The sequence below is a fragment of the Nonomuraea typhae genome (assembly GCF_009760925.1).
Taxonomy (GTDB): domain Bacteria; phylum Actinomycetota; class Actinomycetes; order Streptosporangiales; family Streptosporangiaceae; genus Nonomuraea; species Nonomuraea typhae.
Genome location: NZ_VRLV01000006.1, coordinates 56,222 through 112,522, shown reverse-complemented (window position 1 = coordinate 112,522; position 56,301 = coordinate 56,222). Strand labels below are relative to the sequence as shown.

53 protein-coding genes (2 of these 53 only partly in view) are annotated in these 56,301 nt (G+C 71.6%); 21 read left to right on the top strand and 32 right to left on the bottom strand.

The genetic code is table 11. The annotated features are described in order from the left end of the window. On the top strand, positions 1-1,062 hold the 3' portion of the coding sequence (locus FVE25_RS23295; RefSeq protein WP_157249166.1) for an SPFH domain-containing protein. Its footprint begins 12 nt before the window's first position; 1,062 of the gene's 1,074 nt are visible here — the last part of the coding sequence; the start codon falls outside the window, past its left edge; it ends in the stop codon at positions 1,060-1,062. A gap of 73 nt (positions 1,063-1,135) precedes the next feature. Here the strand turns inward: FVE25_RS23295 and FVE25_RS23290 are convergent, their stop codons facing one another. The 4 genes from FVE25_RS23290 to FVE25_RS23275 form a co-directional block, all read right to left on the bottom strand. After that, positions 1,136-1,831: a hypothetical protein gene (locus tag FVE25_RS23290; RefSeq protein ID WP_157249165.1), complete on the bottom strand. Its 696-nt coding sequence runs from the start codon at positions 1,829-1,831 to the stop codon at positions 1,136-1,138. Between the two features lie 112 nt (positions 1,832-1,943). Beyond that, positions 1,944-2,585 carry a response regulator transcription factor gene (locus FVE25_RS23285; RefSeq protein WP_219825613.1) on the bottom strand — a complete coding sequence of 214 codons (642 nt, stop codon included), beginning with the start codon at positions 2,583-2,585 and terminating at the stop codon, positions 1,944-1,946. Further along, on the bottom strand, positions 2,576-3,733 hold the full coding sequence (locus FVE25_RS23280; protein ID WP_246267332.1) for a sensor histidine kinase: 1,158 nt from the start codon (positions 3,731-3,733) through the stop codon (positions 2,576-2,578). Before FVE25_RS23280 ends, FVE25_RS23285 begins: the two co-directional genes overlap by 10 nt. 142 nt (positions 3,734-3,875) lie before the next feature. After that, complete coding sequence (locus FVE25_RS23275) at positions 3,876-4,739, bottom strand: LysR family transcriptional regulator (RefSeq protein ID WP_157249163.1); 864 nt, start codon at positions 4,737-4,739, stop codon at positions 3,876-3,878. Between the two features lie 120 nt (positions 4,740-4,859). Here FVE25_RS23275 and FVE25_RS23270 point away from each other — a divergent pair, with 120 nt between their 5' ends. Both FVE25_RS23270 and FVE25_RS23265 read left to right on the top strand, forming a co-directional pair. Beyond that, positions 4,860-5,378 carry a DUF6817 domain-containing protein gene (locus FVE25_RS23270; protein WP_157249162.1) on the top strand — a complete coding sequence of 173 codons (519 nt, stop codon included), beginning with the start codon at positions 4,860-4,862 and terminating at the stop codon, positions 5,376-5,378. 1 nt (position 5,379) lies between these two features. After that, positions 5,380-6,372, top strand: a complete 993-nt coding sequence (locus FVE25_RS23265) for a threonine ammonia-lyase (RefSeq protein WP_157249161.1) — start codon at positions 5,380-5,382, stop codon at positions 6,370-6,372. Positions 6,373-6,409: 37 nt separating this feature from the next. Here the strand turns inward: FVE25_RS23265 and FVE25_RS23260 are convergent, their stop codons facing one another. The 7 genes from FVE25_RS23260 to FVE25_RS23230 all read right to left on the bottom strand — a co-directional run bounded on the left by FVE25_RS23260 (position 6,410) and on the right by FVE25_RS23230 (position 13,891). Beyond that, on the bottom strand, positions 6,410-7,009 hold the full coding sequence (locus FVE25_RS23260; protein WP_157249160.1) for a hypothetical protein: 600 nt from the start codon (positions 7,007-7,009) through the stop codon (positions 6,410-6,412). Beyond that, the gene (locus FVE25_RS23255) at positions 7,006-7,599 is read right to left on the bottom strand and encodes an RNA polymerase sigma factor (protein WP_181019684.1); all 594 of its coding nucleotides are present in this window, start codon (positions 7,597-7,599) and stop codon (positions 7,006-7,008) included. Before FVE25_RS23255 ends, FVE25_RS23260 begins: the two co-directional genes overlap by 4 nt. A gap of 41 nt (positions 7,600-7,640) precedes the next feature. After that, entirely contained in the window at positions 7,641-8,339 is a 699-nt protein-coding gene (locus tag FVE25_RS23250; protein ID WP_157249159.1) for an endonuclease/exonuclease/phosphatase family protein, read from the bottom strand. Then, positions 8,327-10,234 (bottom strand): hypothetical protein, encoded by a 1,908-nt coding sequence (locus FVE25_RS23245; protein WP_157249158.1) that lies wholly within the window; start codon positions 10,232-10,234, stop codon positions 8,327-8,329. Before FVE25_RS23245 ends, FVE25_RS23250 begins: the two co-directional genes overlap by 13 nt. Further along, on the bottom strand, positions 10,231-11,400 hold the full coding sequence (locus FVE25_RS23240) for a Gfo/Idh/MocA family protein (protein ID WP_157249157.1): 1,170 nt from the start codon (positions 11,398-11,400) through the stop codon (positions 10,231-10,233). Before FVE25_RS23240 ends, FVE25_RS23245 begins: the two co-directional genes overlap by 4 nt. Positions 11,401-11,419: 19 nt before the next feature. Further along, positions 11,420-12,607 (bottom strand): Gfo/Idh/MocA family protein, encoded by a 1,188-nt coding sequence (locus FVE25_RS23235; RefSeq protein WP_157249156.1) that lies wholly within the window; start codon positions 12,605-12,607, stop codon positions 11,420-11,422. A gap of 141 nt (positions 12,608-12,748) precedes the next feature. Continuing rightward, a complete protein-coding gene (locus FVE25_RS23230) occupies positions 12,749-13,891 on the bottom strand; it encodes an ROK family transcriptional regulator (RefSeq protein ID WP_157249155.1) in 1,143 nt (380 codons plus the stop codon). Positions 13,892-14,074: 183 nt separating this feature from the next. On the opposite strand from FVE25_RS23230, the gene tdh reads away from it, so the two are divergent. From tdh to FVE25_RS23200, 6 genes are all read left to right on the top strand, one after another. Next, a complete protein-coding gene (gene tdh, locus FVE25_RS23225; RefSeq protein WP_157249154.1) occupies positions 14,075-15,103 on the top strand; it encodes an L-threonine 3-dehydrogenase in 1,029 nt (342 codons plus the stop codon). Further along, positions 15,103-16,275 (top strand): glycine C-acetyltransferase, encoded by a 1,173-nt coding sequence (locus FVE25_RS23220; RefSeq protein ID WP_157249153.1) that lies wholly within the window; start codon positions 15,103-15,105, stop codon positions 16,273-16,275. The genes tdh and FVE25_RS23220 overlap by 1 nt, the downstream gene beginning before the upstream one ends. An 18-nt stretch (positions 16,276-16,293) precedes the next feature. Further along, on the top strand, positions 16,294-17,184 hold the full coding sequence (locus FVE25_RS23215; RefSeq protein ID WP_157249152.1) for a LysR family transcriptional regulator: 891 nt from the start codon (positions 16,294-16,296) through the stop codon (positions 17,182-17,184). Positions 17,185-17,318: 134 nt separating this feature from the next. Then, on the top strand, positions 17,319-18,488 hold the full coding sequence (locus FVE25_RS23210) for an MFS transporter (RefSeq protein WP_181019683.1): 1,170 nt from the start codon (positions 17,319-17,321) through the stop codon (positions 18,486-18,488). A 139-nt stretch (positions 18,489-18,627) separates the two neighbouring features. Next, complete coding sequence (locus tag FVE25_RS23205; protein WP_157249150.1) at positions 18,628-19,227, top strand: TetR/AcrR family transcriptional regulator; 600 nt, start codon at positions 18,628-18,630, stop codon at positions 19,225-19,227. Positions 19,228-19,280: 53 nt separating this feature from the next. After that, the gene (locus FVE25_RS23200; RefSeq protein ID WP_157249149.1) at positions 19,281-20,489 is read left to right on the top strand and encodes a cytochrome P450; all 1,209 of its coding nucleotides are present in this window, start codon (positions 19,281-19,283) and stop codon (positions 20,487-20,489) included. On the opposite strand, the gene FVE25_RS23195 is transcribed toward FVE25_RS23200, so the two are convergent. From FVE25_RS23195 to lhgO, 6 genes are all read right to left on the bottom strand, one after another. Further along, positions 20,481-22,094 (bottom strand): GTPase, encoded by a 1,614-nt coding sequence (locus tag FVE25_RS23195; RefSeq protein ID WP_157249148.1) that lies wholly within the window; start codon positions 22,092-22,094, stop codon positions 20,481-20,483. The genes FVE25_RS23200 and FVE25_RS23195 overlap by 9 nt on opposite strands. After that, positions 22,091-23,956: a GTPase family protein gene (locus tag FVE25_RS23190; protein WP_246267331.1), complete on the bottom strand. Its 1,866-nt coding sequence runs from the start codon at positions 23,954-23,956 to the stop codon at positions 22,091-22,093. Before FVE25_RS23190 ends, FVE25_RS23195 begins: the two co-directional genes overlap by 4 nt. 9 nt (positions 23,957-23,965) lie before the next feature. Further along, complete coding sequence (locus FVE25_RS23185; RefSeq protein ID WP_157249623.1) at positions 23,966-24,622, bottom strand: response regulator transcription factor; 657 nt, start codon at positions 24,620-24,622, stop codon at positions 23,966-23,968. A gap of 69 nt (positions 24,623-24,691) precedes the next feature. Beyond that, positions 24,692-26,095, bottom strand: coding sequence for a HAMP domain-containing sensor histidine kinase (locus tag FVE25_RS23180; protein WP_157249147.1), 1,404 nt, complete (start codon positions 26,093-26,095; stop codon positions 24,692-24,694). Then, positions 26,095-26,781, bottom strand: coding sequence for a response regulator transcription factor (locus FVE25_RS23175; RefSeq protein ID WP_157249146.1), 687 nt, complete (start codon positions 26,779-26,781; stop codon positions 26,095-26,097). The genes FVE25_RS23180 and FVE25_RS23175 overlap by 1 nt, the downstream gene beginning before the upstream one ends. Before the next feature lie 17 nt (positions 26,782-26,798). Further along, positions 26,799-27,989, bottom strand: coding sequence for an L-2-hydroxyglutarate oxidase (lhgO, locus tag FVE25_RS23170; protein ID WP_157249145.1), 1,191 nt, complete (start codon positions 27,987-27,989; stop codon positions 26,799-26,801). A 531-nt stretch (positions 27,990-28,520) separates the two neighbouring features. On the opposite strand from lhgO, the gene FVE25_RS23165 reads away from it, so the two are divergent. Then, the gene (locus FVE25_RS23165; protein WP_157249144.1) at positions 28,521-28,892 is read left to right on the top strand and encodes a hypothetical protein; all 372 of its coding nucleotides are present in this window, start codon (positions 28,521-28,523) and stop codon (positions 28,890-28,892) included. Here the strand turns inward: FVE25_RS23165 and pip are convergent. After that, positions 28,889-29,833 carry a prolyl aminopeptidase gene (gene pip / locus FVE25_RS23160; protein WP_157249143.1) on the bottom strand — a complete coding sequence of 315 codons (945 nt, stop codon included), beginning with the start codon at positions 29,831-29,833 and terminating at the stop codon, positions 28,889-28,891. The two genes, FVE25_RS23165 and pip, sit on opposite strands and share 4 nt — an antisense overlap. Positions 29,834-29,863: 30 nt before the next feature. Beyond that, entirely contained in the window at positions 29,864-30,292 is a 429-nt protein-coding gene (locus tag FVE25_RS23155) for a MarR family winged helix-turn-helix transcriptional regulator (RefSeq protein WP_157249142.1), read from the bottom strand. Between the two features lie 92 nt (positions 30,293-30,384). Between FVE25_RS23155 and FVE25_RS54405 the strand changes: the two genes are divergently transcribed. Continuing rightward, positions 30,385-30,675: a hypothetical protein gene (locus FVE25_RS54405; protein ID WP_219825612.1), complete on the top strand. Its 291-nt coding sequence runs from the start codon at positions 30,385-30,387 to the stop codon at positions 30,673-30,675. Then, complete coding sequence (locus tag FVE25_RS23145; protein ID WP_157249141.1) at positions 30,672-31,583, top strand: LLM class flavin-dependent oxidoreductase; 912 nt, start codon at positions 30,672-30,674, stop codon at positions 31,581-31,583. The genes FVE25_RS54405 and FVE25_RS23145 overlap by 4 nt, the downstream gene beginning before the upstream one ends. A 17-nt stretch (positions 31,584-31,600) precedes the next feature. On the opposite strand, the gene FVE25_RS23140 is transcribed toward FVE25_RS23145, so the two are convergent. The 3 genes from FVE25_RS23140 to FVE25_RS23130 form a co-directional block, all read right to left on the bottom strand. Continuing rightward, complete coding sequence (locus tag FVE25_RS23140; RefSeq protein WP_157249140.1) at positions 31,601-34,477, bottom strand: SCO7613 C-terminal domain-containing membrane protein; 2,877 nt, start codon at positions 34,475-34,477, stop codon at positions 31,601-31,603. Positions 34,478-34,693: 216 nt separating this feature from the next. Then, complete coding sequence (locus FVE25_RS23135; RefSeq protein ID WP_246267329.1) at positions 34,694-35,668, bottom strand: hypothetical protein; 975 nt, start codon at positions 35,666-35,668, stop codon at positions 34,694-34,696. Between the two features lie 40 nt (positions 35,669-35,708). Then, positions 35,709-36,944: a polysaccharide biosynthesis C-terminal domain-containing protein gene (locus FVE25_RS23130; protein WP_157249138.1), complete on the bottom strand. Its 1,236-nt coding sequence runs from the start codon at positions 36,942-36,944 to the stop codon at positions 35,709-35,711. A 103-nt stretch (positions 36,945-37,047) separates the two neighbouring features. Here FVE25_RS23130 and FVE25_RS23125 point away from each other — a divergent pair, with 103 nt between their 5' ends. Continuing rightward, a complete protein-coding gene (locus FVE25_RS23125; RefSeq protein ID WP_157249137.1) occupies positions 37,048-38,016 on the top strand; it encodes an aldo/keto reductase in 969 nt (322 codons plus the stop codon). Between the two features lie 96 nt (positions 38,017-38,112). Here the strand turns inward: FVE25_RS23125 and thpR are convergent, their stop codons facing one another. The 3 genes from thpR to FVE25_RS23110 are packed head-to-tail and all read right to left on the bottom strand — an operon-like array spanning position 38,113 to position 40,368. After that, positions 38,113-38,670, bottom strand: a complete 558-nt coding sequence (gene thpR / locus FVE25_RS23120) for an RNA 2',3'-cyclic phosphodiesterase (protein WP_157249136.1) — start codon at positions 38,668-38,670, stop codon at positions 38,113-38,115. 7 nt (positions 38,671-38,677) lie between these two features. Next, complete coding sequence (locus FVE25_RS23115) at positions 38,678-39,898, bottom strand: MFS transporter (protein ID WP_157249135.1); 1,221 nt, start codon at positions 39,896-39,898, stop codon at positions 38,678-38,680. 20 nt (positions 39,899-39,918) lie between these two features. Further along, positions 39,919-40,368, bottom strand: coding sequence for a MarR family winged helix-turn-helix transcriptional regulator (locus FVE25_RS23110; RefSeq protein WP_157249134.1), 450 nt, complete (start codon positions 40,366-40,368; stop codon positions 39,919-39,921). Between the two features lie 323 nt (positions 40,369-40,691). Here FVE25_RS23110 and FVE25_RS23105 point away from each other — a divergent pair, with 323 nt between their 5' ends. Continuing rightward, complete coding sequence (locus FVE25_RS23105; protein WP_157249133.1) at positions 40,692-42,992, top strand: helix-turn-helix transcriptional regulator; 2,301 nt, start codon at positions 40,692-40,694, stop codon at positions 42,990-42,992. Here the strand turns inward: FVE25_RS23105 and FVE25_RS23100 are convergent. Further along, positions 42,970-44,430: an NCS2 family permease gene (locus FVE25_RS23100; RefSeq protein ID WP_157249132.1), complete on the bottom strand. Its 1,461-nt coding sequence runs from the start codon at positions 44,428-44,430 to the stop codon at positions 42,970-42,972. The genes FVE25_RS23105 and FVE25_RS23100 overlap by 23 nt on opposite strands. A gap of 52 nt (positions 44,431-44,482) precedes the next feature. Here FVE25_RS23100 and FVE25_RS23095 point away from each other — a divergent pair, with 52 nt between their 5' ends. Continuing rightward, positions 44,483-44,689 (top strand): DUF2530 domain-containing protein, encoded by a 207-nt coding sequence (locus FVE25_RS23095; RefSeq protein ID WP_246267327.1) that lies wholly within the window; start codon positions 44,483-44,485, stop codon positions 44,687-44,689. Between the two features lie 70 nt (positions 44,690-44,759). Beyond that, on the top strand, positions 44,760-46,238 hold the full coding sequence (locus FVE25_RS23090) for an alpha/beta hydrolase (RefSeq protein ID WP_157249130.1): 1,479 nt from the start codon (positions 44,760-44,762) through the stop codon (positions 46,236-46,238). 70 nt (positions 46,239-46,308) lie between these two features. Here FVE25_RS23090 and FVE25_RS23085 read toward each other — a convergent pair whose 3' ends face one another. Both FVE25_RS23085 and FVE25_RS23080 read right to left on the bottom strand, forming a co-directional pair. Then, entirely contained in the window at positions 46,309-46,602 is a 294-nt protein-coding gene (locus tag FVE25_RS23085; RefSeq protein WP_157249129.1) for a DUF1905 domain-containing protein, read from the bottom strand. A gap of 26 nt (positions 46,603-46,628) precedes the next feature. Next, the gene (locus FVE25_RS23080) at positions 46,629-47,222 is read right to left on the bottom strand and encodes a TetR/AcrR family transcriptional regulator (RefSeq protein WP_157249128.1); all 594 of its coding nucleotides are present in this window, start codon (positions 47,220-47,222) and stop codon (positions 46,629-46,631) included. Between the two features lie 165 nt (positions 47,223-47,387). Between FVE25_RS23080 and FVE25_RS23075 the strand changes: the two genes are divergently transcribed. After that, positions 47,388-48,317 (top strand): alpha/beta hydrolase family protein, encoded by a 930-nt coding sequence (locus tag FVE25_RS23075; RefSeq protein ID WP_157249127.1) that lies wholly within the window; start codon positions 47,388-47,390, stop codon positions 48,315-48,317. Positions 48,318-48,385: 68 nt separating this feature from the next. After that, positions 48,386-48,733, top strand: coding sequence for a VOC family protein (locus tag FVE25_RS23070; RefSeq protein ID WP_157249126.1), 348 nt, complete (start codon positions 48,386-48,388; stop codon positions 48,731-48,733). Positions 48,734-48,745: 12 nt separating this feature from the next. Here FVE25_RS23070 and FVE25_RS23065 read toward each other — a convergent pair whose 3' ends face one another. Continuing rightward, the gene (locus FVE25_RS23065) at positions 48,746-51,757 is read right to left on the bottom strand and encodes a sacsin N-terminal ATP-binding-like domain-containing protein (protein WP_181019712.1); all 3,012 of its coding nucleotides are present in this window, start codon (positions 51,755-51,757) and stop codon (positions 48,746-48,748) included. Positions 51,758-51,891: 134 nt separating this feature from the next. After that, positions 51,892-52,692: a DUF3027 domain-containing protein gene (locus FVE25_RS23060; protein ID WP_157249124.1), complete on the bottom strand. Its 801-nt coding sequence runs from the start codon at positions 52,690-52,692 to the stop codon at positions 51,892-51,894. 125 nt (positions 52,693-52,817) lie between these two features. Between FVE25_RS23060 and FVE25_RS23055 the strand changes: the two genes are divergently transcribed. Then, positions 52,818-54,398 (top strand): MFS transporter, encoded by a 1,581-nt coding sequence (locus tag FVE25_RS23055; RefSeq protein WP_157249123.1) that lies wholly within the window; start codon positions 52,818-52,820, stop codon positions 54,396-54,398. Here FVE25_RS23055 and FVE25_RS23050 read toward each other — a convergent pair. Together FVE25_RS23050 and FVE25_RS23045 are read right to left on the bottom strand one after the other, a co-directional pair. Then, positions 54,395-54,790: a cold-shock protein gene (locus FVE25_RS23050; RefSeq protein WP_157249122.1), complete on the bottom strand. Its 396-nt coding sequence runs from the start codon at positions 54,788-54,790 to the stop codon at positions 54,395-54,397. The genes FVE25_RS23055 and FVE25_RS23050 overlap by 4 nt on opposite strands. Before the next feature lie 89 nt (positions 54,791-54,879). After that, complete coding sequence (locus FVE25_RS23045; RefSeq protein WP_246267326.1) at positions 54,880-55,488, bottom strand: HAD family hydrolase; 609 nt, start codon at positions 55,486-55,488, stop codon at positions 54,880-54,882. A gap of 88 nt (positions 55,489-55,576) precedes the next feature. On the opposite strand from FVE25_RS23045, the gene FVE25_RS23040 reads away from it, so the two are divergent. Continuing rightward, entirely contained in the window at positions 55,577-55,978 is a 402-nt protein-coding gene (locus FVE25_RS23040) for a hypothetical protein (protein ID WP_157249120.1), read from the top strand. A 34-nt stretch (positions 55,979-56,012) separates the two neighbouring features. Further along, positions 56,013-56,301: the 5' portion of a TetR/AcrR family transcriptional regulator gene (locus FVE25_RS23035; protein ID WP_157249119.1), read on the top strand. Its footprint extends 323 nt past the window's final position; the window shows 289 of its 612 coding nt (coding positions 1-289); it begins with the start codon at positions 56,013-56,015; the stop codon falls past the right edge of the window.

Genomic DNA, 56,301 nt, shown 5'->3' with positions numbered 1-56,301 from the left:
ATCGTCGGCCTCGTCGTCGCCCTGTTCGCGATCATCACGGTACTCAAAGCGGTCCGCATCGTCCCGCAGGCCAGGGCCCGCAACGTCGAACGACTCGGCCGATACCACCGCACTCTGAAGCCCGGACTCAACTTCGTCATCCCCTACATCGACCGCGTCTACCCGATGATCGACCTGCGCGAACAGGTCGTCTCCTTCCGCCCGCAGCCCGTCATCACCGAGGACAACCTCGTCGTCGAAATCGACACCGTCCTCTACTTCCAGGTCACCGACCCACGCGCCGCCGCCTACGAGATCGCCAACTACATCCAGGCCGTCGAGCAACTGACCGTCACAACCCTGCGCAACGTGGTCGGCAGCATGGACCTGGAAAAGACCCTCACCTCCCGCGACACCATCAACAGCCAACTGCGCGGCGTCCTCGACGAAGCCACCGGCAAGTGGGGTCTGCGGGTCAACCGCGTCGAAATCAAGGCCATCGACCCGCCCAAGACCATAAAGGACGCCATGGAGAAGCAGATGCGCGCCGAGCGGGACAAGCGGGCCGCCATCCTCACCGCCGAAGGACAGCGCCAGTCCCAGATCCTGACCGCCGAAGGCGACAAGCAGGGCCGCATCCTGCGCGCCGAAGGCCAGCGCACGGCCGCCATCCTCGAGGCCGAGGGCCAGTCCCGGGCCATCGACCAGGTGTTCCAGGCGGTCCACCGCAACGACCCCGACCCCAAGCTGCTGGCCTACCAGTACCTTCAGGTGCTGCCCCAGCTCGCGCAGGGAGAAGGCAACACGTTCTGGGTCATCCCCAGCGAGGTCACCTCCGCGCTGCAGGGCGTGTCCAAGGCATTCACCGAGGCCCTGCCCCGCTCAGCCGCCACCCGCGAAGAAGCGACCGCCCCATCGGCCGCCGACGAAGAGGTGGCCCGGGCCTCCGAAGCAGCCGCCGAAGCCGTGGCCGACGCGCAGGAGGCGGAGAAGCCGGGGGCACCACGCCAGCTGGGCGCCGCCGTACCGGAGCCGTCGCCTTTCCCGGACCTGGAGAAGGACCCGCGCCGGGCTGAGCGCTGAACACGGTCCCGGAGGTCATCTTCGTGATCAACCATCAACGATCACGTGGCACCAAGATCTCGGCCATGTACATCTAGCCCATCAGGCCGAGGTAGCCCAGTGCCGCCCCCGCCGCCGCCACCACGGGGTACGCCCACCACCTGGGTGCCGGCCCCTGCCGGAGTACCTTGACGCCCAGCGGCAGGAGCGCGGCGCACAACCCCGCGGCGGCGACGATGGACATCGGTCCCGTGCCCTTGAGCACCCCGAGCGGCAGGGACGTCATCAATGCGAGCCCGACCGACCCCACCACCCCGAGCACCTGGGAACGCCACGCGGCCACCGCCAGCACGATCCAGCCGAGGAAGGTCGCGACGTTGAACAGCTGAAAGAGGTGAAAGGACGAGTACTGCTCGCTCACGGCCCGCAGCGCCGCCGCCTGCCCCTGCACGTTGACCAGCTGCATCGCCAGGTGGTTCACCCCATGATGGAAGATCCGTGCCAGCAGCCCGGCGAGCACCAGGGCCCCGCCCCAGCGGGCCAGCCGTGCGTGCGTGGCTCCGATGCGCCTGGTCAGCGCCAGCGTCGCCGGGACGAGTAGCACCAGCCCGGCGGCGAAGACGCTGTAGGAGGCGGTCATCAACGTCGGATTCTGGGCGAATGCGGCGAGCTGGCTGGGGAAGAACCCGTCGGACTCACTTCGCAGCAGGCCACCCGCCAGGAGCAGCGACGGCCCGCCGACCAGCCCCGCACCCTCGATCCACCGACCTGGAAAGCTCTCGTTCGTCATGCCGGCAAGTCAATCGGCGCAGCTCGGGCCGGGCATTGGCGCAGGGACGAGAAGTGGGGGTAGAGCTGGCACTACCCCGGCCGCGCCGCACAGCCGGTCGGGTCTTCGAGGGTCAGGAGCCCAGGTAGGCGAGGACGGCCAGGACTCGCCGGTGGCTGTCGGCTGTGGGCGGCAGGTCGAGCTTGGTGAAGATGCTCGCGATGTGCTTGGCGACCGCCGCCTCGGTGACGACGAGCTCACGAGCGATCGACGCGTTGGACCGGCCTTCGGCGATCAGCGCGAGCACCTCGTGCTCCCGCGGAGTGAGCCGGGCCAGCGGGTCACGCCTGCGGCGCAGCAGTTGACGCACCACCTCGGGGTCGACGACCGTGCCGCCACCGGCCACCCGGGCGAGCGCGTCGACGAACTCGGCCACGTCCCCGATCCTGTCCTTCAGCAGGTACCCGACGCCCGCGCCGTCACCGGATTCCAGCAGCTCCGCGGCATAGGTCTGCTCGACGTACTGGCTGAGCACCAGGACGGCGAGGCCGTCGTGCTCCTTGCGCAACGTGATCGCGGCGCGCAGCCCCTCGTCGGTGAACCCGGGCGGCATCCGCACATCGGTCACGACCGTGTCGGGCGCATGCTCGCGTACGGCTTCCGCCAAAGCGGCGGCGTCCCCCACCGAGGCCACCACCGTGTGACCGAAGCGCTCGATCAACCCGGCGAGCCCCTCGCGAAGCAGCACGTCATCCTCGGCGATCACTACGCGCACGGGATCTCCACTCGGATCAGGGTCGGCCCGCCGACCGGGCTGGACACCGACATTCTCCCGCCCACCACCGCGAGCCGGTCGGAGAGCCCGACCAGCCCCGTCCCGCCGGCCGGATCGGCGCCGCCGCGGCCGTCGTCGCGGACCTCCACCCGCAGCACGCCGTCGCTGAGGCGGCCGCGCACCCAGGCGCGATCGGCCCGGCTGTGCTTGGCGACGTTCGCCAGCGCCTCGGAGACGGCGTAGTAGGCGGCCACCTCCACCGCGGCTGGAAACCGTCCCTCCAACCCTGCCTCCACCTCCACCGGGATGGGTGATCGGTCCGCCGCCTCCCTGACGGCGGCCGCGAGACCGCGGTCGGTCAGCACCTGGGTGTGCACCCCGCGAATCAGCTCCCGCAACTCGCGCAGCGCCTGCTTGGCCTCCTCGTGCGCCAATGCCACCTGCTCCGCCGCCGGCGAGTCCGGTGGGATGTCGAGCTTGGCCAGCCCGAGCCGCATCGAGAGCGCGACCAGCCGCTGCTGGGCGCCGTCGTGCAGATCCCGCTCGATCCTGCGCCGCTCGGTCTCGAAGGCGTCGACCAGCCGGGCGCGGGAAGCCGTCACCTGCTTCAACTCCGTGTCCCCGTCGGTCAGCAGCCCGCGCACCATCGCGCCGCGCGCCCCCGCCCATGCGGTGAAGGTGTAGACCGCGGGCGGCACCAGCAACACGCTCGCCACCGAGACGAGCAGGCCCTGACCGACGCCGATGGCCTCTTCCGGCTGTACGACGGGCGTGAGGAACAGCAGGATCGGCCCGGCGACGGTCAGGCCGAGCATCACCACGTCGATCCAGCTCAGCGCGATCAGCGAAGCCAGCCCCAGCCCGGCGCGACGCCATCGCCCGCCCGCTCGCGTGACCTCGGTCGGGTCCACCAGCCGCAACCGCCACTGCTCGAACCGTGACACCACCGGCACCGCCACCGCCAGGGCCGCCGCTCCCGCGGCCGCCTGTGCCACCGCGTGGCCCAGCGCGCCGATTCCCGCCACGACCAGCGCCACCACACCGCAGAGCGGGGCACTCAGCCCCAAATATCCCAGCGCTCGCCATGGCCAGGCCGATCGTGCGAAGGCCAGGGGCCGCAGCGAGATCGCCTCAAGCGCCGTTCGCACCGGCCATCCCCGCATCTCCCGGCGTCGGCCCGACTCGCTCCTGGCCGAAGGTGATCACGATGTGCGTGGCGTCGGCGCAGCTCACCACCGGCCGCGGCCACGCCCGACTGTCACGCCCACACCTTAGCTTGTCGTTCACGCTTCACTCGGTCATCGTCTTGGCGAACTCCACGGCCAGGGGGCTGAGCGCGGCCCACTGGCGTACCGCCCAGCCGGCTGTCAGCGGCGGCAGTCCGGCTATCGGCACCAGGCGCACCTGCTCGGGCGTGCCGGGCAGGGCGGGCACGATCGCCTGGCAGATCCCGAGCTCGGCGAGTAGGAAGGCGGTGTCCCAGTCCGCCACGCCCGCCGAGGCGGTCGGCCGTACGCCCCAGCGGGCCAGCTGCGTCTCCAGCGACACGCGCGAGATCGAGTGCTCGGGCAGCGCGATGTGCCGGATCGCGGCGAGGTCGGCGGGCCGGATGAGCGTCCTGGCGGCGAGGGGGTCGTCGACGTGCACGGCGAGCACCCAGGGCAGTTCGAGCACCGGTCGCTGCTCGACGCCGGGTATGGGCGGCCCTATGGTGACCCACGCAAGGTCGGCCCCGTGGTCGCGGACGGTCTCCATGCATTGCCGGCTCGACTGGCCGGTCTGGAACTCCAGCACGACGTCGGGGTGGCGGCGCCGGAAGTCCACGATCGAGCGGGACATGAAGTGCCGCACCGAGGTGGCGCCCGTGGTGATGCGGACCGTGCCGCCTTCGCCGCGTCCCATCTCCGCCAGCCGCCGCACGGCCGCGTCGAGCCCGCCGAGCCCTTCGGTGGCCGCCTGCCGGAGCACCTGGCCGGCCGCGGTGAGCACGACCCCGCGCGGCCGGCGCTCGAACAGCGCCAGCCCCACCTCGCGCTCCAGGCGCTTGATGTGCTGGCTGACCGCCGATTGGCTGCACGACATCGCCCGGGCGACGGCACTGAGGCTCCCCGCCTCGCAGACGGCCACGAACACCCGAAGGTCATCCAAGGTCACCCTTGGGAATGTATAAGAAAACCCGAGGATTGACTTGGGTAAGGGTGAGATCAAGGATGAAGGCGGCGGCAACCCGCGGCGGCCGCGCGGGTGCCGACCCCGCCTGCCGGAAGGACGCTCATGCCCCACGCCCTGGACCTGCTGACCGAACTCGGCGCCGAGACGATCGAGCATCCCGGCGGCACCCTCCTGGCCCACCTGCGCAGGACCGCCGCGACGCTGGCCGACTGGGGAGCCGATGAGCCGGTACGGCAGGCCGGCCTGACCCACGCGGCCTACGGCACCGACGGCTTCCCCGCCGCGCTGCTCGGCCTGCACGAACGCCACCGGCTCAGCACCGCGATCGGCCAGGAGGCCGAGGCGCTGGTCTACCTCTACGCCTCCTGCGACCGCGCCTACACCTACCGGCGGCTGCCGCGCTTTCGCGACCGGTTCACCGGACAGGTGGTCACCCCATCGCGCCGGGCGCTGCGCGCCTTCATGGACATCACCGTGGCCAACGAACTGGACCTGCTCGCCCACAGCCCAGACCTCCGGCAGCGCCACGGCGAGCAACTGCGCGCGTGGTTCGCCACGAAGGTCGCCCTGATGAGCCAGGCGGCGGCCGAGCGATGCGCCGTGTTCTTCTGGACGCAGTGACATGGGCGGCCACGGCGGCGCTTCGCGCCTGGACACCGCCCGGATCCGGGCGGCCCGGCGGGCCATCAACCCGATCCTTCTCAACACCCCGCTCTACCGCTGCCAGGCGCTGACGCCCGGCCTCGGGTGCACGGTGAGCATCAAGCTCGAGACGGCGAACCCGGTCCGCAGCTTCAAAGCTCGCGGCACCGAACTGGTCACGACCGGGCTCGCCGGCACGGGCTCGACGGCCGTGGTGTGCGCCAGCGCGGGCAACCTCGGCCAAGCCCTCGCCTGGTCCGGCCGGGCGCGGGGGCTGGAGGTCACCGTCGTGGCCTCCCGCTTCGCGCCCGCAGCCAAACTTGATCGCATCCGCGCGCTGGGCGCCAGGCTGGAGCTGGTGGACGGCGACTTCGACCTGGCCCGCCAGCGGGCGGCGGCCCTCGCCCGGCACGACGGCATCCGGCTGGTCGAAGACAGCCTGGACCTCGAGACCTGCGAAGGCGCGGCGACCATCGGCCTGGAACTGGCGGACACCGCACCCTCCTTCGACGCCGTGCTGATCGCTCTCGGCGGCGGGGCCCTGGCCACCGGCGTGGGCCACGTGCTGAAAGCCCTCGCCCCTCACGTCGAGGTGATCTGCGTCCAGCCGCTGGGCGCGCCGGCGATGACCCGCTCCTGGCAACAGCGACGCGTCGTCACCACCGCCTCCACCGACACCATCGCCGACGGCGTCGCCGGCCGGCACCCCATCCCGGCCGTCCTGAACGACCTCCTCCAGGTCGCCGACGACGCCGTCCTGGTCCAGGAGACCTCGATCATCGCCGGCATGCGGATGCTCCTGCACCACGCCGGCCTCATCGCCGAACCGTCCGCCGCGCTCGGCATCGCGGCGATCCTCGAAGACCGCGACCGCTTCGCCGGCCGGCACGTGGTCACCATCGTGTGCGGCAGCAACGTCGACATGGCGGCATATCACCGCTGGGTCGGCGGGGCTCACGTCCCCCGGCGTTGACGTCACGGAGACCGTGGAGTGGGCCCCGCCGAGGGTGTTACTCGACGTCCAGCGGGGCGCCGTCGCTGTCGACCAGTTCGCAGGCCGCCACCGGCCCATTGGAGACGCGGGCCCAGATGCCGGCGACGGTCGGGCCGTCGGTCTTCTCGGTCACCGCGAACATGAGGACGCCCGTCTGACCGGGACCGATCTTGGCGGGGTCGATCTGGAAGCTCGGCTCGCCGGCGTCGAGCTCCACCGTGGGCGGGAAGACGGACAGCGGCTTCTCCGCCTTCGGCACCCAGCTCTCGCTGCGCTTGCGCGGGCTGCACTGCTTGCCGTCGGGCACGAAGTCGACCACCACGTCGTACCCCATGCCCTTGAGGTTGGCCTCGAGCGCCTTGGGGTCCTTGGCCTCGTTGACGGTGACGGTGAGGGTGCCGTCGGGGTTCTTCTCCACGGCGTAGGCGGGGGCGCCGCCGCCGAACAGCACCGGCACCGCCACGGCAGCCGCCGCGGCCAGGCCCAGCACGGGGGCGAGGACCATCGGGCGGAACAGCCTCCGGCGGGGCGCGGACTGGATCTCGGTCATCACGAACTCCTTAAGCAGGTGGTGACGGCCCTCAGGAAGGTCCCGTTCCTCCGGGAAAACGGTCATGGGGTGCTCTCCTTGACGGACCGGACCGCGGTGCCGCGGTCATCTCTTACCTGTCGCGGCCCCGCCGCGAGTTCCAGCTTCTTGCGCGCCCTCGACAGCCGGGAGCGCACGGTCCCCACCGGGATCCCCAGCGCCTCGGCGGCTTCGGCGTAGTCGAGCCCGGCGCCCACGCACAGCGAGAGGACGTCCTGCTCGTGCCTGCGCAGCTTGGCGAACGCCGCCCGCACGTCCGTGAGGCGCTGGGCGTCGGCCACCCGCCCGATCAGTTCGTCGGCGAAGTCGGGGACGGGGTCGGCGCGCGGCATCCTGGCCATGGCCTCCTGGTGGCGGCGGGCGGCGCGGCGCTGGTTGCGGGTCACGTTGGTGGCCACGCCGAGCAGCCAGGGGCGCAGCGAGCCGCCGTCCGGGTCGATCCGCTCCCTGAGCCGCCACGCCTCCAGAAAGGTCAGCGACACCACGTCCTCGGCCGCCGACCAGTCGCCGGTCAGCCGGTAGGCATGGTTGTAGACGGCCTTGGCGAACTCGTCGAAGAGCCCGGCGAAGGCATGTTGGTCACCGGCCCGGATCCGGGCACGTGTCGTCACATCCACGCTCAGTACTGTCCGCGGGGGCCGCGGGGTTCCCACGATATTCAGAAGTCGGTGACGAGCGCGGCGTGGTCGGACAGTCGCCGGGTGAGCGTCCAGGAGCGGAGGGGCTTCAGGTCCTTGGCGAAGATGTAGTCGATGCGCTCGGCGAGAGGGAGGTCGGGGCGGGCGCTCCACGTGTGCCCCGGATCCGCGGACAGGGCGCGGAAGGTGTCGGTGTAGCCGGCGTCCTCGAGGATTCTGGTGGTACGCAGCTGTGGCCGGTCGGCGGCCGGGAGCACGTTGAGGTCGCCGGCCACGACGACCGGGCCGGAGTGCCCGTCCAGGAGGCGCGGCAGCTCCTCGTGCACGATCCGGCTCAGCTCGGCGTACTGCACCCGCTCGTCCGCGCGCCCGTCCCCACCGGCGGCGAGCACGTCTCCCAGCCAGGGTTCGGAGAAGTTGAGCCAGGTGGCGAAGACGTTCACGCCGGGCGACACCCGGATTCCGCCGAAGCGGAAGTCGTCGAAGGACGGGGGGAAGACGTGGGTCACCGGCAGGCGGGTGAAGATCCAGAGGTTGTCGCGGTCCCGGGCGGTGATCCGGGTCCCGGTGTACCCGGGGAGCCCGGCCAGGATCGCGGGGGCCGCGCCGTACGTCTCGACGCAGACGAAGACGTCGGGGGCGACGGCCGCGACCTGCTCCACGATCAGGGGCAGGTCGTCGCGGCCGCCGTTCCAGATGTTCCAGGTCAGGACGCGCACGGCCAGTCCAGGAGCACGTACCCGCGGTGCGGCACGTCGGCCGCCACGTGGATCCGGCCGCCGGCGCGCCGGACGGGGACCGGTCTCGGCTCCTCCAGCGGCACCAGCAGGGTCGCGGTCACGTCCGCGTCCAGGTGGGCGACGGGGCGGGCCGGGTCGGCGCTGCCGTTGGCGATCGCCAGCCGGTAGCCGGAGCGGGTCCGCGCGAAGTGCGGCAGCAGATGCGCTCCCCCGGTCACCAGCGGCAGGTCGGCGCCCAGGTGGCGGATCGCGCGGTGGGCCAGGTCGCGGCCGTCGTCGTCGCGGCCCAGCGCCTCCGGCGTGCAGGCGGCGATGGTGACCACCCGTCCGCCGAGCGCGTTGGTGAAGGCGACGCGGCCGTCGCCCCAGTGCTCGCCGCGCGGGGTGAGGATCTCGGTCCACGCCTCGGCTCCGGGCAGCGCGGTCAGGCGCGCGACGGCGGGCTGCACGTTCACGCTGAGCAGCCCGCCGCCGTCCAGCACGCGTTCCATGCTGTACGGCCGGTGGGACGGCGTGTGCCGTTCGGCCACCTCCTCCACCCGGACGCCCAGCAGGTCGCCGAATCCGCGTTCGGTCAGCACGAGCGCGGCGTGCCCGTCGAGCAGGAGGCCGCCGGAGAGCAGGCGTTCGGCCTCGGCGTCGGGCAGGCCCCAGGCGACCTTGCCGAACACGGCGTTGACCGGCGCGATCCCGGCCTGGACGGGCACCCCGTAGGGCAGCAGGTATTCGGCGGCCCGCAGCGGATCCGCTTGCAGGCCGTCGAGGCCGCCGTCGCCCCAGACGTGGGCCGAGGTGTCGGGCCACCACGGCACACCTACCCCGTACACCGAAATCTCCGGTTCGTAGGCGCGGTCCACCGCCGGGCGCGACCGTGTCAGCATCCGGCCGATCCGGGGATACCGCTGTGGGTCGCCGGTGACGAACGGATGCACGTCCAGCAACAGCCCGCCGGCCCCGGACAACCGGGCCGTGACCATCTCCGACCAGGTCTGGGTGTCGGATTTGGTCCACTCGGTGTGCGGCCAGTTCTCGATCTCCGGTGCCACCTCGACGCCGGCGGGCCGCAGTCCGCGCTGCAACTCCAGCATCGCGATCGAGTACGACAGCCGCCGCCCCGGCGCGTCCCCATAGGGCGCGAAGTGGGGCCGATGCACCTCGACCCGGTCGAAGACCTCCGTCCAGTCGCGGCCCTCCACCGAGGCCACGCCCAGGCCGGAGCTCATCAGCCCGAGCTTGGCCCGGCCGTCCACGGCCTGCCGTACCAGGTCGAGGACCTCGAGCTGGGCCGTACGCCAGGTTCGCTGCAGGAGCGCCCGCCAGGGGTGCGGCGGGCCGGGGGCGGTGATCGCGGCGACCAGTTCCTCGCGGGCCGGCTTCTCCCCGGCGAGCTGGGCGAAGCGCTCCAGCATCTCGGGCTCGAAGCCGCCGCCCCAGGTCAGCGGGGCGTGGTTGTGGAAGCGGAAGTCGTCCTCCAGCCAGAGCACCCGGAAGCCGAGCCCGGCGAACCGTCCGTAGTGCCCGGCCAGCCAGTCGCGCCAGACCGGGCAGGCGAAGGAGGCCGTCGCCGTGGTCGTCTCGCCCGTGGGCGAGACCATGGGGGCGAAGCCGAGGTCCTGGGTGCGGCCGCGGTCGGCGTGGCCGGTCGTGACCCACGGGTTGAGCGAGGCGCCGACGCCGTGGGCGTCCAGCACATCCTTGACCGCGGCCACGTGCGCGAACCACAGGTCCTCGCCGACGCCGACCGGGTGGCCGGCGTGCAGTTCCTCGGAGCCGTAGATGAGCACGACCTCCTCGACCCCGTGCTCGGCGCAGTAGCGCGCCAGCTCGGCCGGATCGCGACCGGGCAGGACCTGGTAGCGGAGGTGGTAGGTCACGACTGGCCGCGGTCGAAGTAGGCGATCAGCTCCGGGTCGAGCGCCGGGATGTCGTACGGCGTGCCGCCGTCGCGCAGCGACATCGTGGCCATGTACCCGGCGGCCACACTCATCCGGGCGGCCACCGGCGAGGTGTCCGTCACCCCGCCCTCGCGCACGAAGCGGCAGAACTCGGCGATGATGCCCGGGTCGGCGCCGCCGTGCGTGCCCTCGGCGCTGGGCACCTTGTAGGCGATGTCGGCGTCGGCGCGGTAGTCGCTGGGCCCGGTGTTCCACACCTTCACCGTGTCGCCGGGGCCGTCGCCGAAGTTCTCCAGCCTGCCCTCGGTGCCGATGACGGTGTAGCTGCGGAAGTAGTCGGGCGCGAAGTGGCACTGCTGGTAGGCGGCGATGACGCCGTTGTCCAGCCGCATGTTCATGACCGACAGGTCCTCCACGTCGACCACGTGGTTGAGGTCCTTGCGCGCGGCAGGCGGCCAGTCGAACTCCTTCAGCCACCCCTCCGGCCGCGGCGTGTCCGCCTCGCGCCGGGGCAGGTCGCCGTAAACCATGAGGTCGCCGAAGGCGTTGACCCGCGTGCTGTAGCCGCCGGCCAGCCAGTGGATCACGTCCAGGTCGTGGGCGGCCTTCTGCAGCAGCAGGCCGGTGGTGTTGCGGCGGTCGGCGTGCCAGTCCTTGAAGTAGTAGTCGCCGCCGTAGGAGACGAAGTGGCGCACCCACACCGCCTTCGGCTCGCCGATGACCCCCTTCTGGATGATGTCGCGCATCAGCCGGACCACACCCATGTGCCGCATGTTGTGCCCGACGTACAACCGGGTGCCCGTACGGCGGGCCGCGCGCAGGATGTTGTCGCAGCCCTCGACCGTGATGTGCATCGGCTTCTCGAGGTAGACCGCCTTGCCCGCCTCCAGGCAGTCGATCGCCAGCCGCTCGTGGGTGTCGTCCGGCGTCGCCAGGATGATCGCGTCGACGTCGTCGCGCTCCAGCAGCTCGCGGTAGTCCTCGGTGAGGACGTCCGCCTCGAACCGCCGCGCCTGGCGCTTGAGGACGGCCGGGTCGATGTCGCACAGCGCGCTCACCACCGACCCCTTGCCCGGACGGTGCGCGGCAAGGTGCAGGTTCGTCCGGAGCCCGAGGCCGACGGCTCCGATGCGCAGGTCTTCCACTGGGTTCCCTTCTTGCGGATTACGGCTTGGGGCGGGCGAGGGTGGCCGCGGCCACCTGCCCGCGGTCGAAGTAGGCGATCAGCTCCGGGTCGAGCCCCGGAATGTCGTACGGCCGGCCGCCGTCGCGCAGCGACATCGTGGCCATGTACCCGGCGGCCACACTCATCCGGGCGGCCACCGGCGAGGTGTCCGTCACCCCGCCCTCCCGGATGAACCTGCAGAACTCCATCACGATCCGCTCGTCGGAGCCGCCGTGGGAGCCCTTGGCCTCAGGGACCTTGTAGGAGATGTCACCATCCGCCCGATACCCGGTGGGGCCGTGGTTCCACACCTTCACCCGGTCCCCGTCGTTCTCCAGGCGGCCCGCGTCACCGATGACGGTGTAGCTGCGGTTGTAGTCAGGGGTGAAGTGGCACTGCTGGTAGGCGGCGATGACGCCGTTGTCCAGCCGCATGTTCATGACCGAGACGTCCTCGACGTCCACGACCGGATTGAGGTCGCGCCGCGCGGCCGGCGGCCAGTCGAACTCCTTCAGCCACCCGTCCGGTTTCGGCGCCCCGGGCGCCCGCCTGGGCAGGTCGCCGTAGACCACCAGGTCGCCGAAGGCGTTGACCCGGGTCGTGTAGCCGCCGGCCAGCCAGTGGATCACGTCCAGGTCGTGGGCCGCCTTCTGCAGCAGCAGGCCGGTGGTCCGGGCGCGCTCGGCGTGCCAGTCCTTGAAGTAGTAGTCGCCGCCGTAGGAGACGAAGTGGCGCACCCACACCGCCTTGGGGGTGCCGATCTCGCCCTTCCGGATGATGTCGCGCATCAACCGGACCACGCCCATGTGCCGCATGTTGTGGCCCACGTACAACCGGGTGCCCGAACGTTGCGCCGCGCGCAGGATGTTGTCGCAGCCCTCGACCGTGATGTGCATCGGCTTCTCGAGGTAGACCGCCTTGCCCGCCTCCAGGCAGTCGATCGCCAGCCGCTCGTGGGTGTCGTCCGGGGTGACGACCAGCACGGCGTCGAGGTCGTCGCGTGCGAGCAGCTCGCGGTGGTCCTCGGTCAGGTACGGCCGGCCGAAGCGCTCCGCGGCCCGCTTCAGCGCGGCCGGATCGGCGTCGCACAGCGCGGTGACCACCGAGCCGCGCCCCGGCCGGTGCGCGGCCAGCGCGAGGCTGAGCCGCAGCCCGAGGCCGATGACCCCGATGCGTAGATCTTCCACGTGCCGTCCCTCCAGGTGCCCCGATCAGTCCTGAAGGGTAGCGGTCATTTATGAAAGAATCTATAGAAAATAAGCCCGAAAATCCGGCACAAGCCCACACCAAGCCCCGGATCGCCCGGAGAGATAAGAAACCCGGCAGCGTTAAGCCTCGACGAAGAAGAGCGTGCGGTCCGCGTGGTTGAGGGCCAGCCGTACCGCCCCCACCACGATCGACTCGCGGCCCAGCTCCGAGGCGACCACCTTGGGCGGATACAGGCACACCCGGTTGAGATACGCCTGAATCGGGTCCACGAGCAGCTCCCGCCCGCGCGCCAGCGCGCCCCCCACCACCACCATCTCCGGATCGAGCGGGTTGACCACCGTCACCAGGCTCTCGCCCAGGCGCAGCGCGAACTGCTCCACCGCGGCGGCCGCGTCCCGCTCCCCCGCCCTGGCCCGCTCGAAGGCGAACTCGGCCATGTCGCTCGGCGCCCGCAGCTCGCCCGGCTCGGCCGCCATCGCATAGGAGATCACGCTGCCGAACACCGACCAGTTGCCGTTGGGCTGCTCGCCCAGCTCGCCGGAGGCCGCATGGGCGCCCCGGTACGGCACGCCGTCGATGAGCAGGCCCAGCGCCAGCCGGTTGCCGGTGAACAGGTAGACCACGTCGCGGCACTCCTGCGCCACGCCCCGCCAGTGCTCGGCGAGTACGGCCAGCCGCATGTCGTTCTCCACCAGCAGCGGCGCCGGGATCGCCTTGCCCAGCTCCGCCCGCAGGTCCAGCCCGGTCCAGTCGCGCAGCCGTACGCTCTTGACCACGCGGCCCTCGCCGTCCACCACGCCCGTCGTGCCGACGCCGACCGCGGCCAGGTCCGCGGAGGTCAGCCCGAGCCCGCCCGCGCACTCCTCCACGAGCCGGACCACCGCGGCCATCCGCTCCTGCGCGTCCACCTCGTACGGCACCCCGGCCGACCGGGAACCCACCACGTTGCCGCTGAGATCGGAGATCATCGCCCGGATCGTGGAGCCGCCGATGCCGACGCCCACCACGTGCCCGGCATCCGCCCGGAACCGGTACCTGCGGGCGGGCCTGCCGCGCTGCCGGTCGCCCAACTCCTCCTCGCACTCCTCGGCCCAGCCCTCGGCCAGGAGCTCCTCGACGATCGCCTCCGCCGTCGGGCGCGACACCTTGGCCGCCCTGGCCAGTTCGGTGAGCGTCACCTCGGCGGCCGCCCGCAGGATCCGGAGGATCGCCGCCGAGTTGAGCCTGCGCAGAAGTGAGGCGTCACCGCTCTGCTGTCGCACCTGACCTCCATACAGTTGAACGGATATTCTACTTAGTCAAAGTTGTTACGTAATCACCCCTAGGGAACCCCGGCTTCCAGGGGTGTGAAGGTTCTCTGTGGGGGGAGTTAAGCAAACCTCGATGGACACGCCCAAAGCCCGGCGGGCACAGTGCGTAAGGTTCAGACGAGGGGGGTTGCCGCCATGAAGGCGCTGGTCAAGGATCGGCCGCAGGAAGGACTCTGGCTGAAGGACGTGCCGGAGCCGGAGCTCGGCCCGGGCGAGGTGCTGATCAAGGTGCTGCGCACCGGCATCTGCGGCACCGACCTGCACATCAGGAAATATGACGACTGGGCCCGCCACACGCTGGACCTGCCGCTCATCGTCGGCCACGAGTTCAGCGGGCGCGTCGTCGAGGTCGCCCCCGGCGTCGAGGACATCAAGGCCGGCGACCTGGTCAGCGGCGAAGGCCACATCGTCTGCGGCAAGTGCCGCAACTGCATGGCCGGCCGGCGCCACCTGTGCCGCAACACCATCGGCCTCGGGGTCAACCGCGACGGCGCCTTCGCCGAGTACCTCACGCTCCCGGCCGGCAACGTCTGGGTGCACCGGGTACCCGTCGACCCCGACATCGCCGCCATCTTCGACCCGTTCGGCAACGCCGTACACACGGCCCTGTCCTTCCCCCTCGTCGGCGAGGACGTGCTGATCACCGGCGCCGGCCCCATCGGCCTGATGGCCGCCGCCGTCGCCACCCACGTCGGCGCCCGCAACGTCGTGATCACCGACGTCAGCCCCGACCGCCTCGACCTCGCCGGCAAGCTCGGCGTCTCCCTCGCCCTGAACGTCGCCCAGACCCCGATCGCCGACGGCATGAAGCAGCTCGGCATGCGGGAGGGCTTCGACGTCGGCCTCGAGATGTCCGGCAACCCCCGGGCCATGCGCGACATGATCGCCACCATGACCCACGGCGGGAAGATCGCCATGCTCGGCCTGCCCGCGGAGGAGTTCGCGATCGACTGGTCCACGGTGGTCACCTCGATGATCACCATCAAGGGCATCTACGGCCGTGAGATGTTCGAGACCTGGTACAACATGTCGGTCCTGCTGGAGAAGGGCCTCGACCTCTCTCCCGTGATCACCGACCGGTACGGCTACCGCGACTTCGACGCCGCCTTCGACACCGCCGCCAGTGGACGCACCGGCAAGGTCATTCTCGACTGGGAGGATTGATGTTCACCACCGTCCGCGGGCAACTGCGCGAGACGCTCGACGAGATCACCGAGGCCGGGCTGCACAAGCCCGAGCGGATCATCAGCACCCCGCAGAACGCCCACGTGCGTGTGGGCGCGGCCGACGTGCTGAACTTCTGCGCCAACAACTACCTCGGCCTGGCCGACAACCCCGAGGTCGTCGCCGCGGCGCAGCAGGCGCTGGAGCGGTGGGGCTTCGGGATGGCGTCCGTGCGGTTCATCTGCGGCACCCAGGAGGTGCACAAGGAGCTCGAATCACGGCTGTCCGACTTTCTGGGCATGGAGGACACCGTCCTCTACAGCTCGTGTTTCGACGCCAACGGCGGCGTGTTCGAGACGCTGCTCGACGCCCAGGACGCCGTCATCTCCGACGCGCTCAACCACGCCAGCATCATCGACGGCATCCGGCTGTCCAAGGCCAAGCGCCTGCGCTACGCCAACCGGGACATGGCCGAGCTCGAGGCCCGGCTCAAGGAGGCCGGTGACGCGCGGCGCAGGCTGATCGTGACCGACGGCGTGTTCTCCATGGACGGATATGTCGCGCCGCTGCGGGAGATCTGCGACCTGGCCGACCGCTACGACGCCATGGTCATGGTCGACGACTCCCACGCCGTCGGCTTCGTCGGCCCCACCGGCCGCGGCACCCCCGAGCTCCACGGCGTCACCGACCGGGTCGACATCATCACCGGCACGCTCGGCAAGGCCCTCGGCGGCGCCAGCGGCGGCTACGTCGCCGCCCGCAAGGAGATCTGCGACCTGCTGCGCCAGCGCTCCCGCCCGTACCTGTTCTCCAACTCGCTCGCCCCCGTCATCGCGGCCGCGTCCCTGCGCATCCTGGACCTGCTCGAAACCTCCAACTCCGCCCGCGACCAGCTGCGCGACAACACCGCGCGCTTCCGCAGCCGGATGAGCGAGGCCGGGTTCGACATCCTGCCCGGCGACCACCCGATCGTCCCCGTCATGATCGGTGACGCCGCCGAGGCCGGGGCCATGGCCGAGCGCCTCCTGGAACTGGGCATCTACGTGATCGGCTTCTCCTACCCGGTGGTCCCGCACGGGCAGGCGCGCATCCGGGTCCAGCTGTCGGCCGCCCACTCCACCGCGGACGTGGACCGCGCCGTCGACGCCTTCATCGCCGCCCGGCGCTCCTGACCTTCTATGCTCGGCCGGGTGATAGAGACCCGGCGCCTGCGGACGCTTCGCGCGGTGGCCGACCACGGTACGGTCACCGCCGCCGCGGCGGCGCTCCACCTCACCCCGTCCGCGGTGTCACAGCAGCTCGGGGCGTTGGAGCACGAGGTAGGGCACCGGCTGTTCGTCCGGGACGGCCGCGGGGTGCGGCTCACCGCCGTCGGGCGGATCATGGTGGCGCACGCGGACGAGATCCTGGCCCAGCTCGAACGCGCCGAGGCCGAGGTGGCCGCCTACGCGACGGGCGCCGCGGGCGAGGTGGTGGTGGCCTCGTTCGCCACGGCCATCGCGGCCGTGCTGGCGCTAGCCGTACGGACCCTGCGCGAGACCTCGCCCGGGCTGCAGGTGCGGGTCCGGGACGCGGAGGGCGACCAGAGCCTGACCATGCTGCTGGACGGCGCGGCCGACCTGGCGATCGCCGTGGAATACCGGGGCGCTCCCGACGATCAGCGCCTGACCCGGGTGTCCTTGTACGCCGAGCCCTTCGACCTCGTGCTGCCCGCCGGCCACCCACATTCCGGTTCACTTGCCGATTTGTCCGGAGAAGTGTGGATTGGCCCCCATCCGGGGAATCCGGTGCACGACGTCATCGTGGTGGCGTGCGAACGGGCCGGGTTCACGCCCGACTTCGTCCACTCCTCCGACGACTTCCGCGCGGTGGTGGCGCTGGTCGGGGCCGGGGCGGGCGTGGCGCTGGTGCCGCGACTGGCGCTCCGGGACCTCGACCTGACGGGCGTGGAGGTACGGCGGGCCGCGGGCCCGGAGCGCCGCGTGTTCGCCGCGGTGCGGAGGGGGGCGGAACACCATCCGCTGCTCCGCCCGATCCTGCTCACCCTGGACGCGATCGCAGCCGACCTCATCCCCTCCTGAAACACCTCCCAAAGCCGGACATTTACCGATCCTTCAGGAGCGGGTGGACAGGCTCTGGGAGAGGCAGAACTGCTGATCGGCAGTTCGCGCTGGAGAATGAGGTGATGTACGGCTCTTTATTTCGTCTGCCCCGAGTGCCGCTGCAAGCGGTGCTCGGGTTCCTCGCCCAGCTCACCCAACTGGTGGCGCCCATAGGAACCGTGCTCGTGGTCCAGGCCGCCACCGGCTCACTCGCGCTGGCCGGTCTGGCGGCCGCCGCCTTCTCCCTCGGCGCCGGCCTCGCCCGCCCCCTCCAGGGCCGCCTCATGGACCGCCACGGATCCCGTCCCATCCTCGACGCCACCGCCGCCATTCACGTCTGCGCCCTGCTCGGCCTCGTGGCCGGGGCGGCCGCCGGCTTCCCCGGCTGGAGCCTCGTCGCCCTGGCCGCCCTTGCGGGCGCCGGCCTGCCGCCGGTCTCCGTCAGCATGCGCGTCGAATGGGGTCAGCGCATCCCCGCCGCCAGCCGTACCGCCGCCTACAGCCTCGTCTATCTCGTCCAGGAACTGGCCCTTCTGACCGGGCCGCTCCTGTTCACGCTGGTGATCGCCCTTCTTGCCAGTCCTTCCCTTGCCCTCGCCGGCGTCGCCCTCGCCGCCGGTCTCAGCACCGTGCTGTTCGCCCGCGCCCTCCACGCGGGCAGCCCGCCGCCGGCGTCGGCGGGCGGCGGCCTGTTCACCCGGCCGGGCGTCCCGCTGCTCCTGGTCGTGGCGGTCCTGGCCGGATGCTGCCTCGGCGTCCTCGAGGTCGGTGCGCCCGCCCTGGCCGCCGCCCGCGGCACCCCCGCCCTGACCGGCCTCCTCATCGCCGGCCTCTCCCTCGGCGGCATCACCGGCGCCATCGTGTACGGCATGCGTCCTTGGCACGCCGGCCCCGGCATCCGCCTGATCGCCCTACTGGCGCCGCTGGGTCTGTGCCTGGCCCCCCTCGCCTGGCTGACGGCCTCGGCCCTGGACCGGTCGGCGCCGGTGCTGCCGTTGGCCGGGTTCGGGGTCGCGATGTTCCTGGCCGGGCTGACGTTCAACCCTTCCTTGACGACGGTCTCGCTGCTGGTGGACGAGCTGGCGCCCGGGGCCAGGAGCGAGGCGTTCGGCTGGCTGTCCACCGCCATCGGCCTCGGCACCGCCTCGGGCTCCGGCCTGGCCGGATTGATCGGCGACCGCTTCGGCCCTGCCGCGACCTTCGCGGCGGCCTCCGCCGCCGCCCTCCTCGCCGCCTTTCTCGCCACTCTCCTCCACCTGACCCGCACCCGCCACCGCCCGTAGAGGTGCTCGACGAGCACGAGCGCTGGGCCTGGTTGTCGGGATCCGCTGGCAAGCCGGAGAAGCCTTGACCAAAGCCGGATCGCATGAAATATAGGGATAAAGATATATATAGGGACCCAGATATATCGGAGGCGCAGGGATGGCGACGCAGGATCGGCGGCGGGCGGAGACCCGTGCCCGGCTGATCGAGGCGGCCGCCGACCTGTTCGCCCGCAAGGGGTTCCACGCCGTGTCCGCCGAAAGCGTCGCCGAGGCCGCCGACCGGACCACCGGCGCCCTCTACAACCACTTCGGCGGCAAGGAAGGTCTGCTGCTCGCCCTGCTGGAGGTGTGGAAGGACCAGACCGCGGCCGACCTGCTGGCCGGGTTCGAGGAGATCACCGAACTCGACGACCGGCTGGCTGCCCTCTTCGACGTACTCACCCGCGACGACCGGGATCGCGGTGCGGCCTGGCTCCTGCTCGAGCTGGAGTTGTGGCTGCACGGCGCGCGTGATCCCGGCATCGGCGAACCGCTTGCCCGGCGCTACGCCGGCATCCGTGCCCGCCTGGCCGAGGGGCTGTCCGACTGGGCGGCGATCGCAGGCGTACCGCTCAGGCGATCACCGGAGCAGACGGCCGTGGCCGTGCTCGGGCTGCTGATCGGCTGCGCGGTGCAACACCGGCTCGATCCGCCTGCCGTCGAACGGCAGGCCGTGGTGGCCGCCCTGCGTGACCTGCTCGGCCTCCCCGGCCCCTGACCGAAGGAACGACACCACCAGCAGGCCCCGACCTCGCGCCCAAGGGAGCCCCCATGCACATCGACCTGCTCGAGAACACCTGGGAACGCCACGTCCCCCACGACCAGTTCGCCTACCTTCGCCGCAACGCCCCGGTCTACTGGCACGAGGTGCCGGACGACACCGGCTTCTGGGCGGTTACCAAGTACCACGACGTCAAGGCTGTCAGCCGCGATGCCAGGACGTGGTCCACGGAGCTGGGGACGACGTTCATCCGTACCCAGACGCCGGAGTTCATCGACATCGCCAAGCTGACCCTGCTCAACATGGACCCGCCCAAGCAGACCAGGTACCGGCGGCTGGTGAGCGCGGGGTTCACGCCGAAGATGATCGGCAAGCTGGCCGCGACCGTGCAGGCGCGGGCGGAGAAGATCGCCGACGGGGTGGTGGAGCGGGGCGGCGAGGTGGAGTTCGTCACGGACGTCGCGGAGTACCTGCCGCTGCAGATGATCTGCGATCTGATCGGCGTCCCCGAGAGCGACCACCACCTGATCTTCGACTGGTCGAACCGGATGGTCGGGTTCCAGGATCCGGACTTCCGGACGACGCCGGAGGACGGGGAGATCGCGGCGGCGGAGATCTTCGCCTACTGCGACGGCCTGGTGGACGAGCGGCGGGTCCGTCCCCGGGAGGACATCCTCACCGCGCTGGTCCAGGCGGAGGTGGACGGCGACCGGCTGTCCCGGGAGGAGATCGACTCCTTCTTCGTCATCCTCTGCGTGGCCGGGAACGAGACCACCCGCAATCTCATCGCGCACTCGATGATGGCGCTGATCGAACACCCGGGCGCCTATCGGGAACTGGCCGACGGCCTGGACGACGAGGAGTTGTGGCGCAGCGCCACGGAGGAGTTCCTGCGGTGGGGCTCCTCCATTCACAACTTCCGCCGGACCGCGACCACCGACACCGAGATCTCCGGGCAGAAGATCGGCGAGGGCGAGAAGGTGGTGACGTTCTACGCCTCGGCCAACCGCGACGAGGCGGTCTTCACCGATCCACACCGCTTCGACCTGCGCCGCGACCCCAACGACCACGTGACCTTCGGCGGCGGAGGCCCGCACTTCTGCCTCGGCGCCGGGCTGGCGAGGGTGCAGATCACGTGCATGATCCGGGAACTCGTCCGCCGCTTCCCCACCGCCGAGCACACCGGGCCGGTCAAGCGGATGCGGTCGGACTTCATCAACGGCATCAAGCACATGCCGCTGGCGTTCGGCTCACGCTAGATCGCGGGCGCGGGTGAGGGCGGCGCTGAAGGCGGCGTAGCGGGCGAGTTCGGCGGCGACCGGGTCCAGGACGTCGGCCTTGGCCACCTCGGCGATCGCGGCACGCAGGGCTTTGGCCGCGATGCGGGCGCGGCGCCGGCCGCCCAGCCACGCGGCCAGGCGGGACAGCAGGGCGATCAGCACCCCGGCCAGGGCGCCGCCGAGCAGCAGAACCGTGGGCCACGGGACCTCCAGGACCGTGGGGGTCGGTGGTTCGGGCAGCCGCAGGTAGCCCAGGGCGAACAACGCCGTCAGCCAGAGCGCCCCCGCCGCCGCCGTGGCGAAGACCAGCCACTGCAGCCCCCCGGCCGCCCGCCACCACCGGGGGCGGCGGGTGGCGGTGAGCGAGGTGGTGGAGATCGCCTTGTCCAGGGCGTCGGCCAGGTCGTCGGCGCGCGAGCGGGCCGCCCGCCGGACGGCCGGCGCCCAGGAAGGGGGCAGCCCGTCCGCCGCGGCCTCGCCGACGTCCCTGATGGCCGTGTCCATCTGTGCTTTCTGTACGGCGGAGGCCGCCGGCAACGACGTCCTGCCCACGATCTCCGCGCCCGTGGCGGAACCCGGCGATCCGATGCGCAGGCGCCGCAACGGATCCGGCCGGAACCGGCGGATCCACCGGGTGACGGGCCACCCGGTGGCCACGACGGCCCGGTGCCGATGCCCCTTGCCCACCGCGTCCACGACCAGAGGCACCCCGGACGCCTCGGCCAGCGCCGCGGTCAGGCGCTTCTCCAGCCCGGAGACCTGGGACGACGTGCCCGGCGGCCCGCTTGCCGCCTCCAGCGCGTCGGCGGCGGTGGCGACGTCGGCCGACAGCCGCTCCGCCCAGGAGCGGCGGGCGCCCACCCGGTCGGCGAGCAGCGTGCGCAGGCCGGGCAGCCCGGCACCGGTGCGCGCGGAGACGCCCACGACCGGCACGCCGCTCAGCCCGTCGTCGTCCAGGAGCCGCCGCAGGTCGGCCAGGCAGCGTTCGACGGCGGCGGGCGGCAGGCGGTCGATCTGGTTGAGGACGACGACCGTGACGTCCCGATGCCGGGCCAGGGGCCGCAGGTATCGGTCGTGGACCGCCGCGTCGGCGTACTTCTGCGGGTCCAGCACCCACACGAGCAGATCGACCACCTCGACCAGCCGGTCCACTTCCAGCCGGTGGGCGAGTTCGATGGAGTCGTGGTCCGGGAGGTCGAGCAGGACCAAGCCGGTCAGGCCGGGGTCGGGGTCGGGCAGGGCGTGCCGGCGGGGGATCTCCAGCCAGTCGAGCAGGGGCCCGGCCCCGCCGCCGTCCCAGAGCGCGGCCTGGGCGGTGGAGGTGGTGGGCCGCGTGACGCCGACGGTGGCCAGATCCGTCCCGGTCAGCTCGTTGAACAGGGTCGATTTTCCGCTGCCCGTGGCGCCGGCGAGGGCGGCCACGGTGTGGGTCACGGACAGGCTCCGCCGTACCCCGGCTCGTTCGGCGACCGCGCGGGCGGCGGCGGCGACGTCGGCGGGCAGCCGCCCCTCTGCGAGGTCGGCGGCTTCCCGCAGCGCTTCGAGACGTTCGTCCAGACCTGGGCCCCGACGCAGCACCCTCACCGCTCCTCACCCGAAATATCCGAAATATCCGGCCCTGACGGCTCGGGCGACCCTGACGGCTCGGGCGACCCTGGCGGCTCGGGCGGCCTTGGCGGCTCGGGCGGCCTTGGCGGCTCGGCCCGCTCATCCGCCTGATCCGCGCCGCCCGAATCGCCCAGAACCCCACCAGGCACCCGGCGAGCCGCAATCTCCGAAGCGGCCTCCCGCAACGCCTCTCCCGTCCCACCCGGCGGCTCGATCTCCTCCAGCACCCCGGTGAACCGCCCCGCCTCCAGCTCCAGAAGCTCCTGCACCCGCTCCCGCAAGTCCTCCCGAGCCCGATTGGTCAACGTCCGCACGGCCTGGTCACCGAAGATGGCCTCCAGCAGCTTCTGCGACAGCAGACTGGTCCCCCCGGCGATCCCGACCTCGATCCCGGTCAGCCCGCCGGTGGACGCGAACACGGCCAGCATCACCAGCAGCCCGGCCCCGTTGACCCCGAAGGACGCCGCCCGGGCCGTGGTCCGCTTCCCCGCCCCCTCCTGCCGCACCAGCTCGAGCACATGATCCTGCCACCCTCGCACCGCGCTCTCGGCCTGCGCGGACAACGACCCGGACGCCCGCCCGAGCCGAGCCGCCTCGACGGCCCCCAGCCGCTCCAGAACCCCGGCCCCGCCAGGCGCGGCCGACCAGCCCTCGAGCGCCCGCTCGGCCGCCCCGTCGGCCGCGGACCGGATCAGCGCCTCGACCCCGCTCTCCAGCGCGACCCGGAGCTGAGCCCCCTGCCCCTTGCCGGTGAAGAACCCGACGATCCGATCGCGCACCCATCCGACCCGGCTCTCCAGGGACCGCATGAGGTCCCCGGTCCCGATGAAGTCCTGCCACCGGGCCAGGACCTCGCCCCTCAGCAGGCTCCCGTCGCTCATGCCGGCGTCGAAGTCGCTCATGGCGGTGCCGTACGCGGCGGTGACGATCGAGCGCAGGGAGGCGAACCCGTCCTGCTGACGTTCGACGGCGTCGGCGATGGCGGGCACGCGGGCGGCGAGGTTGTCGAGCGCGCCGGAGAGCGTCTGCCGGACCACGCGGGCCCGCTCGGCGGCGTCGGCGGCCAGCGAGGCCAGCCAGGTGACGATGGGCCGTACGGAGGCGGCGGGCAGGCTCGCCTTCTCCCCGGGCAGAAACGCCTCGGGCACGGTGAAGAGCTTGGTCCCGCCCAGCCCGTTGGCCTCCAGCAACCGGGTCAGGTCGGCGGAGACCGCGACCATCGCCTCGGGTGGCACCCGGTCCAGCACGACGGCGAGAGCCGTACTCCGGTCACGGGCGGCGCGCAGGAAACTCCACGGCACCTCGTCGGCGTAACGGGCGGCGGTGGTGACGAACAGCCAGAGGTCGGCGGCGGCGAGCAGTTGCGCGGCGAGCTGCCGGTTCTCCGCGACGACGGAGTCGATGTCGGGCGCGTCGAGCAACGCCAGCCCTGGGGTCAGCGACGGGACGGTCACCACCCGCAGCGCGCCGGGCCCCGACTCGGACCCGGACACCCGTGAGAGGCCGGGCAGCACGTGTGGGCCCATGAACCACGCCTGGTCGGCCGGGCTGACCGCGAGCGTGGGCACGAGCGTGGTCGGCCGCAGCACCCCCGGCTCGGCCACGTCGGCGCCGGCCAGCGAGTTGACCAGCGTGGACTTGCCCGCGCCGGTGGAGCCCCCGACCACGGTCAGCAGGGGCGCGTCGATCGAGCGCAACCGGGGCAGCACGTAGTCGTCGAGCTGCCCGGTCAGCTCCTTGAGCGCGAGCCGGTCGGCGGCGGCCTCGCCGATCGCGAGCGGAAAGAGCTCGCCGTCGAGCCGGGCGCGCAGTGACTCTAATGCGCTCACCAGTTCCATAGGGACACGCTAACCGGCCGACGGCTCCCTCAGCACGTAACCGACGCTGCGCAGCGTGTGGATGAGCCGGGGCTCGGTGTCATCCATTTTGCGGCGAAGGTAGGACACATAGGACTCGACGACCCCGGTCTCGCCGCCGAAGTCGTAGCTCCAGACGTGCTCCAGAATCTGCGCCTTGGAGACCACCCGCCCGGCGTTGGACATGAAGTAGTGCAGCAGCTTGAACTCGGTGGGCGACAGGTGCACGCTCTGCCCGCCGCGCCACACCTCGCGCGTCTCCTCGTCCAGCTCGAGGTCGCCGACCTGCAGCCGCTTGGGCGGCGTGATCTCTCCCCGGGTACGGCGAAGCACCGCGCGGATCCGGGCCTGGACCTCTTCCAGCGAGAACGGCTTGGTCACGTAGTCGTCGCCCACGGACAGCCCGGCGATCTTGTCGTCGGTGGCGTCCCGGGCGGTCAGGAAGAGCACGGGCGACGAGATCCGCCTGGCCACCTCGAACCCGTCGAGGTCGGGCAGCATGACGTCGAGCACGACGAGGTCGGGCGAGGACCGCCCGGCCATCTCGACGGCTTCCCTCCCGTCGGCGGCGGTCATCACCTCGAACCCGGCGTAGCGCAGGCTCTCGGAGAGCAGATCCCTGATGCTGGGCTCGTCGTCCACCACCATGATCAGCGCTTCTGGTGTGCTGCTCACACAGCACAGGGTGCACGAGGAACCTTGGGGAAAGCTGAAGGGTCACTCCAAGTCGAGTGGGAGTTCCACCCGGAAGGTGGCCCCGGCGCCCGGTCTGCTGTGGACGCGTACGGCGCCGCCGTGGGCTTCCACGAGCGCCCGGACGATGGCCAGGCCGAGGCCGCTGCCACGGTCCTCGCCGGTGCGCCGGGAGCGGGCGGAGTCAGCTCGGTAGAAGCGCTCGAAGACGCGTTCCAGCTGCTCGGGCGTGAGCCCTGGGCCCTGGTCGGCGACTTCGAGGAAGGCGGTGCGGGCCCCCGCGCCGACGCGTACGGTGACCGGGGTGCCGGGGTCGGTGTGATGGAGGGCGTTGGACATGAGGTTGGCCACGACCTGGCGCAGCCGTACCTCGTCGCCGGAGACGATGAGGGCGGCGTCGCCGACGACCTCGAGTTTCACGTTGCGGTCGGGAGCGAGGATGCGGGCGTCGTGGACGGCGTCGGCGGCCAGGGCGAGCATGTCCACGGGCCGCATCTGCAGGGGGCGCTGCTGGTCGACGCGGGCCAGCAGCAGCAGGTCGTCCACGAGCAGGCTCATCCGCCCGGCGGCCTTCTCGACGCGGCGCAGCATCTCGGACGGGTCGGCGCCGGGATTCTGCCGGGAGTACTCGGCGTAGCCGAGGATCGAGGTCAGCGGGGTGCGCAGTTCGTGGGAGGCGTCGCCGACGAACTGCCGCATGCGGTCCTCGGAGCGGCGGGCCGCGGCCTCGGAGGCGGAGCGGGCGGCGAACGCGGACTCGATCTGGGCGAGCATGCCGTTGATCGCGGTGGCCAGGCGGCCGACCTCGGTGCGCGGGTCGCCGTCGGGCACCCTTCGGCCCAGCTCACCGCCGGCGATGGCGCCGGCCGTACGCTCGATCTCGCCGAGTGAGCGCAGGCTGCGGCGCACGAGCGCGACGCCGACGACGGCGAGGATGAGCAGGATGCCGCCACCGCCGAGCAGTTCGATGAGGATGAGGCGGCGGGTGATGTCGCCGACCTCGGACAGGTCGACGGCGACCGTCACCTCGCCCCACTGGGTGTCGGTGCGCCTGACCCGCCATTCGCCGTCGCCGCTGACCGCGTGGACGGTGACGGGCGCGTCCACGACCTCCGTCCGCACGGGTTTGGGCTTGAGGTCCACTTCGCGCAGGTTGGTGTACGGCGGCGCCGGCCTCCCGTCGGGGCGCATGATGATGACGATCGAGTCGGATTCGATGAGCAGCTGCTTACGCGGGACGGAGTTGCCCATGTCGTGCCTGAGCTTTCCCCTGACCCGCTGGGTGATCAGCTCGATCTGGCCGTCCACCCGGTCGATGAGGTAGCGGTTCAGCACCGAGACGCTGATGACGCCGATGAAGGTGAGCCCGAGCCCGAGCAGGGCGAGCACGGCGGCGATCAGCTTGATCCTCAGGGGCAGCCCGCGCATCAGGGCCCCGGTGGCAGGCGGAGCACGTATCCGACACCGCGCAGGGTGTGGATGAGACGCGGATTGCCGTGGTCGATCTTGCGGCGGAGCACGGAGACGTACGACTCCACGATCCCGACCTCGCCCCTGAAGTCGTAGTCCCAGACGTGGTCGAGGATCTGCGGCTTGGACAGCACGCGCCCGGCGTTGGTCATGAAGTAGTGCAGCAGCTTGAACTCGGTGGGCGACAGCGGCACCAGCTTCCCGCCGCGCCAGACCTCGTGGCTCTCCTCGTCGAGTTCGACGTCGGCGAAGGTCAGCCGCGGCGGCGGCGCCTGCGTGGCGGTACGGCGCAGCACGGCGTGAATGCGCGCGATCACCTCTTCGAGGCTGAACGGCTTGGTCACGTAGTCGTCGCCGCCGACGGTCAGCCCGTGGATCTTGTCCTCGGTGCCGTCACGCGCGGTCAGGAAGACGACCGGGATGGCCGAGCCGCCGCTGCGCAGCCGTTTGACCACGTCGAAGCCATCCATGTCGGGCAGCATGACGTCGAGCACGACGAGGTCGGGGCGGTGCCGTTGCACGGCGGCCACCGCCTCGTGCCCGCTCCGGGCGGTGCGGACGTCGAAGCCGGCGAACTTCAGGCTCGCGGCGAGGAGGTCGAGGATGTTGGGGTCGTCCTCGACGATCAGCAGGCGTGATTCCATCACTCCTAAGGATGCCCTCAGCGGGTGGGTGCTGGAACAACTCCCGCGATATGCCGTGCAATGGCCAGACTCGACGTCGCCCCTGGAGATGGGGCATTACGCACCAGAACCAGCCTTCCCCGGACATCGATCACGAAATCATCGACCAGGGAGCCGTCGCGGGCGACCGCCTGAGCACGGACCCCACCAGTCGTGCGCTCCAGGTCGGCGGCGGTCAGCGCCGGGACGTAGCGGCGGGCCGCGGCCAGGAACTCACGCTTGACCAGCGAGCCGTAGACCTCCTTGACGCCGGTGCGCCAGTGCTTCCTGGCCATGCGCAACGTGCCCGGCCAGGTGAGGATCTGGCGGGCGTTCCCGATCCGGCCCCAGGTGTAGCCCTCGTAGGCCAGGGCCAGCACCGCGTTCGGGCCGACCAGGACCTCGCCGTCGATGTGCCGGGTCAGGTGCACCCCGAGGAACGGGTAGCGCGGGTCGGGCACCGGATAGATCAGGCCCCTGACCAGATCCTTGGCCGATCCGGCCAGCGCGTAGTACTCGCCGCGGAAGGGCACGATACGCACCTCGCCCGGGTCGCCGGCCATGGCGGCCACCGCGTCGGTGCCCAGACCGGCGCACACCACCAGCCGGTCGAAGGCCAGGACGCGCTTGGCGGCCAGCACCTCGACCTTGCCGCCGCGTTCCCTGATCGCCCTGACCGGGTGCGCCAGCCGTACCGAACCGCCGAGCTCGGCCACGTCGAGCGCGAGGCGGCGGGCGACGGCGGGGAAGTCGGCGATCGCGGTGTGCGGCGAGTGGACCGCGGCCACACCGACCGCGTGCGGCTCGATCTCGCGCAACGCGAGCGCGTCGAGCTCGGCGACCCCGGGCACGCCGTTCTCCCGCGCACGCTCGGCCAGCGCGGCCAGCCGCGGCCGCTCGTGCCGGCCCGAGGCGATGACCAGCTTGCCGACCTCTCGGTACGGCAGGCCGTGCTCGGCACAGTAGGCGCGCAGCATGGCCACGCCCTCGCGGCAGAGCTTCGCCTTGAGCGAGCCAGGCGGGTAGTAGAGGCCCGCGTGGACGACGCCGCTGTTGTGACCCGTCTGGTGGACGCCCACCTGGTGCTCCTTGTCGAGCACGGTCACCTCGGCGCCTCTGGTCCTGGCGAGCTCACGGGCCACAGCCAGGCCGACGATGCCGGCGCCGACGATCCCAATCTTCTCCGTCACGGAGCTAGTTTGCCGATTCTTCGGACGTCGAGGTGGCCTTCGGCTGACAGCCAGCGCAATGTGTCCGAAACGGTGTCTTCCGCAAGGGCAAGGTGCTCCGCTCCGCTCGGGCGCCTTAAATGCGCCTTCGGCCTGACCTCAGCCAGAGCGGCCGGGGTCGTCCACGCGTGCTCTGGAGGGTCGGGGTTCAGGCATACCTGACGCTTCTTGAGGAAAACGGGCTGGTGGCTGCCGACCAGTTCAGGTCACGTCCTGCGGGGCTCGGTGCCGGGCCAGCGCGAGCATGAGGCGGTCCGCGACAGGAACACACCCCGTGCCAGGGCCGGCCGTGGGGTGGTCCCGTCGGGCGCCGCAACGGCGGGGGCAGAACTCCGATGCCGGGACGCTCCGCACCAGGGGCCGGCCAAACCCGCCTCCCGGATCGCCGAGACCTTCGACAACATGACCAAGGCCATCGCGTGAGCCATCCATGCCCCCTCTCCCGGTGACGTCGCCATGAAAGCCGCAATCGAACGTGAGTACGATGGGAGCATGTACGTCCCGCCAGAATGGCCGGTGGAGGTCCGCCCGCCCAGCGTTCCCGATTGGGAGACCTCGGCGGTCACCTGGCTGCTCGATGCCGTGCCACCCGACTACCGGGCCCACGAGGTGTTGCGCCGCCATCCCATCGCCCTGGCCAGGATGGCCGGCCATCACGTCAACGCGGCCATCGAGGCGGCCAGGGCCGGCTACCGCACGGCCGCCGTCGATCTCAAGGGCCACCTGCCGCCGCACACCGTCGAGGCGGTCCTCGACGTCTACCGCGAGGAGGGCCCGCGGCTGGTACGGCTGGCCAGGGCGATCGAGACGGTCGAGCGGGCGCTGCGCGGCGAGACCTTCACCGCCACCCTGCGCAGGAGCTAGCCGGCGAACTCAGCCAGCGCGGCGAAGATCTCGTCCCGCATGGTCGTGCTGCCGGTGTGCCCGGAGTCCTCCACGATGACGAGCCGCGCGTCCGGCCACGCCTGCGCCAGCTCCCAGGCGTTCTCCAGCGGCGAGCCGAGGTCGAAGCGGCCGTGGATGAGCACGCCCGGGATCCCGGCCAGCCGGTGGGCCCGCGCCAGCAGCACGCCCTCCTCCAGCCAGGCGTCGTTGGAGAAGTAGTGCGCGCAGATGCGGGCCATGGCCAGCAGCGCGTCGGGCGGCCGGTTGGAGTAGTTGCCCGGCTTGCCGTTGACCTCCAGGGAGATGACGGCGTCCTCCCAGGTCATCCAGTCGATGGCCGCCTTGTTCCGCACCTCGGGATCGGGGTCGGCCATGAGCCGCGCGTACGCCGCCAGCACGTCGCCGCGCCCGGCCTCCGGCACGCCCTCGCGGAAGCGCTGCCGCTGCTCGGGGAAGAAGCGGCCGACGCCGTTGTAGAGCCAGTCGGTCTCGTACCTGCGGGTCATGGTGACGCTCACGATGACCATCTCGGACACGCGTTCCGGGTGTTCCTGGGCGTAGGCCAGCATGAGTGTGGAGCCCCACGAGCCGCCGTACAGCAGCCACTTGTCCACGCCGAGGTGCTCGCGCAGCCGTTCCATGTCGGCGATCAGGTGCTGGGTGGTGTTGGCGGTCAGGTCGGTGGCCGGGTCGGCGGCGTGGGGCCGGCTCCTGCCGCAGTTGCGCTGGTCGAACAGGATGATGCGGTGGCGCTCCGGGTCGAAGGTACGGCGCTGCCCCGCCGTACACCCTGCGCCGGGGCCGCCGTGGACGACCAGGGCCGGCTTGCCTTCGGGGTTCCCGCAGGCTTCCCAGTAGATGAGGTTGCCGTCCCCGGTGTCCAGATATCCATGGTCATAGGGCTCGATATCAGGAAACATCAGACCAAGATACAACAGTGCTGTTATATCTCACGCCGTGGTGAGCCGCTCGACGACCGTCGTCAGGCTCCGCCGGTCCTCCACGGGCAGCTCGCCGACCAGGCTCCTGAGGCGCTCGGTCACGTCGCCGTGGGTCCGCATCGCCACCGAGTGGCCCTCCTCGGTCAGCTCGACCCAGGTCACCCGCCGGTCCTTGGGGTCACGGGCGCGGACGATCAGGCCCCGCTTCTCCGCCCGGTCCACCAGGCCGCTCAGGTTGGACTTCTCCAAGTGCATGATCTTGCCGAGGTCGCCCATCCGCACCCGCCCCCGGACGATCACCGCGCACACCAGCTCGGTCTGCTGCGCGGTGAGGTCGTAACCCCGTCCGATGTCGTTGAACAGGTGCAGCACGTGGTGCGCCAAGCCCACCAGGGCCTGGGACAGCTCCTCGCCCCTGACCGCCTCGATTTCCGTCATCTCGCCTCCGGCCCTCAGGCTAGCCCACTTGCGCACCCCTCCAAGGTTCATGATAGAAACTGTTCATTATCTGAACTACTTGGAGGTCTGCCATGATGGCATCCGTCGGCGGCTACGGCGGCGTCACCGCCGCGAAAGCCCTGGACGGCGTCGCCGAGGTCACCCTCGTCGAACCCCGCGACACCTTCGTCCACAACGTGGCCACCTTGCGCGCAGTCGTCGATCCGGCCTGGGCCGAGCGCCTGTTCATCCCCTACGAGAACCTGCTGACGCACGGCCGGGACCGGGCGGCCGGGCTGTCCGGCTCGACCGTCGAACCGGCCTCCGGCGCCCGCCTGGCGCAGCAGCACGCCGACCTGCTCGGAGCGGGGGCGGCCCGATGACCGCGCCCCTGTTCGGCTTCGGCCTCGACAGCAGCCTCGCCGGCGCCGCGACCATGCTGGAGCACGCGGCCCAGGCCGACCGGCAAGGACTCGACCTGGTCAGCCTCTCCGACCACCCGTACGTCGGCGACCGCCTCGACGCCTACGCCGCCGTCGGCATGATCCTCGGCCGGACGACCCGCCTGACGCCCTTCGTGAACGTCAGCAACCTGCCCACCCGCCCCGCCCCCATGCTGGCCAGGACCGTCACCAGCCTCTCCGCCCTCTCGGGTGGCCGTGTCGTGCTGGGCATCGGCGCCGGAGGCGCGTGGGAGGAGATCGTCAAGCTCGGGGTCGCGCCGCTCTCCCCGGCGGCAGCCGTACGGGCCATGGAGGAAGCGATCACGCTGATCCGCGCCATGTCCGGCGGCGGTGGCCCGCTGACCTTCGACGGCGAGTTCTCCCAGGTGCGGGGTGTGCTCCCCGCCCCCGTCCCGCCGCCGCGCATCTGGACGGGCTCCGTGGGCGAGAAGTCCCTGGCCGCCACCGGCCGGGCGGCGGACGGCTGGATCCCGGGCCACGCCGCCGACTGGCGCAGCGCCCGGGTGGCCAGATCGCGCCCCGTCATCGACGCCGCCGCCCTCTCCGCAGGCCGCGACCCCCGGGAGATCGCCACGATCTACAACCTTCCCGGCCGCATCTCCGCCCGCCCGCTGCCCGCCACCCGCGACAGCGCGGGCCGATGGCGGGGCGGCTCGGTCGCGCAGTGGGTGGAGGAGCTCACCTCCGCCGTCGTCGAGTACGGCGCGGCCGGGTTCACCTACTTCCCCGTCGCCGACGGCACCCCGGTCGAAAGCGCCCTCGCCACCTGGGCCACCGAGATCGCCCCGGCGGTCCGCGAGGCCACCGCGCCGGCACCGACCACCTGAACGGTGCCCGGGGCCGCCTACCTGAGCTTGGCCACGGCGTTCTTGAGCCGGACGAGATCCCGCTTGCGAGCCTCGTAGGTGGCCCCGATGACCAGCAGCAACAGACCGCCGACCGCGATCGGCGCCCACCGCGGCAGCCCGGAGACCAGCTCGGCCACCCAGGGCGCCAGCTCGCGGACGGCCACCACGCCCAGCGTCAGCGCGCCCAGCACCGCCGGCGCCTGCAGCCTGAACCGCGCCCCGGCCACCGTCGCCAGGAGCGCCGCCCCGCCCAGCAGCAGCGAGCGCAGGGCCGTCGGCTCGGCCAGCAGGCTCGGCCCGAACGTGAACACCAGCCCCGCCCCGTACGCCTTCCACGAGGACACCTGCCGCCCCCGCATCCAGCCGATCCCGAGCAGCACCAGCGAGAACGGCAGCGTGTATGCCTCGACGACCGTGACCTCCTCGGCCCACAACCGCAGCCAGGAGGCCACCAGCAGGAACCCGGTCCCGACGTACCCGGCCCCGGGGTTGCGCTTCCAGGCCGCCGCCGCCACGGCCACGACCCCCGCACCGGCCGCCACCAGGCTCGCCGTACGCAGTCCATGAGCCGCACCCACCGCGGCGACCTCCGCGGCCCCCAGCACCGTGGCCAGCACGACCCCGGTGACCCCGGCACGCCCCCACAGACTGGCCGCCGCGGCGACCGCCGCCAGGACCGGCACCGTCACCAGCGTCGCCGTCTGCGTGGCCGCGGCGACCGCGAGCGCCAGCACCCCCAGCCACACCGCCACGCCCACGGCCACATCCGCCGCCACCGCCCAGCGCCCCGCCCGAGCCCGCGCACCCGCGACCGCGGCCACCACAGTGGCGAGGACCAAAACCCCCACACCGATCTCGTACGGCATGCGGACCGCCACCGGCACGACCGCCGCCAGCACCCCCGCCACGACGACCAGCGCCACCGGCCGCGTGGCGGCCACCAGCACGCCACCCGCGACGACCAGCGCCAGCAGCGCCCACCACCGCGACGCGACCGGCGCCGGCGCGCCCGCCCAGGGGTCGAGGATCGGCGAGACGTTCAGGAGCCCGCGCACCACCAGGTCCGCCACCGGCAGCACGGCCAGCCCGGCCAGCACGATGGCCGCGACCCGCCCGAACCGCCGCCCGTCCCCCTGGGCCGGGTGGGCCTGCGCGCCGAGCAGGGCGAGAACCGCGGCCGCGGCGCACCCCAGCGCGCTCGCGTCGGCCATCGTGAACCCGAGCCCGCCGAACCCCGACCAGACCAGCCCGCCACCGCTCAACGCGGCCCCGGCCAGGGCGGCCGGGCGGCGGAACCAGACGGCCCAGGTCACGAACAGCACACCCAGCACCACGTAGGTGGCGGCCTGCGCGCCGAGCCCCCAGGCCAGCGCCTCGACCGCGGCCGTCCCCGCGGCCCACCCGGCGAGCGGGCGCCGGAGCGCGAGCACGCTGAGCGCGACCGCCGGCACGAGCGGGACCCCGACGAGCACCGGATACGGCAGCCCGAACGCCGCGGGCGCCGCCAGCAGGGCCACCAGCGCGAGCACGAGCCCACCCGGCCCCCAGGCGCCCCGCCACGTGGCGGGGGCGGGGATGCGCGTCGCCAACGACGTCCACCAGCGGCCCGCCGCCCAGCAGACCAGGGCCAGCACCGCGAACAGCACCACCGCCGGGCGCACCGGCCCGTGCACGGCCGGATCGGCCGGGTCCCCCGACCACACCTGCATGACGTTGCGGAACGGCCAGAACAGGCCGCTCGCCACGATGGGGACGAACGGCAGCGCCACCAGAACCGCCAGCGCCGCGCCCGCGATCACCCCGGCCTTCCTGAGCCCGGCCGGCAGCCGCAGCGCCACGGCCATGACGGCCACGGCCGCCAGCGGGTACGGCAGCGCCTGCCACGGGTTGTCCAGCAGCATCCGGACCGGCGAGCCCAGGGCGAAGGTCAGGGCGATCGCCGCGTACGCCACCGGGATCCCGTGCACCGCGGGTGCGACCCGGGTGCCCAGGTACAGTCCGGCGGCGGTCAGCACCACCAGAAGGCCGACCGGCGCCCACAGCATCTCGCCGACCACGGAGTCCGTGGCCGCGATGAGCAGCGCGGCGAACGCGGACACCCCGAGGCACAGGGCGGCCGTCACCCGGATGCCCATGCGCCGCGACCGCAGCCAGATGGCCACGTCGAGCAGCGCCGTGACGGTGAAGGCGGCCCCGATCTCGGCGGCGCTGTCCGGGAACCACATCACCAGCGGTGCCTGGGCGAGCACCACGGAGACGATCGGCGCCACCCGGAGCGGCAGCAGCCTGCCATACCCGGCGGCGCCCGCCGCCACCAGCGCGACCACCCCGGCCGCGTAGTCCACCCCCGACACCGCGGGCAGCAGCCCGACCCGGAACGCGGCGTACCCGTCCAGCACCATCAGCGCCAGCGCCAGCACCGAGACGGTCTCCGCGGTGGCGTTCAGCCCGCGGCGCAGCAGCAGCGCCGGTACGGCCAGCGCCACCCCGGTCACCACCGCCAGGATCGCGCCCCGCCCGGCGATGCCCAGGTGTCCCCAGCTGACCAGCGTGAACACGGCCGCCGCGACGGTCAGCAGAAGCCCGCCGAGGATCAGCAGCAGGTTCTGCGCCGTCCGCCGCGACACCTCAGCCGGAACACCCTGCGGACCACCGGAACCACCGGAACCACCGGGACCACCCGGCCTGGGCCGCCCGGCACCGCCCGGCCCGGCTACTCCACCCGGCACGCCCCCAGGCACGCCCGCGGGCACCCCTGCCGCGGCGGCCTGCCGTACCCGGTCGCGTTCCCCTCGCAGCACCCCGAGCAGGTGCCCCCGCCGGTCCGTGAGCTCGGCCTCCCGCGCCCGGAGCCCGGCCAGTTCCGAGTCCACCCGCCAGAGCTCGGCCGCCGCCGGCCCCCCGAGAGGCAGCGCGCACCGAGGACAACCCGGCACCGGCCCGGGAAGAGGCGCACCACAATCCGGGCACACCATCCCCATGCCGGGATATTTCCTACTTTCAGGATGCATGCACAGCATCATGCAGCCCAAGCACCCTCCGGCACGTGGGCAGAAGTACTCAGACCTACCTGGGCGGTCCTGCTCAGTTCACCGGCTGCGGCGCGCGATCACCGCGATCACCCCGGTGGCCCCCGCCGCGGCGGCCAGCCAGATCATGATGTCCGTCCCGGTCAGCCCCCGCGACGGACTGGCCGTGTCGGCGACGGCCGAAGCCGCGGGCGTCGGCTTGGCGGAGACGGACGGGGACGCGGCCGCCAGCGCCCGGGACGGCAACGGCACCCGGTACACCGGGCTCCGCGCCCCTTCCGAGCCGGTCAGCAGCGCCTTGCCGTCCGCGGTGTAGGCGATGGACTCGGCCTGCTCGAGCTGCGGCATCGTGACCTTGGCGAGCATCTCCCCGGAAGGCCGGTAGAGCGTGGCCGAGAAGTAGGTCCGCACGACGTACGACGACCCGTCTGGCGCATAAGCCGCGTCCGTGGCCATGAGCGGCGCGGCGGCGACCTTGCGCAGGATGTTGATCCGCCCGGTGCGCAGCTTCTCGGGAGCCGCGTACACGGATCCGGAGAACTCCTTGGACACCACGTACAACCGCCCGGTCCGGGGATGCACCATGATGCCCTCGGCGTTCCGCCCCCCGTCCGCGTACCGGAACCGGTACCGGACCGCAGGCACCGTGGCATCCCTCAACGACGAGGGCTCCATCACCTTGTACACGGAAATATCCGGCCAGGCCCCGTCCAGGTTGTCCCCGATGTCGGCGAACCACAACACCCCGCGCCCGGTGGCGGGATCCTTGCTCGCCGCCATGGCCTCCCAGTCCCGCGCCTGCGCCCCCGACACCCGGAACGTCGCCTTGGTACGGCCCTGCGCGTCCACGGCGAAGAACTCCGGCGCCGCGGAGCTGTCGTTGTGCGTGTAATAGATCCCCGGATGCGCGGGCGAGACCGCCAGCCCACTCGACTCGGTGATCCGCGGATCCCGGAAGCTGAACACCCGGGTCTCGTCGTCGGCCTGAGCCGCCCCCACGGGCAGCAAAAGAGCCAGCCCCAAGGCCAGCCCCACCGCAGTAATCGTCTTTTTCAGGACATCCCCCACCCTGCCATCATGCCCGTTCCGCGACCTCACCCACCTCCGCCGCCGACGGCACCCGGGCGCTGTGCCGGCGGAACCCCCAGCCCTGCAGCACGCAGAGCAGCAGGTTCACCGCCACCAGGGCCACCCACAACCCGGTGACCCCCCACGCCCGCGCCACCGGCACCGCGGCGACCACAAGCAAGCCGTACCCACCCGCGAAGTACCCCAACGTGGCCCCGGAGCGCTTGAGCGCCGACAGCCCGAACCCCTGAACGGCCTGCCCGGCATCGGCCATCGAGGCGAGCAGCATGAGCGGCACCAGCGCCAGGACCCGCGCACGCACCGCGGCGTCGGCGCTGAAGAGGGAGACCAGCGCGTCCCCGAACACCAGCAGCACCACCCCGCCCACGCTGGACACGCCCACGGCCAGCACGGCCGCGTCCCGGTTGACGCGCCGCGCCGCGGCGGCCGTGCCGGCCCGCGCGATCTCCGGCACCGATGCCTGCGCCACGGCCAGGGAGGCGATGAAGGTGAACCCGGTGAGCGTCCCGAGAAGAGAGTGCGCCGCCGCGTCGGTCACCGTCGTCAGCGTCGCGGCGAACGTCACCACGCCCAGCCCGCCGAACTTCAGCAGCACCGTCCCGGCCAGCGGCAGGCTGACCCGGCCCAGCCGGAAGATCTCGCGCCACCGCGGCCGCCCCCGCCCCACAGCCCGCCCGAGCGCCCGGCGCAGGCACACGTGGGACACCACGACCCCCGCCACCCCGGCGCCGAGCCAGGCCACCCCCATGCCGTCGAGCCCCCACAGCGGCACCAGCACCAGCGTGAGCCCGATCAGCACCCCGGTGTGCGCCAAGCTGGACCACAGCACCTGCCGGGACCGCCCGAGCGCGACCAGCACCGTGCCGGCCCCGCCGTTCGCGGCCAGCACGAGCACGTCGAGGGCCAGCAGGTACGGCAGCAGCCCCAGCTCGGCCACGACCTCCGCGGCCACCCCGGTGACGGAGGCCAGCAACGGAACCCCGAGCACGGCCAGCGCGCCCAGCGCGCCCACCACGAGGCTGAGCCACCGCGCATCCCGCAGGACGGGCACGGCCCGCGCCGGCGCGTCCTTGTGCGGCGCCACGAACGGCATCAGCCCGCGCAACGCCCCCGCGACCGCCGCACTGGCCGGGTTCATCACCGCCGTCACCACCGCGAAGGCGGCCAGCGTCACGGCCGCGTGCCGGCCCAGCACGCCGGCGACCACCAGCGACCCGGCCATGCCGGACACCATGGAAAGGAACAAAGGCAGAGCAACCCTCAGCAAGGCCAGCACAACGGAAGACCCTAGCCTGGAGTGCACTCCAGGTACCTAGGCTGGCCACATGCAGTATGTGAACCTGGGACGCAGCGGCCTCAAGGTCAGTCCACTCTGCCTCGGCACCATGAACTTCGGCCCGTTCACCAGCGAAGAGGACTCCTTCGCGATCATGGACAGGGCCCTGGACGTGGGCGTCAACTTCTTCGACTCCGCCAACGTGTACGGCCGGCACCTCGGCCGGGGCGCGACCGAGACCATCGTCGGGAAGTGGTTCGCCCAGGGCGGCGGGCGCAGGGAGAAGACGGTCCTGGCGACCAAGCTCTACGGCGACATGACCGACTGGCCCAACGACGGCAAGCTGTCGGCGCTGAACATCAGAAGGGCCTGCGACGCCTCGCTGAAGCGCCTGCAGACCGACTACATCGACCTCTACCAGGCCCACCACGTGGACCGGAACACCCCGTACGAGGAGTTCTGGGAGGCGATGGACGCCCTGCGCCAGCAAGGCAAGATCGTCTACGTCGGCACGTCCAACTTCGCCGGCTGGCACCTGGCCAAGGCGCAGGAGGAGGCCAGGCGGCGCGGCTCGCTGGGCGTCGTCAGCGAGCAGAGCCACTACAACCTGCTCACGCGCGCGGTCGAGCTGGAGGTGCTTCCGGCGGCCGAGGACTACGGCATCGGCGTCATCCCGTGGAGCCCTCTGGCCGGCGGCCTGCTCGGCGGCGTGCTGCGCAAGCTGGACAAGGGCCGCTCGGCCTCGGAGATGATGCTCAACGAGCTGGCCAAGCACCGCGACAAGATCGAGGCGTACGAGAAGTTCTGCGACGAGCTCGGCCTCGACCCGGCCCACGTGGCGCTGGCCTGGCTGCTCGAGCAGCGCGCGGTCGTCGCGCCGATCATCGGGCCGCGCACGATGGAGCAGTTCACGGGCAGCCTGCCCGCGCTCGAGATCACGCTGGACGAGCCGGCGCTGGCCAGGCTGGACGAGATCTTCCCCGGGCACCGCACGGCGCCTGAGGACTACGCCTGGTAGCTCAGGTGAGGAAGGCGCCCACGACGACGATCACCAGCAGGAGGGCGAGCACGACGGGAAGCAGCCAGAAACGGGGACGGTCCACGATTGTGCAGCCTAACCCCGCGGCGGCGGTGCCAGCGCCCACTCTCCCAGTGACGCGTACCTCACCCGGGCGCCCGGCGTCGAGCTGACCAGCCGGACGCGCTCTGCCCGCCACGGCGCCCCGGTGAAGCCGGCCAGCGACTCCACCAGCGAGGTCAGGTCCTGGTCGTGCTTGGCGCGGGCGAGCGTGAGGTGCGGGTGGAAGCGTTTCTCGTCGGTCTCGGTGGCTCCCGCCCGGCGGGCGCCGGCCCGGACCGACTCGGCCAGCCGGGTCATCGGGTCGCCCGTCAGGCCCGCCCAGAACACCCTGGCCCGCCGTACCGAGGAGAAGGCGCCGAAGTGGTCGAAGGCCAGGGCGGGAGCGGGGTGCCGGGCGGCGGTGCGGGCCAGCCGTACCTCCAGCTCGGGCAGGACGCGCTCGGGCACCTCGCCGAAGAAGGCAAGCGTGATGTGCCAGGTGGCGCGGTCGGGCCAGCGCAGGCCCGGCACCTGCCCGACGTGGGGGGCGATCGCCGCCTCGATCTCGTCGAGGATCTCGTCGGGCGGCACCAGGGCCGCGAACAACCTCATGCGGGCATCATGCCGTGGCCAGGGCCACCCTGCGGCGTGCGCCGATCATCCGCGTCATCAGAAGGGCCAGGCCGGTGCCAGCCAGGACCAGCACACCCGAGAGCATGACTCCGACCCTCGGGCCGCCGAGCTCCGACAGCAGTCCGACCAGCGGCGCCCCCAGCGGCGCCCCGCCGGTGAACACGAGCAGGTAGATGCCCATGACCCGGCCGCGCATCTCGGGCGAGGTGGCGAGCTGGACGCTGGCGTTGGCCGCGGTGTTGACCGTGATCAGCGCGATGCCGGCCGGGACCAGCAGCGCCAGGTACACCGGGTAGACGGGCGCCAGGCCGACGGCGACCAGGAACGACCCGAAGCCGAGCGCGCCGGTGAGCAGCACCTTCTTGGAGGGCGTGGTGCGCCGGGCGGCCATCAGCCCGCCGCCGAGCGCGCCGAGCGCGAACATGCTCGAGGCCAGCCCGAACGAGGACGCGCCCGCGCTGAACACCTCGCGGGCCATCAGCGCGATCGACATCGAGAACGCCTGCGCGAACATCGAGACGAAGCCGATCAGCAGGATCGGCATGAGCAGTTCCTGCTTGCTCAGCACGTAGCGCAGGCCCTCGCGCAGCTGGCCCTTCGCCCTCGGGACCGGCTCGGCCAGGTTCAGCTCGTGCTTGCGCATGAAGACCAGGCTGGAGATCACCGCGGCGAACGTCAGCGCGTTCAGCAGGAAGATCGGTCCGGTGCCGCCCAGCACGAAGATCAGCACACCGGCGACGGCCGGGCCGACCACGCGGGCCAGGTTGAAGATGGAGGCGTTGAGCGCGATGGCGTTGGCCAGGTCCTTGCGGCCGACCATCTCCACCACGAACGTCTGCCGGGTCGGGATCTCGACGCAGGAGATCAGGCCGAGGGTGAGGGCCATCACGTAGACGTGCCATTCCTGGGCCGTTCCGGTGATGGTCAGCAGGCCGAGCGCCAGCGCCAGCACCGCCATCATCGACTGCGCGACGATCAGGATGGGCCGCTTCGGGTAGCGGTCGGCGAGCACGCCGCCGAAGAGGCCGAACAGCAGCATCGGGAGAAACTGCAGCGCGGTGGCCGTGCCGAGGGCCGTCGCGCTGCCGTGGGTCAGGTCGAGGATCAGCCAGTCCTGGGCGGTGCGCTGCATCCAGCCGCCGACGTTGGAGACGGCGCTGCCCGAGGCGAACAGGCGGTAGTTGTGGTTCTTGAGCGACCGGAACATTCCGGTCTTACGTTGGTCCTCTAGATCTTGCTGAGCTTCTCCAGAATCGGGGCCGCCTGCCGGAGGACCGCCCGCTCCTCGGGTGTCAGTTCCTTCAACCGCTGCGTCAGCCATGCCTCTTTGCGCTTGCGCTCCTCCTTGAGGAGTTTCAGCGCCGGCTCGGTCACGCTCACGGTCACTTGCCGCCGGTCTGTCGGGTGCGGCGTACGCGCGACCAACCCTCGCTCCTCGAGCGCGGCGATCACGCGGGTCATCGAGGGTGGTTGCACCTTCTCGAGCTCGGCCAATTCGCCGGGGGTTATCCCGGAATGCCGTTCCACCGCGGCGAGCGTCGCGAACTGCGTGGGTGTCAGCGAGTGCGCCGCCGCCTGTCGTCGTAGCCGCCTGGTCAGCCGCGCCAGCGACACGCGCAGGGCCGATGCCAGGCCCGCGTCGCTGCGCAGGTCCTTCTTTTGGGTGTTCGTTAGCATGGGTCATTACCTTTGCTAACTATCTGGCTACCCATGGCATTCCCTTCCGGCTGAAATGTCTCACCCATTGATACAGCCAGGAAGCCCAGGACGCGAAAGGGCGGCGATCCGGGGTGGCTCACCCCTCCAGAGGCCACGCCGGATCGCCGCCGATGACACATCAACGCCCCTGCGCGGAGCGGAGGTCACGCCCAAAGCGTGCCGGTACGGCCGGCGTCCCGGCTATCGGTAGCCCCTACGGATTTCCACCCCGAACCCCGGCCCGGCATACGTATTGCGCCGAACAGCATAACCAACCGTTACCTTGTGAATACGATCCGAACATGACACTAGGCACGTTCCGCAGGCGGCCCGGCGAGCTCCCCCGAGACGTGACCACCTTCATCGGCCGGCACAGGGAGCAGGCCGAGCTCGCCGCCCTGCTCACCGGCGAGCGCCTGGTCACGGTGACCGGACCGGGCGGCGTCGGCAAGACGCGCCTGTCGCTGCGCGTGGCCGACGGCATCAAGGCGCACTTCGGCGACGGCATCTGCCTCATCGAACTGTCCGCGCTCCGCGACCCGGAACTCCTGCCCCACACCGCGTGCACCGCGCTCGGCCTGCCGGAGAAGGCCGGCCAGACCCAGCTCGACACGCTCCTGGACCACCTCCAGGAACGCGACATCCTGCTCATCCTGGACACCTGCGAGCACCTGATCGACGCCTGCGCCGGGCTGGCCGACATCCTCATGCGCGAGACGCCCCGGGTCCGCGTCCTGGCCACCAGCCGCCAACCGCTCGACGTGCCCGGTGAGCATACGTATATGATCGCGCCCCTCCCCGTCCCGGACTCCGTGGCCGACGTCACCGACAGCGGCGACGCGATCGAGCTGTTCGCGCTGCGCGCCGCCACCGTCGTGCCGGGCTTCCGGCTCACCGAGGCCAATGCCGGCCAGGTCGTCGCGCTCTGCCGCCGCCTCGACGGCATGCCGCTGGCGATCGAGCTGGCCACCGTGCGGCTGCGTGCCGTACCCCTGGAGCAGCTCATCGAACGCCTGGAGGACCGCTTCCGGCTGCTGACGGGCGGCCGGCGTACGGCGCTGCCACGGCACCAGACGCTGCGCACCACCATCGACTGGAGCCACGAGCTGTGCACCCCCGAGGAACGCCTGCTCTGGGCGAGGCTGTCGGTGTTCGCCGGATCCTTCGACCTCGACGCCGCAGAAGAGGTGTGCGCCGACGGCGAGCTGCCCGCCGAGACCGTCATGGAGACGCTGATCGGCCTGGTCGACAAGTCGCTCGTGCTGCGCGCCGACGAGCCCGGCGCCCGCTACCGGCAGCTCGACACCATCCGCGAGTACGGCGCCGACCAGCTCGCCCGCAGCGGCGAGCAGGAGGCCGTGCGCGGCCGGCAGATCGCCCGCTTCCAGCGCCTGGCCACCTACTTCGACGAGCACTTCATCGACGACGACCAGCTCGAGCGCTACCGGGCGCTGCGGCGCGAGCACGCCAACCTGCGCGCGGCCATGGAGCACGCCATGCTCCTGCCCGACCCGACCGTGGCCGCCGACCTGATCAACGCGTTGTGGGGCTACTGGCAGATCTCCTGCCTCTACACCGAGAGCCGCTACTGGCTGGGCCAGGTGCTGCGCCGCTGCGCCGCGCCCTCGCGGCAGCGGGCCAGGGCGCTCGGCATCCGCGCCTACCTCATCGCCTTCCAGGGCGACCTGGACACCGCCCTGGCCGACTGCGCCGAGGCGCTGCCCATGGCGGAGGCGCTGGGCGAGCGCCTGCTGGCCGGGCGCATCCTGCTCTACCGGCACCTGGCGCTCTGCTTCGCCGGACGGCTGGGCGAGGCCGCGGCCACCGCCGAGGACGCGCTGGCGATCATGGAGGAGGTCGGCGACCGGATCGGGCTGGTCGCGCTCGACGCCCAGGACGGCTACCGCCACCACCTGGCCGGTGAGCCCGAGGACGCCAGGCGGCTCTGTGAGCACGGGCTGGGCCGGCTCGGCCCCGGCACCGGCGAGCAGTGGCTGCGCGGATACCTGTACTACATCACCAGCGCCGCCCTGTTCGGCAAGGGCGACCACAAGGGGTGCGAGGCGGCCGGCCGTACCGCCATCGGCATCAAGACGGAGCTGGGCGACATGATCGGCACGGCCTACTGCCTGGAGACGCACGGCTGGCTGGCCGCGGCCCGCGGCCGGGCCGAGCGCGCGGCGTGGCTGCTCGGCGCCGCCGACCGGCTGTGGCGGGTGACCGGGCTGCGGCTGAGCGGGACCGTGGTGATGGAGGAGTTCCACCAGAAGGCCAGGACCGCCGCGCTGGCCGAGATCGGCGAGCGCCTGTTCGCCGAACTGGCCGAGCACGGCGCCCGCACGCCGCTGGAGACGGTCGTCGCCGCCACGCTCGACGACGCCGACAAGCTGCCCGGCGCCCTGGAGATGCTCACCCGCAGGGAACGCGAGGTGGCCGGGCTGGTGCGTGACGGGCTGTCCAACCGGGAGATCGCCGAGCGGCTGCACATCTCCAAACGGACCGCCGACACGCACCTGGAGCACATCCTGGCCAAGCTCGGCCTGACCTCCCGGTCGAAGGTGGCCGAGCTGGTCGCCGGCGTCACAACCCGATCAGGTCCCTGATCGGGCCGAGCGCGAAGTAGACGACGAACAGGACGGCGACGCCCCACATGAGCGGGTGCACCTCGCGGCCCTTGCCCTTGACCGCCTTGATCAGCACGTAGCTGACGAACCCGGCGCCGATGCCGTTGGAGACCGAGTAGGTGAACGGCATGAGGACGATCGTGAGGAAGGCGGGGATCGCGAGCTCGTAGTCGCCGAAGTCGATGTCCTTGATCGCGCCCATCATGAGGAAGCCCACGATCACCAGCGCCGGCGCCGCCGCCTCGTACGGCACCACCTTGACCAGCGGCGCAAGGAAGATCGCGACCAGGAAGAGCGCGCCGGTGACCACGCTGGCCAGGCCGGTGCGGGCGCCCTCGGCCACGCCCGAGGCCGACTCGACGTAGGTGGTGTTGGAGGAGACGGATCCGGCGCCGCCGGCCGCCGCGCCGATCGAGTCGACCAGCAGGATGCGCCTGGTCCCGGGCAGTTGCCCGTCGGAGTCGAGCAGGTCCGCCTGACGGCCGACGCCGACGATCGTGCCCATCGTGTCGAAGAAGTCGGTCACCAGCAGGGTGAAGACGAGCAGGACGGCCAGCAGGATCGAGACCCGGGTGAAGCCGCCGATCGGGTCGAACTCCGTGAACAGCACCAGCGGGTTCGTGATCCCGAACATGTCGGCGGTGATGTGCGGGACGTTCAGCTGCCAGCCGCCGGGGTTGTCCTTGGAGAAGCCGCCCGGGTGGAAGAGCTGCTCGATGACCATCGCCAGGACGGTCGTGCTGACGATGCCGATGAGGATCGCGCCCTTGACCTTGCGCGCCACGAGCACCGCGGTCGTCAGCAGGCCGACGATGAACACGAGGACCGGCCAGGAGGTCAGCTCCCCGGCGATGCCCAGGGTCAGCGGCGGCACCGCGTTCCCGCGCACGAACCCGGAGTCCACGAAGCCGATGAGCGCGATGAACAGGCCGATGCCGACGCTGATCGCGGTCTTCAACTGGGTCGGGATGGCGTTGAACACCGCCACCCTGAACCCGGTCAGCACCAGGATGCCGATGATCACGCCCTCGACGAAGACCAGGCCCATCGCCTCCTCCCAGCTCATCTGGGTGGCGATGCCGAAGGTGACGAAGGCGTTGAGGCCGAGCCCTGCGGCCATGGCGAACGGCACCTTGGCGACGACGCCCATGAGGATGGTGAGGATTCCGGCGACCAGCGCGGTGCCGGCCGCCACCAGCGCGATGTTCGGGGCGGCGCCGTCGCCGATGAACTGGCCCTCGACGTCCGGTTTGTTGCCGATGATGAACGGGTTGAGTACCACGATGTAGGCCATCGTGAAGAAGGTGGCGAGGCCGCCGCGGACCTCACGGGAGATCGTTGAACCACGTGCGGTGATGCTGAAGAAACGGTCAAGAGTGCTGTTCACGCGCGAAGGGTGACAGCCGTCGCAGCGCATGAGAAGCGTAGGTGATCGTATCGAGACGGTATTGGAAGCTACCCTGGACCTTGTGAAACGCGAATGGCACCCTGACCCGGAACCGATCAAGACCAACGATCCGGCCGCCATCGCCGTGGGCACCGCGCTGTGGGCGCTCGCGCTCGTTGTTCTCCTGATCTTCAGGCCCGCCCCCGAGAACACCTGGTGGATCTGGACCTGCGTGACCGGCGTCGGCTTCGGGCTGTTCGGCATCTGGTTTGTCAGACGCCGCCGGTGACATTACTCATCTCCAACTCCCGACATATCCCACTACATGGGCAAACCCGGTCTTGGCCATGCTGGGAACCATGAAAAAGACCGTGACCACGGCCCTTCTGCTCACGACGGCCCTGACCGCGTGTAGCACCGCCGCCCAGCCCAAGCCCACCCCCGCCGCGCAGAAGACCGCCGCGACCGGCACCGTGGCCTGGGCCCCTTGCACCGGCCTGACCGGCCCCGACGGCAATCCCCTGAACGACCCCACCCTGGAGTGCGGCAAGCTCCCCGTGCCCCTCGACTACGGCAAGCCGGACGGCGAGAAGCTCGACCTGGCCCTCATCCGGGTCAAGGCCACCGGCAAGGAGCGCCTCGGCTCGCTCGTCTTCAACTTCGGCGGCCCCGGCGGCTCGGGCGTCAGCACCCTCCCCCTGGTCACCAAGGGCTTCGCCGGCGTCAACGAGCGCTACGACCTGGTCAGCTTCGACCCGCGCGGCGTCGACCGCAGCGCCGGCGTCACCTGCGGGGAGGACATGGACAAGCTCCTGTCCGCCGACCTGGCCGACAGGGACAACGAGAGCCTCATCAAGGAGTTCGCCGCCGCCTGCGGCAAGAGCAACGCCAAGATCCTGCCCCACGTCGGCACCATGAACGCCGCCGAGGACATGGAGCGCATCCGCCAGGCCGTCGGCGACGACAAGCTCAACTACCTCGGCATGTCGTACGGCACGCACCTGGGCGGCGTCTACGCCACCAAGTACCCCAAGAACGTCGGCCGCTTCGTCCTCGACGCCGGCTACGACCCGACCGTCACGTTCAAGGAGCGGGCCGTCATCCAGGCCAAGGGCTTCATGCTGGCCTTCCGCAACTTCGCCAAGGACTGCATCGCCCAGGGCTGCGAGCTCGGCGACACCCCGGAAGCGGTGTCCGCCACGGTCAACGGCCTCTTCGACACCCTCAAGGACAAGCCGGTCAAGGTCGGCGACCGCGAACTCACCGCCGGGCTGGCCAAGACCGGCGTCATGGCCTCCCTCTACTCCAAGCTCGCCTGGCCGGTGCTGGAGAAGAGCGTCGCCGCCGCCAAGAAGGGCAACGGCGAGGCGCTGCTGTCCATGGCCGACTCCTACACCGGCCGCAAGCCCGACGGCAGCTACTCCACCATCATGACCAGCGTCCAGGCGATCGCCTGCGTGGACAGCGCGGAACGCCCCACAGACGCCGAACTCGCCGAGGTCGAGAAGGCCACCGGGGCGATCAACCCGATGATGAAGTCCGGCGGCCTCGGCATGCTGTGCCGCCACTGGCCGGCCCAGGGCACCGACGACGCCAAGCGCGTCGACGCCACCGGCTCGGCCCCGATCGTCGTCGTGGGCACCAAGGGCGACCCGGCCACGCCGTACGAGTGGGCGGAGAAGCTCACCGAGCAGCTCAAGACCGGCGTGCTGTTCACCTACGAGGGCGAAGGCCACGGCGCCTACCTCAGCGGCAGCCCCTGCGTCGCCAAGGCCCTCGACACCTACCTGCTCGACGGCACCCTTCCCAAGACCGGCAGCACCTGCCCCGCCGTCTGACCGTCACCCGCGGACCGCACCTCCGCCAGGACTCCCCTGCCGCCCCACCGGTAGGCGAGTCCGCCTGCGTCTACAGGAGACCCGACACCTCCAAGCGCACCGTCACCACATCCCCCACGTCGAGCGCCTCGGCCTTCCGCACCGCCGCCTTGACCGGCACGATGTAGCGCCCGTCCTTGGGGAACATCGACGTCCTCCACCGGGTCTCCCGGATCCACGCGGTGACCGGAATCATCCCCCAGCCATAGCTCACCCCGCCGGCGACCGCCTCCAGGTCACGGCACTCCTCCTCGGGAACCGTGACGAAGTGCCACGGCGCCGGGCCCCGCCAGAACCACATCTCGCCGCTGAACTCCAGTTTCATGGCCACAGGATAGAAGGCTCCGCACCTCAAGCGCCCGGCTGGCGTAGTCCCGCGACCAGGAGTGCGATCAGCTTGCGCGGGTCGTAGCCGGGGTCGCTGTCCGCGCCGATGCAGAGATTCCCGATGCCGCGCATGAGCTCGTACGCCTCCAGGCCGGCGTGGATCTCGCCGGCGGCCGCCGCGGCCTGGAGCAGGTGGGCGCACACGGGCACGAGGCGGTCCACGAAGTAGGCGTGCAGGGCGTCGAACTGGGCGTTGTCCGACCTCAGCGCGGCGGCGAGCCCGTGCTTGGTGACCAGGAAATCCACGAAGAGGCCGATCCACTGCTCCAGTGCCGCGTACGGCGTCGCGGTGGTCGCCAGCAGAGCCGGACCGGCCTCGGCGCAGGCTTCGACCTGGTGCCGGTACACGGCGATGATGAGATCCGCCCGCGTCGGGAAGTGGCGGTAGATCGTGGCGGTCCCCACGCCGGCCTGGGCCGCGATGTCGCGGATCGGCGCTTCCACGCCCGAGACGACGAAGACCGCGGCGGCCGCGTCGAGCAGGGTCTCCTGGTTACGGCGGGCGTCGGCGCGCTTGGGCCGGCCCGCGGGTTCCGCACCCGGATCGCTGTCGTTCACCGCGACGTCCCCTCCGATGTTGCTAAACGGGACAACGTCCCATATCGTCAAACGGGACAGCGTCCCGCTTGTCCATGGTGCCAGATCACCCGGCCGACCACCAGGCCGCGCCGTACCGCCATGCCCTCGCCCGCTCCACCGGCGGATCCGAACAAAGGTGCATCCATGTCCGACTCAAACCTCGCCGCCACGCAGAAGAGCCCGATGGTGGTGTCCGCGCAACCAGTCGTCCTGCCCGCAGCAGGCAGAGGGCAGGATCTGCAGGTCCGCGTCGCCGCACCGGCGACCGGCGGCGACCTGCCCGTCATCGTGTTCTCGCACGGCTTCGGCTGGTCGATGAACGGCTACGCCCCGCTGGCCGACTACTGGGCCGCCCACGGCTTCGCCGTCCTGCAACCCACCCACCTCGACTCCCGCACGCTCGCCCTGCCCGCCGACGACCCCCGCACCCCGCGGATCTGGCGCATCCGCATCGACGACCTCACCCGCGTCCTGGACGAACTCGACACCCTGGAAGCCGCCGTGCCCGGTCTGGCCGGGCGCCTGGACCGCGACCGCATCACGGTGGCCGGCCACTCCTGGGGAGCCCAGACGGCCAGCACGCTGCTGGGCGCACGCGTCCTGGACGCCGACGGCCTTCCCGGCGAGGACATGTCCGACCCCCGCGTCAAGGCGGGGGTACTGCTCGCGCTGACCGGCCTGGGCGACGACCTGACCCCGTTCGCCGCCGAACACTTCCCGTTCATGAAGCCGTCCTTCGCCACCATGACCACCCCGGCCCTCATCGTCGCCGGGGACAACGACCGGTCGCACCTGTCCACCCGCGGACCGGACTGGTTCACCGACCCCTTCACGTACAGCCCGGCGGACAAGAGCCTGCTCACGCTGTCCGGGGCGGAACACTCGCTCGGCGGGATTGCCGGCTACGAGGTCGCCGAGACGACCGACGAGAATCCCGCCCGCGTCGCGCTGATCCAGCGCCTCACCTCCGCCTTCCTGCGCAGCGCCGTCCATCCCGACGACACGAGCTGGAAGGAGGCGGCCGCCGCGCTGGCGGAAGACCCCGAACCGCTGGGCACGTTGGCGAGCAAGTAGGACGTGTTTCAGCGGTCCTTGAGACAATCGACGGCAGATCTTGTTCCGTTCACGTGCAGGAGTTGTCGGTGGATGTTCGCCGTGTCGTACCCAACCTCCAGTCGCAGGCCGCTGAAGAGAACCGGGAGTTCTACGGGCTCCTGGGGTTCGAGGAGGTGATGAACCACGGCTGGATCATGACGCTGGCATCCCGATCGGCGCCGGAAGCGCAGATCAGCTTCATGACCCGCGACAAGACCGCGCCGGTCGCACCCGATCTGAGTATCGAGGTCGACGACGTGGACGCGGCCTACGCGGCGGTACGGCAGAGCGGAGCGGAGATCGTGCACCCCCTGCAGGACGAGGAGTGGGGAGTACGCCGATTCTTCGTCCGGGACCCGAACGGCCGGGTCGTCAACGTGCTGGGGCACCGCTAGGCCCGGCGCCTTTCAGGACAGGTCGGCCTCGGCCAGCAGGAGGGGGACGGCCGCCGGGTCGCGGAGCAGGGCGGCCACCGCCAGGCGGTCGGACCACTGGCCGACGGCCCAGGCCAGGCCCCTGGCCAGGCCGTCCACGCCGGTGCAGTGGATGGCGCCGTCGAAGTAACGCCACGCGCACGGGACCCCGTCCACCAGGAGCTCGTCGTGCTCCACGTACGTCCCGGGCGCGGTCGGCAGCAGGGAGCGTACTTCGGCGGGCACGGTCCTCGTCTCCCCCTGGGAGGTGACCTCGCCGGTGACCAGTTCGCCGGCCAGCGGCAGGTCGAGCAGTTCCGACAGCGACTCGGCCAGGTCGTAGGAGGCCAGCACCAGAGGGCGGGACGTCACCAGCTGCAGCAGGTCGGGCGCCTCCACCACGACGACGTCGTCGGCCGGGGCGACCACGATGTCGCCGCCCAGGACGGCGCGTACCCGGGACGGCGGCGCCACCCGCGACGGCTCGATGCCGGCCAGCGCGATCCACAGGGCCCGCAGCTGAGCCCGATCGACGTCGATGGCGGCGTCGGCCATGAGGTCGAGGAGTTCTTCCGGGCCGCCGTGGGAGGCGAGGAGGTCGGCCAGCGTCGTGCGGACCCCGAGCATGGACAGCGCGCTTTCGTCCAGGCCGGGCGGCGCGTCGGCGTAGAGGCCCTGCAGCAGCGGGTCGGCCCCGGGCAGGCGGAGTTCGCGCGGGCGGCGGCCGTCCAGCACGGGGTGACCGGCCAGCCACCACGCGGTGTATGAGGGGACCTCCACGCCGTCCACCCGCAGCGGGTGGAGGGCGGCCCGGAGCGGCGGCCGGGTCAGCAGGGGCAGCGCCGCGGGCCAGTCGGCCACGAGCTCCAGGTCGCGGATGGCGGTGAACTCGGCCACCACGGGCGGCACCTCGAGGTCGGGCAGGAGGTCGTGGACGTGGTCGAGCCAGTCCTCTTCGCCGTCGAGGTCGTGATCGCACTCGTCGTGGTCCAGGAGCACGTCGGAGTCGTTGACCACGGCGAACCCGTCCAGCACGCCGGCGGCCGCCAGCACGCGTGAGCCGTACTCGGTGACGAGCGCGTCGGCGACCAGCGGCCCCTCCTCCAGCAGCCCGGCCAGCACGCCTCCGGGCAGCAGCAGCTCACCGGCGGCGTACAGCTCGCCGTCGGCCCCGCGCAGCGCCAGCTCGGCCAGCCACGGGAGCTCGCCGGGGGCGAGGCCGGCGGCGTCCACCAGTGACAGGACGGCGCGGGCCACCGGCTCGGGGTCGGGGCTGTCGAGCGACTCCGAGATGGCGGTGCGGGTCAGGGTGTCTTCGAGGACGGTGCGCGGGGTGGCCTCGGCGGCGCCTAGGCGCAGCAGCAGGGGGTGGGCGGCGTCGGGGTGGACGATGCGCAGGCCCAGGGCTTCGAGGTCGAGCGCGGCCCCGGTCAGCACGAGGGTCCCGCGCGGGCCGCGGACCAGCCGTCCGTCGGCCAGCGGCACCGGCAGCGCCCCCAGCGACTCGGGGTCGTCGTAGGGCAGCACGTCGTACACCGAACGCCACCAGGCCGGATCCCGCCCCTCGACGCCTTCTCCGGACAGCAGGTCGACCACGTCGGCCAGCTCGACCCTGCGCACCCCCAGCGAGGCCAGGGCGGGGTGGCGGGCCGGCCACCCGGCTGGCAGCAGGCCGGGGACGAAGGCGGCGATCGCCTCCAGCAGCTCACCGGCGCCCGCGACCACCGCCGCCTCGCGGCCGGCGATCACCCAGCCGTCGGGCCCCTTTTCGGAGGCGGGGTGCTCCACGTGCCATTGGGCGTCGGGCTCGTAGACGGCGGCCTCGCTGAAGGAGGCGGTCTCCACGGCGGGCGCGGGCGCGGACAGGGCGGGCAGCAGCGGCGTGCCCGGCAGGCGTCGCAGGATCGCCCGGCGGATGCGGGCGTCGAGCTCGCCTTTGCCCATGAGCGCGGGCACCAGGTCGAGCAGCCGGGGCGTGCGCGGCAGATCCTTCAGCAGGCGCAGGTAAGCCTCGGCGGCCTTGTCGACCAGGAAGTCGGTCAGCGGGCCCTTGGCGACGTGCCGCCGGTCGGTGGCCATCGGGAAGGAGGCGATGAGCAGCGCGGGCAGGTCGAGCGCCTCGTCGCTGGGCGTGGGCGCGTGCACCACCGCGGGCACGCTCGCCGGCAGCGGGCCGGCCTCGCCGGAGGTCATGTGCACGGCCCAGCGCACCGACCAGTAGGGCCGGGCGCGCTCCTCGGTGGGCCGGTCGGCGAACAACTCGGCGACCTGCTCGGCGGTGAACTCGCCCGAGTCGGCCACCAGTCGCCAGCCGTCGCCGGTCACCCGGCGCAGCTCGCCGTCGGTCTCGATCTCGATGGCGGTCAGGGCGGGCAGGCCGAGCGGGAGCGCCGGGCTGGTCTCGGCCAGCATGCGCCGGACCGCCTCGACCGCCGTCTTGTCGCGCAGCGGCAGCCGTACCACGGTGTCGAACCCGTCGGGCACGGACAGCGGCTCGGTCTCGAACGGCAGGCGCAGCAGCGGGACGTGGCCGGAGCGCCCGGCCAGCTCGGGGGCCAGGCCGGGGACGGAGGCGACCAGCGCGGCGGTCTCCTCGCGGGACCAGCGCACCGCGGCGGACCCTCGGGAGCCGATCGCGGGCTCGTCGGTGACGGAGACCACGGCGGCGAAGCCGACGCCGAAGCGGCCGGCGGCGCCCGCCTCGTCACGTTTGCCGGAGACGCGCAGTGTGGACAGCCCTTCGACGCCGGTGGCGTCGAGCGGGGCGCCGGTGTTGGCCGCGGTGAGGACGTCGCCGTCGAGCCGTAGCCGCAGCACCCCGGGGACGCCGCCGCGCATGGCCGCGTCGGCGGCGTTCTGCGCGAGCTCCACGATGAGCCGGTCGCGATAGCCGCCGAGGGCGAAGTCCTCTTCGGCGTTGGCGTCCTCACGGAAGCGGGCGGGCGAGGCCGTCCAGGCCGTGAGGACTGCGGCGCGCATCCGGTCGGTGCCGAAGCTGTCCACGATCCTCCAATGCGGTGCGGGTAGGGGGTTCCGAGCGCAGGAGCTCGCCAGGAGAGCGGGCGCAGCGACGCCGACGAGTGGCGAAGCGGGCGCGACCATAGACACAGCAATCTAGCGGCCCGCACCGACACCTGGAGTCAGGAGTGGCCGAGCTCCTCGGAGGCTGATTCGTCCACCGATCCGGCCTCGTCGTCGATCAGGTCGAAACCCATGTCGTCGAGGATGGGCGAGGAGGGTTCGACGGTCGGCGGCATGACGGCGGCCTCGGAGTGGGCGCCGCAGCCGTGGTCGGCGGAGACCACCTTGCCGTCGTCGGGCGCGTACTCGTTGGCGCACACGCCGAACTCCTGCCGCATCACCCCGGAAAGCGGCAGATAGAAGCCGCACGTGGAGCACTGGGCGGGCGCGGCGTGGGCGATCGGGGTGTGCGGCCCGCGTTCGCCGGAGTGCCAGCGCCTGGCGGCGCGGTCTCTGCCGATGGCCGAGAGGACGCGGGCGCGGCCGAGGCCGTACTCGAAGAGCATCTGGCGGTCGCTGTCGTCGCCGGAGTCGGTGAAGCCGGGTTCGAGGCGGTCGTCGTCGTCGGCCGTGGGCAGCAGGTCGCCCACGCCGAGGTCGCCGGGGCGCAGCCGTTCGCTCCACGGCAGCCACGCGGGGGCCATCAGGGCGCCGGAGCCGGGCAGCAGCACGGCCTCGCTGACCGTGACGGCCTTGGCCCGGGAGGCGCGGGCGACGGTGACGGCCCAGCGCCAGCCGCGGTAGGCGCGGTCCTGGCAGGCGAAGTAGTGGGTGACGACCCGGTCGCCCTCGCTTTCGTAGCCGAGGTGGTCGCCGGGCTCGCCGGGCCGGGCGAGCTCGAGCGCGGCGGTGCGCGCCAGGTCGACCGCGGCGACACAGGCCTGGTCGGGCGGGGCCACGCGAGTCCTGGTGCGCGTCATCGGACCGCCTCCGCCGAAAGGTGCTGTTCGCTCACACTTCATTCTCACCCATGGCCGGACCTGACAATGCCCTCCCGGAGAATCCGGGTCCGAGAGTGACCACAAATCGGGTAAGACTGGTAGCTGTGGCGGAAGGCTGGGATAAGGCGCGCGACATCGCGCGGCGTGTCGGGAGAGGGGCGGCCCAGGCGGGCCGCGCATCCTGGCGCGCCGGCCGCGCCACGGCCACGGGCACCTGGCGGGCCGGTCGCGCGACGGCGTCCGGCACCAAGCGGGCCGGCCTCGCCACGGCCAGGGGCGCGCACAAGGTCGGCCAGGCCACGCGGCGCCTCACGCACGCCAACGGCGCCGGCCGTACCGGCCTGGGCCGCCTGATCGAGCTGGCCATCGGCAACAGCGCGGCCGACGCGATGGTGACGGTGGCGCTGGCGAGCACGGTCTTCTTCGGCGTCCCGGTCGGCGAGGCGCGCGGCTCGGTGGCGCTCTACCTCGTGATCACGATGATCCCGTTCGCGCTCGTGGCGCCGTTCGTGGGCCCGATCCTGGACAAGTTCCGCTCGGGGCGGCGTTACGTCATGGCCGGGACGTTGTTCGGCCGGGGGCTGCTCTGCTTCGCGATGGCCGCCGCGGTGGGGCCGGGCGACCTGCCGACGTTGTTCGCGGGCGCGCTGGGCGTGCTGGTGTTGTCGAAGGCGTTCAACGTCTCCCGCGCGGCGATCATGCCGAGCGTGCTGCCCGCCGACATCACGCTGGTCTCCGCCAATGCCAGGGTGGCGTTGTTCTCGCTGGTGACGGCGGGCGTGGCCGTACCCGTCGCGGCGGGGCTGACGGCGTGGCTGGGCAGCGCGGCGATGCTGCGCATCGCGATGGTGGCCTTCCTGCTGATCGGCGTCTTCGCGGTACGGCTGCCGCGGCACGTCGACTCGCCGGAGCTGGAGGAGGAGCCGCCCTCGGGAGGCCGGGCCGAGCGCTGGCGGAGCCTGCTCAACGTGGGCCCGGCGGTGACCGAGGCGATGCTGGCCAACGTGGGCGGGCGGCTGTTCTCCGGCTTCCTGCTGTTCTTCATGCTCTTCCTGGTCCAGGACCTGGGGGCGCCCTGGCTGGCCGACAAGAACACCTTCTTCGACGTGCCGAGGACGATCGGGGTGCTGGCGCTGGCCGCCGGTCTGGGCGGCCTGATCGGCGCCGCCGTGGCCAACTGGGCGCGCAACCACTCGCCGCAGCTGATCGTGCTGCTCACACTGGGCCTGACCACCGCGACGGCGGTGGCCACCGCGATCTTCTTCAATCTGTGGACGGTGGTGGCGGTCGCGCTCGTCACCGCCTTCTCCCAGGAGCTCGGCAAGCTGGCGCTCGACGCGATCGTGCAGCGCGAGATCGGCGAGGAGGTGCGCTCGTCCACGTTCGGCGTGGTCGAGGCGCTGCTGCAGCTGGCGTGGGTGTTCGGCGGGCTGGTCGGCCTGGTGCTCTCGCTGACCGGGAACGGCCCGCCCGGCTTCATCACGCTGTCGGTGGTGTTGTTCGCCTGGCTGATCTGGCTGCTGATCCGGCGCAGGAAGCGCATCAAGGCGGTCAACGCCCAGGTGCGGGAACAACAGGACAAGCCCACGCCGGAACCCGGGCCCGAGCAGGCGTGGGCACAGGAAGAGCTGCCCGCGCCCGATCAGGTGGACAGGACCAAACCCCTCACCAACCCGTACGGCTAGGCGTCGAGGTCGTCGGCTACCGCCCGCAGCACCTGGGCGATCTTCTTGGCGTGCGCGGCGTCGGGGTGCTTGCCGCGCTGGAAGGACGTGGAGACATCGTCGAGCAGCTTGATGAGGTCTTCGACGATGACGACCATCTCGTCGGGCTTCTTCCGCTTTCCCTTGGGTTTGACCTTGGCCAGGGTCGGCGGCTGGTCGAGGATCCGCACTGACAGGGCCTGCTGGCCCCGCCGGCCCTCGGCCACTCCGAACTCGACCTTCTGGCCGGGCTTCAGGGGTGCCGCACCAGTGGGGAGCGCGGAGGAATGCACGAACACCTCACCGCCGTCGTCGCGGGTGAGGAAGCCGAAACCCTTGTCGGCGTCGTACCACTTGACCTTGCCACTCGGCACAGGAGGGACCTCGTTCGAAACGTTGGAGAAAAGGATGGATGTAGGTTATGCCCCGCAGAGCCCGTGAGCGACCGGGTATTTGGCGTAAATTACGCCTGACGCCAATCGCCAAACCATGTCGCGAATTCCGTCAGATCGCCCAGCGCCACATCGGCTCCATGATCGCGCAGCTCGCCGACGGTGTAGGGACCGGTCGCGACCGTCACGCTGAAGGCCCCTCCCGCTCGGGCGGCCTCGATGTCGGCCACATGATCTCCAACATAGGCGGCCGCGCCGAACGACGCGAGAGCCGTTCCCTTGGCCGCTCCGAACACCGATCCGACGACCTCGTCGACCTCCAGGCCGAGCCAGCTCACGGTCCGCCGGGCGTCGTGGACGTTCTTGCCGGTGACCACGATGACCCGGCCGCCGCCCCGGCGCACCGCCGCGATCGCGTCGTGGGCGCCGTCCATGGCGGTGGTCGCGGGTACGGCCAGCTCGGGGTAGATCTTCCTGAACAACGTCACCGCCGCCGGGATCTCCGCTTCCGGCAGCCAGTTGGCGAGTTCGAGCTCCAGCGGAGGCCCGAGCCTGGAGACGACGGCCCGGCTGTCGATCTCGACGCCAAGGAGGCGGGAGAGCTCGTCATAGACAGCGGCAATGCCCGACCGGGTATCGGCAAGTGTCATATCCAGGTCGAAGCCTACAGAAGTGGTCACGTCAGCAGGATGCCAAAGGAAGCGTAACGAGGGTAATTGTGGGACCGTTGGAGTGGGCAGAAAGGAATTACTTATCAAGGGAGCGCCCATGTCGGAGACCCCCAAGCCCCCGGAGCCCGGTGACAAGCTGGTCGCGGCCCCGCTGGAGCACACCCGCCCCCATCGCCCCGCCAGACCCTCCGCCTCCCGCCCGCTCGGCCTGTGGCGCCGGATCGTGACCTTCGCCGTCTGGGTCGTCAAGGCGGCCACCCGGCTGGCCGCGCTCACCGTCGTCCTCTACGCCGTGTTCACGGTGTTCCGGGCGAACCCGGCCAACACCTGGTACCAACTCGTCGAGTCGCTGGCCACCTGGCTGTCGCTGGGCCTGGCGACCCTGTTCCAACTGGCCGACCATCGCTGGGAGACACTGGTCAACTACGGGCTGGCCGCCGCCGTGTGGCTCATCCTCGGTTCGGTGGCCGCGAGCCTCGTCCGCCGGCTGGCGCCGTGACGGCTACGCTCCTTGCGGAGGTATCGGGTAAGACATGACAAGATCGCCGAGCAGCACGCGTGAGCGGATCATCGACGAGTCCCTTCGGCTGTTCGCCGAGCGGGGCTACTCAGCCACGTCCGTGGCCGAGATCGAGGCCGCCTCCGGGCTCTCCCCCGGCGCCGGCGGCCTGTACCGGCACTTCAAGTCGAAATACGAGGTGCTGGCCGCGGCGATCAACGAGCACGCCAACCGCACCAAGGCCCAGGTGGCCGAGAGCCTGGCGGAGCTGGACGACATGGAGTCGGCCGACCTGGAGGTACGGCTGTCGCACGTGTGCCGGG

Excerpts from the sequence above, each read along its gene's own strand:
- FVE25_RS23220 (WP_157249153.1), top strand. The coding sequence starts at position 15,103 with ATGTTCACCACCGTCCGCGGGCAACTGCGCGAGACGCTCGACGAGATC.
- FVE25_RS23155 (WP_157249142.1), bottom strand. The coding sequence starts at position 30,292 with ATGACGGAAATCGAGGCGGTCAGGGGCGAGGAGCTGTCCCAGGCCCTG.
- FVE25_RS23270 (WP_157249162.1), top strand. The coding sequence starts at position 4,860 with ATGCCCCACGCCCTGGACCTGCTGACCGAACTCGGCGCCGAGACGATC.
- FVE25_RS23165 (WP_157249144.1), top strand. The coding sequence starts at position 28,521 with ATGTACGTCCCGCCAGAATGGCCGGTGGAGGTCCGCCCGCCCAGCGTT.
- FVE25_RS23260 (WP_157249160.1), bottom strand. The coding sequence starts at position 7,009 with ATGACCGTTTTCCCGGAGGAACGGGACCTTCCTGAGGGCCGTCACCAC.
- FVE25_RS23265 (WP_157249161.1), top strand. The coding sequence starts at position 5,380 with ATGGGCGGCCACGGCGGCGCTTCGCGCCTGGACACCGCCCGGATCCGG.
- tdh (WP_157249154.1), top strand. The coding sequence starts at position 14,075 with ATGAAGGCGCTGGTCAAGGATCGGCCGCAGGAAGGACTCTGGCTGAAG.
- FVE25_RS54405 (WP_219825612.1), top strand. The coding sequence starts at position 30,385 with ATGATGGCATCCGTCGGCGGCTACGGCGGCGTCACCGCCGCGAAAGCC.
- FVE25_RS23290 (WP_157249165.1), bottom strand. The coding sequence starts at position 1,831 with ATGACGAACGAGAGCTTTCCAGGTCGGTGGATCGAGGGTGCGGGGCTG.
- thpR (WP_157249136.1), bottom strand. The coding sequence starts at position 38,670 with ATGAGGTTGTTCGCGGCCCTGGTGCCGCCCGACGAGATCCTCGACGAG.
- FVE25_RS23200 (WP_157249149.1), top strand. The coding sequence starts at position 19,281 with ATGCACATCGACCTGCTCGAGAACACCTGGGAACGCCACGTCCCCCAC.
- FVE25_RS23040 (WP_157249120.1), top strand. The coding sequence starts at position 55,577 with ATGTCGGAGACCCCCAAGCCCCCGGAGCCCGGTGACAAGCTGGTCGCG.
- FVE25_RS23085 (WP_157249129.1), bottom strand. The coding sequence starts at position 46,602 with ATGAAACTGGAGTTCAGCGGCGAGATGTGGTTCTGGCGGGGCCCGGCG.
- FVE25_RS23205 (WP_157249150.1), top strand. The coding sequence starts at position 18,628 with ATGGCGACGCAGGATCGGCGGCGGGCGGAGACCCGTGCCCGGCTGATC.
- FVE25_RS23105 (WP_157249133.1), top strand. The coding sequence starts at position 40,692 with ATGACACTAGGCACGTTCCGCAGGCGGCCCGGCGAGCTCCCCCGAGAC.
- FVE25_RS23130 (WP_157249138.1), bottom strand. The coding sequence starts at position 36,944 with ATGGCCGGGTCGCTGGTGGTCGCCGGCGTGCTGGGCCGGCACGCGGCC.
- FVE25_RS23190 (WP_246267331.1), bottom strand. The coding sequence starts at position 23,956 with ATGGAACTGGTGAGCGCATTAGAGTCACTGCGCGCCCGGCTCGACGGC.
- FVE25_RS23090 (WP_157249130.1), top strand. The coding sequence starts at position 44,760 with ATGAAAAAGACCGTGACCACGGCCCTTCTGCTCACGACGGCCCTGACC.
- FVE25_RS23180 (WP_157249147.1), bottom strand. The coding sequence starts at position 26,095 with ATGCGCGGGCTGCCCCTGAGGATCAAGCTGATCGCCGCCGTGCTCGCC.
- FVE25_RS23075 (WP_157249127.1), top strand. The coding sequence starts at position 47,388 with ATGTCCGACTCAAACCTCGCCGCCACGCAGAAGAGCCCGATGGTGGTG.
- FVE25_RS23100 (WP_157249132.1), bottom strand. The coding sequence starts at position 44,430 with ATGCGCTGCGACGGCTGTCACCCTTCGCGCGTGAACAGCACTCTTGAC.
- FVE25_RS23125 (WP_157249137.1), top strand. The coding sequence starts at position 37,048 with ATGCAGTATGTGAACCTGGGACGCAGCGGCCTCAAGGTCAGTCCACTC.
- pip (WP_157249143.1), bottom strand. The coding sequence starts at position 29,833 with ATGTTTCCTGATATCGAGCCCTATGACCATGGATATCTGGACACCGGG.
- FVE25_RS23060 (WP_157249124.1), bottom strand. The coding sequence starts at position 52,692 with ATGACGCGCACCAGGACTCGCGTGGCCCCGCCCGACCAGGCCTGTGTC.
- FVE25_RS23145 (WP_157249141.1), top strand. The coding sequence starts at position 30,672 with ATGACCGCGCCCCTGTTCGGCTTCGGCCTCGACAGCAGCCTCGCCGGC.
- FVE25_RS23175 (WP_157249146.1), bottom strand. The coding sequence starts at position 26,781 with ATGGAATCACGCCTGCTGATCGTCGAGGACGACCCCAACATCCTCGAC.
- FVE25_RS23110 (WP_157249134.1), bottom strand. The coding sequence starts at position 40,368 with ATGCTAACGAACACCCAAAAGAAGGACCTGCGCAGCGACGCGGGCCTG.
- FVE25_RS23185 (WP_157249623.1), bottom strand. The coding sequence starts at position 24,622 with ATGGTGGTGGACGACGAGCCCAGCATCAGGGATCTGCTCTCCGAGAGC.
- FVE25_RS23115 (WP_157249135.1), bottom strand. The coding sequence starts at position 39,898 with ATGTTCCGGTCGCTCAAGAACCACAACTACCGCCTGTTCGCCTCGGGC.